This is a genomic window from Streptomyces sp. M41(2017), from assembly GCF_002078175.1.
GTDB lineage: Bacteria > Actinomycetota > Actinomycetes > Streptomycetales > Streptomycetaceae > Streptomyces.
Genome location: NZ_MWFK01000002.1, coordinates 2,347,655 through 2,405,325, shown reverse-complemented (window position 1 = coordinate 2,405,325; position 57,671 = coordinate 2,347,655). Strand labels below are relative to the sequence as shown.

49 protein-coding genes, 2 tRNA genes and 1 pseudogene (2 of these 52 running past the window's edge) are annotated in these 57,671 nt (G+C 71.5%); 31 read left to right on the top strand and 21 right to left on the bottom strand.

The features are described from left to right. Window positions 1-471 carry the 3' portion of an SIMPL domain-containing protein gene (locus B0675_RS36445; protein ID WP_081223859.1) on the top strand. It extends 234 nt beyond the left edge of the window, so only the last 471 of its 705 coding nucleotides appear in the window; its start codon lies beyond the left edge, outside the window; its stop codon occupies window positions 469-471. 263 nt (window positions 472-734) lie between these two features. After that, window positions 735-2,171: a pyruvate kinase gene (gene pyk, locus B0675_RS36440; RefSeq protein WP_081223858.1), complete on the top strand. Its 1,437-nt coding sequence runs from the start codon at window positions 735-737 to the stop codon at window positions 2,169-2,171. A gap of 58 nt (window positions 2,172-2,229) precedes the next feature. Here pyk and B0675_RS36435 read toward each other — a convergent pair whose 3' ends face one another. Then, window positions 2,230-2,994 (bottom strand): helix-turn-helix domain-containing protein, encoded by a 765-nt coding sequence (locus B0675_RS36435; RefSeq protein WP_081223857.1) that lies wholly within the window; start codon window positions 2,992-2,994, stop codon window positions 2,230-2,232. A gap of 106 nt (window positions 2,995-3,100) precedes the next feature. Beyond that, window positions 3,101-3,175: transfer RNA gene (locus tag B0675_RS36430), tRNA-Leu, on the bottom strand. A gap of 98 nt (window positions 3,176-3,273) precedes the next feature. Here B0675_RS36430 and B0675_RS36425 point away from each other — a divergent pair. Then, the gene (locus B0675_RS36425) at window positions 3,274-3,930 is read left to right on the top strand and encodes a response regulator (RefSeq protein ID WP_081223856.1); all 657 of its coding nucleotides are present in this window, start codon (window positions 3,274-3,276) and stop codon (window positions 3,928-3,930) included. A gap of 107 nt (window positions 3,931-4,037) precedes the next feature. Here B0675_RS36425 and B0675_RS36420 read toward each other — a convergent pair whose 3' ends face one another. The 7 genes from B0675_RS36420 to B0675_RS36390 form a co-directional block, all read right to left on the bottom strand. After that, window positions 4,038-4,754, bottom strand: a complete 717-nt coding sequence (locus B0675_RS36420; RefSeq protein ID WP_081223855.1) for an ABC transporter ATP-binding protein — start codon at window positions 4,752-4,754, stop codon at window positions 4,038-4,040. Continuing rightward, entirely contained in the window at window positions 4,751-5,857 is a 1,107-nt protein-coding gene (locus B0675_RS36415; RefSeq protein ID WP_081223854.1) for an ABC transporter ATP-binding protein, read from the bottom strand. The genes B0675_RS36420 and B0675_RS36415 overlap by 4 nt, the downstream gene beginning before the upstream one ends. A gap of 5 nt (window positions 5,858-5,862) precedes the next feature. Further along, window positions 5,863-7,632: a branched-chain amino acid ABC transporter permease gene (locus B0675_RS36410; protein WP_081224091.1), complete on the bottom strand. Its 1,770-nt coding sequence runs from the start codon at window positions 7,630-7,632 to the stop codon at window positions 5,863-5,865. Window positions 7,633-7,637: 5 nt separating this feature from the next. After that, complete coding sequence (locus B0675_RS36405; RefSeq protein ID WP_081223853.1) at window positions 7,638-8,570, bottom strand: branched-chain amino acid ABC transporter permease; 933 nt, start codon at window positions 8,568-8,570, stop codon at window positions 7,638-7,640. A 192-nt stretch (window positions 8,571-8,762) separates the two neighbouring features. After that, window positions 8,763-9,971: a branched-chain amino acid ABC transporter substrate-binding protein gene (locus tag B0675_RS36400; protein ID WP_081223852.1), complete on the bottom strand. Its 1,209-nt coding sequence runs from the start codon at window positions 9,969-9,971 to the stop codon at window positions 8,763-8,765. A gap of 1,245 nt (window positions 9,972-11,216) precedes the next feature. After that, entirely contained in the window at window positions 11,217-11,678 is a 462-nt protein-coding gene (locus tag B0675_RS36395) for a hotdog fold thioesterase (protein WP_081223851.1), read from the bottom strand. Between the two features lie 60 nt (window positions 11,679-11,738). Next, entirely contained in the window at window positions 11,739-14,018 is a 2,280-nt protein-coding gene (locus B0675_RS36390) for an FdhF/YdeP family oxidoreductase (RefSeq protein WP_081223850.1), read from the bottom strand. A gap of 170 nt (window positions 14,019-14,188) precedes the next feature. On the opposite strand from B0675_RS36390, the gene polA reads away from it, so the two are divergent. Then, entirely contained in the window at window positions 14,189-16,915 is a 2,727-nt protein-coding gene (gene polA, locus B0675_RS36385) for a DNA polymerase I (protein WP_081223849.1), read from the top strand. Between the two features lie 238 nt (window positions 16,916-17,153). Further along, the gene (locus tag B0675_RS36380; RefSeq protein WP_081223848.1) at window positions 17,154-18,149 is read left to right on the top strand and encodes a serine hydrolase; all 996 of its coding nucleotides are present in this window, start codon (window positions 17,154-17,156) and stop codon (window positions 18,147-18,149) included. Here B0675_RS36380 and B0675_RS36375 read toward each other — a convergent pair. After that, entirely contained in the window at window positions 18,070-18,924 is an 855-nt protein-coding gene (locus B0675_RS36375) for a DUF4184 family protein (protein ID WP_081223847.1), read from the bottom strand. The genes B0675_RS36380 and B0675_RS36375 overlap by 80 nt on opposite strands. A 280-nt stretch (window positions 18,925-19,204) precedes the next feature. On the opposite strand from B0675_RS36375, the gene B0675_RS40875 reads away from it, so the two are divergent. From B0675_RS40875 to B0675_RS36350, 3 genes are all read left to right on the top strand, one after another. Beyond that, window positions 19,205-20,929 (top strand): lytic murein transglycosylase, encoded by a 1,725-nt coding sequence (locus tag B0675_RS40875; protein WP_107482921.1) that lies wholly within the window; start codon window positions 19,205-19,207, stop codon window positions 20,927-20,929. 168 nt (window positions 20,930-21,097) lie between these two features. Beyond that, entirely contained in the window at window positions 21,098-21,232 is a 135-nt protein-coding gene (locus B0675_RS40870; RefSeq protein WP_107482920.1) for an SPW_0924 family protein, read from the top strand. A 25-nt stretch (window positions 21,233-21,257) separates the two neighbouring features. Continuing rightward, window positions 21,258-22,250, top strand: a complete 993-nt coding sequence (locus B0675_RS36350; RefSeq protein WP_081223842.1) for a DUF3068 domain-containing protein — start codon at window positions 21,258-21,260, stop codon at window positions 22,248-22,250. Here the strand turns inward: B0675_RS36350 and hrpB are convergent. Both hrpB and B0675_RS36340 read right to left on the bottom strand, forming a co-directional pair. Further along, on the bottom strand, window positions 22,240-24,837 hold the full coding sequence (hrpB, locus tag B0675_RS36345) for an ATP-dependent helicase HrpB (protein ID WP_081223841.1): 2,598 nt from the start codon (window positions 24,835-24,837) through the stop codon (window positions 22,240-22,242). The genes B0675_RS36350 and hrpB overlap by 11 nt on opposite strands. A gap of 149 nt (window positions 24,838-24,986) precedes the next feature. Then, the gene (locus B0675_RS36340) at window positions 24,987-25,847 is read right to left on the bottom strand and encodes a class I SAM-dependent methyltransferase (RefSeq protein WP_081223840.1); all 861 of its coding nucleotides are present in this window, start codon (window positions 25,845-25,847) and stop codon (window positions 24,987-24,989) included. A gap of 319 nt (window positions 25,848-26,166) precedes the next feature. Here B0675_RS36340 and rpsA point away from each other — a divergent pair, with 319 nt between their 5' ends. Further along, window positions 26,167-27,672: a 30S ribosomal protein S1 gene (gene rpsA, locus B0675_RS36335; RefSeq protein ID WP_081223839.1), complete on the top strand. Its 1,506-nt coding sequence runs from the start codon at window positions 26,167-26,169 to the stop codon at window positions 27,670-27,672. A gap of 93 nt (window positions 27,673-27,765) precedes the next feature. Here rpsA and B0675_RS36330 read toward each other — a convergent pair whose 3' ends face one another. Next, entirely contained in the window at window positions 27,766-28,725 is a 960-nt protein-coding gene (locus B0675_RS36330) for a right-handed parallel beta-helix repeat-containing protein (protein WP_081223838.1), read from the bottom strand. 300 nt (window positions 28,726-29,025) lie between these two features. On the opposite strand from B0675_RS36330, the gene B0675_RS36325 reads away from it, so the two are divergent. From B0675_RS36325 to B0675_RS36310, 4 genes are all read left to right on the top strand, one after another. Continuing rightward, a complete protein-coding gene (locus B0675_RS36325) occupies window positions 29,026-30,552 on the top strand; it encodes an FAD-dependent oxidoreductase (protein WP_081224090.1) in 1,527 nt (508 codons plus the stop codon). Between the two features lie 152 nt (window positions 30,553-30,704). Continuing rightward, a complete protein-coding gene (locus B0675_RS36320) occupies window positions 30,705-31,643 on the top strand; it encodes a PAC2 family protein (RefSeq protein ID WP_081223837.1) in 939 nt (312 codons plus the stop codon). Window positions 31,644-31,733: 90 nt separating this feature from the next. Continuing rightward, window positions 31,734-32,342: a dephospho-CoA kinase gene (coaE, locus tag B0675_RS36315; protein ID WP_081223836.1), complete on the top strand. Its 609-nt coding sequence runs from the start codon at window positions 31,734-31,736 to the stop codon at window positions 32,340-32,342. 50 nt (window positions 32,343-32,392) lie between these two features. Continuing rightward, window positions 32,393-32,773 carry a tetratricopeptide repeat protein gene (locus B0675_RS36310; RefSeq protein ID WP_081223835.1) on the top strand — a complete coding sequence of 127 codons (381 nt, stop codon included), beginning with the start codon at window positions 32,393-32,395 and terminating at the stop codon, window positions 32,771-32,773. A 61-nt stretch (window positions 32,774-32,834) separates the two neighbouring features. Here B0675_RS36310 and B0675_RS36305 read toward each other — a convergent pair whose 3' ends face one another. Continuing rightward, window positions 32,835-33,161, bottom strand: a complete 327-nt coding sequence (locus tag B0675_RS36305) for a DUF6343 family protein (protein WP_081224089.1) — start codon at window positions 33,159-33,161, stop codon at window positions 32,835-32,837. A 94-nt stretch (window positions 33,162-33,255) separates the two neighbouring features. Between B0675_RS36305 and B0675_RS36300 the strand changes: the two genes are divergently transcribed. The 3 genes from B0675_RS36300 to B0675_RS36290 all read left to right on the top strand — a co-directional run bounded on the left by B0675_RS36300 (window position 33,256) and on the right by B0675_RS36290 (window position 35,843). After that, entirely contained in the window at window positions 33,256-34,242 is a 987-nt protein-coding gene (locus B0675_RS36300; protein WP_081223834.1) for an acyltransferase domain-containing protein, read from the top strand. Between the two features lie 179 nt (window positions 34,243-34,421). Further along, window positions 34,422-35,111: a class I SAM-dependent methyltransferase gene (locus B0675_RS36295; RefSeq protein WP_081223833.1), complete on the top strand. Its 690-nt coding sequence runs from the start codon at window positions 34,422-34,424 to the stop codon at window positions 35,109-35,111. A gap of 282 nt (window positions 35,112-35,393) precedes the next feature. Further along, on the top strand, window positions 35,394-35,843 hold the full coding sequence (locus B0675_RS36290) for a DoxX family protein (RefSeq protein ID WP_081223832.1): 450 nt from the start codon (window positions 35,394-35,396) through the stop codon (window positions 35,841-35,843). 362 nt (window positions 35,844-36,205) lie between these two features. On the opposite strand, the gene B0675_RS36285 is transcribed toward B0675_RS36290, so the two are convergent. Further along, window positions 36,206-36,715 (bottom strand): RNA-binding S4 domain-containing protein, encoded by a 510-nt coding sequence (locus B0675_RS36285; RefSeq protein WP_081224088.1) that lies wholly within the window; start codon window positions 36,713-36,715, stop codon window positions 36,206-36,208. A 590-nt stretch (window positions 36,716-37,305) separates the two neighbouring features. Between B0675_RS36285 and B0675_RS36280 the strand changes: the two genes are divergently transcribed. The 4 genes from B0675_RS36280 (at window position 37,306) to pip (ending at window position 42,041) form a co-directional block, all read left to right on the top strand. After that, the gene (locus B0675_RS36280) at window positions 37,306-38,658 is read left to right on the top strand and encodes a M20/M25/M40 family metallo-hydrolase (RefSeq protein ID WP_081223831.1); all 1,353 of its coding nucleotides are present in this window, start codon (window positions 37,306-37,308) and stop codon (window positions 38,656-38,658) included. A 67-nt stretch (window positions 38,659-38,725) separates the two neighbouring features. Beyond that, window positions 38,726-40,258, top strand: a complete 1,533-nt coding sequence (locus tag B0675_RS36275) for a YfcC family protein (protein ID WP_081223830.1) — start codon at window positions 38,726-38,728, stop codon at window positions 40,256-40,258. Window positions 40,259-40,295: 37 nt separating this feature from the next. Further along, window positions 40,296-41,066: a uracil-DNA glycosylase gene (locus tag B0675_RS36270; protein WP_081223829.1), complete on the top strand. Its 771-nt coding sequence runs from the start codon at window positions 40,296-40,298 to the stop codon at window positions 41,064-41,066. Between the two features lie 9 nt (window positions 41,067-41,075). Continuing rightward, window positions 41,076-42,041 carry a prolyl aminopeptidase gene (gene pip, locus B0675_RS36265; RefSeq protein ID WP_081223828.1) on the top strand — a complete coding sequence of 322 codons (966 nt, stop codon included), beginning with the start codon at window positions 41,076-41,078 and terminating at the stop codon, window positions 42,039-42,041. Between the two features lie 67 nt (window positions 42,042-42,108). Here the strand turns inward: pip and B0675_RS36260 are convergent, their stop codons facing one another. Continuing rightward, the gene (locus B0675_RS36260; RefSeq protein WP_081223827.1) at window positions 42,109-42,843 is read right to left on the bottom strand and encodes a GntR family transcriptional regulator; all 735 of its coding nucleotides are present in this window, start codon (window positions 42,841-42,843) and stop codon (window positions 42,109-42,111) included. A gap of 169 nt (window positions 42,844-43,012) precedes the next feature. Between B0675_RS36260 and B0675_RS36255 the strand changes: the two genes are divergently transcribed. From B0675_RS36255 to B0675_RS36245, 3 genes are all read left to right on the top strand, one after another. Continuing rightward, entirely contained in the window at window positions 43,013-44,497 is a 1,485-nt protein-coding gene (locus B0675_RS36255; protein WP_081223826.1) for an NCS1 family nucleobase:cation symporter-1, read from the top strand. A 2-nt stretch (window positions 44,498-44,499) separates the two neighbouring features. Further along, complete coding sequence (locus B0675_RS36250; RefSeq protein WP_081223825.1) at window positions 44,500-45,237, top strand: aspartate/glutamate racemase family protein; 738 nt, start codon at window positions 44,500-44,502, stop codon at window positions 45,235-45,237. Between the two features lie 128 nt (window positions 45,238-45,365). Continuing rightward, entirely contained in the window at window positions 45,366-46,415 is a 1,050-nt protein-coding gene (locus B0675_RS36245; RefSeq protein ID WP_241540085.1) for a glycoside hydrolase family 6 protein, read from the top strand. Window positions 46,416-46,420: 5 nt separating this feature from the next. Here the strand turns inward: B0675_RS36245 and B0675_RS36240 are convergent, their stop codons facing one another. Further along, the gene (locus B0675_RS36240; protein ID WP_081223824.1) at window positions 46,421-46,828 is read right to left on the bottom strand and encodes a RidA family protein; all 408 of its coding nucleotides are present in this window, start codon (window positions 46,826-46,828) and stop codon (window positions 46,421-46,423) included. A gap of 153 nt (window positions 46,829-46,981) precedes the next feature. On the opposite strand from B0675_RS36240, the gene B0675_RS36235 reads away from it, so the two are divergent. From B0675_RS36235 to B0675_RS40865, 6 genes are all read left to right on the top strand, one after another. Beyond that, window positions 46,982-47,800, top strand: a complete 819-nt coding sequence (locus B0675_RS36235) for a nucleotidyltransferase domain-containing protein (protein ID WP_081224086.1) — start codon at window positions 46,982-46,984, stop codon at window positions 47,798-47,800. Between the two features lie 41 nt (window positions 47,801-47,841). Continuing rightward, window positions 47,842-48,579 carry a hypothetical protein gene (locus tag B0675_RS36230; RefSeq protein ID WP_081223823.1) on the top strand — a complete coding sequence of 246 codons (738 nt, stop codon included), beginning with the start codon at window positions 47,842-47,844 and terminating at the stop codon, window positions 48,577-48,579. Between the two features lie 144 nt (window positions 48,580-48,723). Then, window positions 48,724-48,863 (top strand) — tRNA-Leu (locus B0675_RS41635). Window positions 48,864-49,271: 408 nt separating this feature from the next. After that, window positions 49,272-51,182: an FUSC family protein gene (locus B0675_RS36220; protein WP_081223822.1), complete on the top strand. Its 1,911-nt coding sequence runs from the start codon at window positions 49,272-49,274 to the stop codon at window positions 51,180-51,182. A gap of 113 nt (window positions 51,183-51,295) precedes the next feature. Further along, window positions 51,296-51,982, top strand: a complete 687-nt coding sequence (locus B0675_RS36215; RefSeq protein WP_081223821.1) for a DUF899 domain-containing protein — start codon at window positions 51,296-51,298, stop codon at window positions 51,980-51,982. 197 nt (window positions 51,983-52,179) lie between these two features. Then, entirely contained in the window at window positions 52,180-52,353 is a 174-nt protein-coding gene (locus B0675_RS40865) for a hypothetical protein (protein ID WP_107482918.1), read from the top strand. A 68-nt stretch (window positions 52,354-52,421) separates the two neighbouring features. On the opposite strand, the gene B0675_RS36210 is transcribed toward B0675_RS40865, so the two are convergent. The 3 genes and pseudogenes from B0675_RS36210 to B0675_RS40860 form a co-directional block, all read right to left on the bottom strand. Then, the gene (locus B0675_RS36210; RefSeq protein WP_241540128.1) at window positions 52,422-54,233 is read right to left on the bottom strand and encodes an ABC transporter ATP-binding protein; all 1,812 of its coding nucleotides are present in this window, start codon (window positions 54,231-54,233) and stop codon (window positions 52,422-52,424) included. A gap of 465 nt (window positions 54,234-54,698) precedes the next feature. Continuing rightward, window positions 54,699-55,106 (bottom strand): hypothetical protein, encoded by a 408-nt coding sequence (locus tag B0675_RS36205; RefSeq protein ID WP_081224085.1) that lies wholly within the window; start codon window positions 55,104-55,106, stop codon window positions 54,699-54,701. Between the two features lie 470 nt (window positions 55,107-55,576). After that, window positions 55,577-56,062: pseudogene (locus tag B0675_RS40860) on the bottom strand (ATP-binding protein); the annotation flags it as partial. Window positions 56,063-56,249: 187 nt separating this feature from the next. Here B0675_RS40860 and B0675_RS36195 point away from each other — a divergent pair. Both B0675_RS36195 and B0675_RS36190 read left to right on the top strand, forming a co-directional pair. Then, the gene (locus B0675_RS36195) at window positions 56,250-57,110 is read left to right on the top strand and encodes a helix-turn-helix transcriptional regulator (RefSeq protein ID WP_081224084.1); all 861 of its coding nucleotides are present in this window, start codon (window positions 56,250-56,252) and stop codon (window positions 57,108-57,110) included. Further along, window positions 57,111-57,389, top strand: a complete 279-nt coding sequence (locus B0675_RS36190; RefSeq protein ID WP_081223818.1) for a DUF397 domain-containing protein — start codon at window positions 57,111-57,113, stop codon at window positions 57,387-57,389. A gap of 142 nt (window positions 57,390-57,531) precedes the next feature. Here B0675_RS36190 and B0675_RS36185 read toward each other — a convergent pair whose 3' ends face one another. After that, window positions 57,532-57,671 carry the end of a PLP-dependent aminotransferase family protein gene (locus B0675_RS36185; protein WP_081223817.1) on the bottom strand. Its footprint extends 1,288 nt past the window's final position, so the window shows 140 of its 1,428 coding nt (coding positions 1,289-1,428); the start codon falls outside the window, past its right edge — the gene reads right to left on this strand; it ends in the stop codon at window positions 57,532-57,534.

Here is a 57,671-nt window from a genome sequence, read left to right as displayed (position 1 = left end):
CACTTCTCCATCAGCCCCGAACTCGGCCGGCACGGCCGCGGCGAACGCGTCCGCGCCTACCACGGCCACGTCCACATCACCGCCGAGCTCAACGACTTCACCGCCCTCGGCGAACTCACCACCGCCCTCGCCGACCTCGACCTCACCCGCGTCGACGGCCCCTGGTGGGACCTGCGGCCCGACTCACCCACCCACCGCGCCGCCCGCCGCCAAGCCGTCCACGAAGCGGTCCGACGCGCCCGCGAATACGCCGATGCACTCGGCACCACCCTCGCCGCCCTCGTCGAACTCGCCGACACCGGAGTCGAACCCGCACCCCTCCCCGCACCCGGCGGCGCCCGCTTCCGACGCGCGGCCTTCGCCGCCGACCCCGCCGACGACGAACCGGCCCCGCTCGACCTCGAACCTCAACGCCAGCACGTCCACGCCCAGGTCGACGCCCGCTTCACCATGGCCCCACCCCAGCTCTGACCAGCGCCCTCCCACGAGCCCGGCGCCCCCGCCCCGCCCTTGCACCGCCCCCCACCACGTCACACACCGTCACCGACCCCATCCGCCCCGCCGCCACCGAACGACCGTACGGACCCCGGATCCCGCCCACCCGCACCCCGAACCTGCTCATCGGAGCACCCCCGCGCACAATTCAACACTTGTCAAGAGCCCTTCACGCAAAGGTTGTTGAGTAGTCATGCGCGACCAATTCCCTACCCACCGGTAAGGCCTAGGCTCAAACCATGCGCCGAGCAAAGATCGTCTGTACATTGGGCCCCGCCACCGACTCGTACGACCAGATCAAAGCCCTGGTCGAAGCCGGAATGGACGTAGCCCGCCTCAACCTCAGTCACGGCACCCACGCCGAACACGAGGAGCGCTACCAGCGCGTCCGAAAGGCCTCCGACGAGACCGGCCACAGCGTCGGCATCCTCGCCGACCTTCAAGGCCCGAAGATCCGACTCGGCCGCTTCACCGAAGGCCCCGTACTCCTTGAACGCGGAGACACCTTCACCATCACCGTCGAAGAAGGCGCCGAAGGCGACCGCCAGTCCTGCGGAACCACCTACGACGGACTCGCCGCCGACGTCACACCCGGTGAACGCATCCTCGTCGACGACGGCAAAGTCTCCCTCGAAGTCACGTCCGTCGACGGCCCCCGCGTCCACACCACCGTCATCGAAGGCGGCATGGTCTCCGACCACAAGGGCCTCAACCTCCCCGGCGTCGCCGTCTCCGTCCCCGCCCTCTCCGACAAGGACGAAGCAGACCTCCGCTGGGCCCTCCGCTCCGGCTGCGACGTCATCGCCCTCTCCTTCGTCCGCAGCGGACGCGACATCGAAGACGTCCACCGCATCATGGACGAAGAGGGCCGCCGCCTCCCCGTCATCGCGAAAATCGAAAAACCCCAGGCCGTCGACAACATCGACAACATCGTCGCCGCCTTCGACGGCATCATGGTCGCCCGCGGAGACCTCGGCGTCGAAATGCCCCTCGAACAAGTCCCCATCGTCCAAAAGCGCGCCATCAAACTCGCCAAGCGCAACGCCAAACCCGTCATCGTCGCCACACAGATGCTCGACTCGATGATCGACAACTCCCGGCCCACCCGCGCCGAAGCCTCCGACGTCGCCAACGCCGTCATCGACGGCACCGACGCCGTCATGCTCTCCGGCGAGACCAGCGTCGGCAAATACCCCATCGACACCGTCAAGACCATGGGCCGCATCGTCGAAGCAGCCGAAGAAGACATCCTCGCCAAAGGCCTCCCACCCCTCACCGACCGCAACAAACCCCGCACCCAAGGCGGAGCCGTCGCCCGCGCCGCAGCAGAAATGGGCGACTTCCTCGGCGCGAAGTTCCTCGTCGCCTTCACCCAGTCCGGCGACACCGTCCGCCGCCTCTCCCGCTACCGCTCACCCATCCCCCTCCTCGCCTTCACCCCCACCCCCGCCACCCGCTCCCAGCTCAACCTCACCTGGGGCGTCGAAACCTTCCTCGGCCCCCACGTCGACTCCACCGACGCCATGGTCGACCAGGTCGACGAACTCCTCCTCAAATACGGCCGCTGCGCCAAGGGCGACATCGTCGTGATCACCGCCGGCTCCCCGCCCGGAGTCTCCGGCTCCACGAACCTCGTCCGCGTCCACCACATCGGCGAGGACGACAGCCCCAAGTAGCACCCCCACCCACACCGGGCCCCTCCGACCCGCCAGAGGGGCCCTTTCGGCTGCGCGGTCAGTATTTGGGGCCGACGTGGGCGTCCATGAGGGCCACGGAGGACTTGCGGGCGATGGAGATGTTGCGCTGGTTCGACTGCTTCCAGTCGACGCCGAGGACGTCGAGGGTGTCCGTGAACAGGCGCAGAATGTCGCGCGACTTGTTGGTGAAGAAGTACCGGGGATACTCGTAGCGCTTGGGTTCGCCACCGACGAGGCGTGTGGTCCAGTTGGTGATGCGACAGCCGTCGGAGTGGATCAGGCCCCGGACGAACTCCCAGGGGTGGGCGTCGACGATGCGCCACTGCCAGGGCTCCAGGGCGATCTTGCGGTCGTGTTTCTTGCCGGGGCCATGCTGGGGAAACAGGCAGGGCCAGTGCTTGCTGGCGCAGCTGACGTACTGGCAGCCCTGGGTCCGGGAGCGGAAGACCTTGTTGTGGGGGCGCACGGATTGCATCGCGGACACGCAGGACTCGATGAGCCCGGGCCAGGCGTCGGCGCACGCGATGCGCAGGACATGGACACCTCGCCGGAACGCGCTGATGCAGCCGTCTCCGAGATAGAGGCCCAATAGGTATGCGTACGCGGCGGGGTCGTCCGGATCTTCTGGGGTGTCCCGGCATCTCGGGCAGGGTTGCGCCCGCCGGGTATCGACCGGCTCCACACGTGTCTGCCATGACCGAATCGCGGCACGGGAGATCCCGGTCTCTTTGCTCACCGAGTTCAGGCTGCGCCCCTGGCCCACCATGGCAAGAGCTCGTTTACGTGTGCCCATGTCGTACATGTGGCCACTGTCGGCTGGTCCGCGTCGCGATACACAGCAAAAAGTGGATGTTCACGAGAACGAGAACATCCACTTCCGGGTATCGACCTTGGAATTCAAGGAAAAGTGCCCCGAGTCGGACTCGAACCGACACTGTATGGGTTTTGAATCCATTGCCTGCTGCCAATTGGGCTACCGGGGCCCGCTGAATCGAAGGTTAACCCCGACCCGCTGCCCGACCACCATACCGCAGCTAGGTAGGCTCTTGGGAGCAGTACCCGGCCTGAACGAGGAGCCCCCGTGACCGCCCCCGAGTCGCCCCAGCCCGTAGACGCGCCCGACGACGACAAGTCGCACGTGCCTCCGCTGACGACCCGTGTCGTCATCGCCGAGGACGAGGCGCTGATCCGTCTCGACCTCAAGGAGATGCTCGAGGAGGAGGGCTACACCGTCGTCGGTGAGGCGGGTGACGGTGAGCAGGCCGTCGAGCTGGCCCGTGAGCACAAGCCGGACCTCGTGATCCTCGACGTGAAGATGCCGAAGCTCGACGGCATCTCGGCGGCTGAGAAGATCGCGGAGGAGTCGATCGCTCCGGTGCTGATGCTGACGGCGTTCTCGCAGCGCGACCTGGTGGAGCGCGCGCGGGACGCGGGCGCGATGGCGTACCTGGTGAAGCCGTTCAGCAAGAGTGACGTGGTGCCGGCCATCGAGATGGCGGTGTCGCGGTTCACGGAGCTGAAGGCGCTGGAGCAGGAGATCGCGGATCTGACGCAGCGGCTGGAGACGCGGAAGCTGGTGGACCGTGCGAAGTCGGTGCTGCAGACGGAGTACGGCCTGACGGAGCCGGCGGCGTTCCGGTGGATCCAGAAGACGTCGATGGACCGTCGTATGTCGATGCAGCAGGTCGCCGAGGCGGTCATTCAGGACGCCGAGGAGAAGAAGGCGTCGAAGGGCTAGTCGTCGGTTCCTAGGTTCCGAGGTTCCGGGGTTTCGCCGGGAGTACGGAGAGGCCCGCACCCCCCGAGGGTGCGGGCCTCTGCGTGTGTGCGGCGGGGCCGCGTGGGTCAGTCCTCGCCGAGGTAGGCCTTGCGGACGGACTCGTCGTGGAGGAGGTCCTGTCCGGTGCCGGAGAGGACGATGTTGCCGACCTCCATGACGTGTCCCTGGTCGGCGAGGGAGAGCGCGGCCTGGGCGTTCTGCTCGACGAGGAGGATGGTCGTGCCGGATGCCTTGAGTTCGGCGATGGTGGCGAGGATCTTCTGCATCATGATCGGCGAGAGGCCCATGGAGGGTTCGTCGAGCATGAGCAGTTTGGGCTGGGACATGAGGGCGCGGCCCATGGCGAGCATCTGCTGTTCGCCGCCGGAGAGGGTTCCGGCGGCCTGCTTGCGGCGTTCCCCGAGGATGGGGAAGAGGTCGTAGGCGCGCTGGATGTCCTTCTCGATGCCCGCCTTGTCGGTGCGGAGGAAGGCTCCGAGCTGGAGGTTCTCCGCGATGGTGAGGCGGGGGAAGATGTGGCGTCCCTCGGGGGAGTGGGCGAGTCCGAGGGCGACGATCTTGTGGGCGGGGATGCTGGCGAGGGGTTTGCCGTCGAAGGTGATGCGCCCTCCGCTGGGCTTGAGGAGCCCGGAGAGGGTGCGCAGGGTGGTCGTCTTGCCGGCGCCGTTGGTGCCGATGAGGGTGACGATCTGGCCTGCTTCGACGGTGAAGGAGATGCCCTTGACGGCTTCGATCTTGCCGTAGGCGACCTTGAGGTCTTCGACCTCCAGCAGTGCGGTCACTGGGCGTTTCCTTCCTTGCTGGTGGTGCTGCCGTGCGCGTCGGGCTCGTCGGCGTCGGCCGGGGTGACGGCGGGGGCTTCGGGAGCGGCGGGCGCTCCGTCGGCGGTGTCGTCGGTGGGGTCTGCCGCGGGGGTGGCGGGGGTTTTCGTGGCCTCGGTGGTTGCCGGGGTCTCGGTTTCCGCCGTTGCTTCCGTCGGCTCGGTCGGCTCCGCGGCCGGGGTGGTGTCCGTTGCCTCGGTGACCGGGGTGGTCGTCTTGGCGGGGGCGGTTCCGGCGGCTTCGGCTGCTTCGACCTCGGCGAGTTCTTCGTCGCCGGGGGCGCCTTCGAAGGGGGTGCCGAGGTAGGCGGCGATGACGCGTTCGTCGCCCTGGACGACCTCGGAGGTGCCTTCGACGAGTTTCTCGCCCTGGACGAGGCAGGCGACGCGGTCGCTGAGGTTGAAGATGAAGCGCATGTCGTGCTCGATGACGAGGACGGCGATGCCGCGTTCGCGGATGGCGAAGACGAGGTCTTCGGTGGCGCGGGTCTCCTGCGGGTTCATGCCGGCGGTGGGCTCGTCGAGGAGGAGGAGTCCGGGTTCGCTGGCCATGGCGCGGGCGATCTCGAGCTTGCGCTGTTCGCCGTAGGGGAGGTTGCGGGAGAGGTGGTCGGCTTTGTGTTCGAGGCCGATGAACTCCAGCAGTTCCATGGCGCGTTCGCGGGAGGCCGCTTCGGCCTTGCGGAAGCCGGGGCCGCGCAGGAGGGCGGACCAGAGGCCTTCCTTGGTGCGGGTGTGGCGGCCGACGAGGACGTTTTCCAGGACGGTCATGTTGGCGAAGAGCCGGATGTTCTGGAAGGTGCGGGCGATGCCGGCGCTGGTGACGAGGTGGGGCTTGGGGGGCAGGACGGTGCCCTTGTAGGCGACTTTGCCCTCGGTGGGGACGTAGAGGCCGGTGAGGCAGTTGAAGAAGGTGGTCTTGCCCGCGCCGTTGGGGCCGATGAGGCCGACGATCTCTCCGGCGTTGACGGTGAGGTCGACGTTGCGGACGGCGGTGAGGCCGCCGAAGCGCATGGTGACGCCGGTGGCTTCGAGGACGGGGCTGGGGGCCGTGGTGGTGGTCATGGTGGTTACGCCCCTGCCTTGGTGACGCCGACGGTGGAGTCGGGCAGGCCTTGTTCGGGGATGTGGATGGTGTCGTCGCTGTCGTGGAACTCGAGCTGGCGGCGGCGGTTGGCGATGATGCCTTCGGGGCGGAAGCGCATGAGGAGGACGAGCGCGATGCCGAAGGCGAGGAGCTGGTACTCCTTCAGGAAGCTGAGCTTCTCGGGGAGCATGTAGAGCAGGGTGGCGCCGAGGATCGGCCCGTTGACGGTGCCCATGCCGCCGAGGACGACGGCGGCGAGGAGGAACGCGGAGTTCGGGGGCACGGAGCCGGCGAACTGGTACGGGGCCGGGTTGACGCTGTAGCCGACGTGGGCGCTGACCGTTCCGGCGAGGCCGGCGAGGGAGGCGCCGAGGGCGAAGGCGATGAGCTTGACGCGGAAGCCGTTGATGCCCATGGCGGTGGCGGCGGTCTCGTCCTCGCGGATGGCGATCCAGGAGCGGCCGATCCGGGAGTCGGCGGCGCGGTTGAAGACGAGGACGACGATCGCGGTGATGAGCAGCATCAGCAGGAAGTAGTTCGCGAAGCGGCCGAGGGAGAATCCGCCGATGTCGTGGTTGCTTCCGAAGTTGAACCCGAAGATGTTGAGGTCCGGGATCATGGAGATGCCGTTGGGGCCGTTGGTGAGGTTGGGGCCGGAGGTGCCGTCGAGGTTGTTGACGGTGATGCGGAAGATCTCTCCGAAGCCCAGGGTCACGATGGCGAGGTAGTCGCCGCGCAGTCGCAGGGTGGGGGCGCCGATGAGGACGCCGAAGACGAGCGACGCGAGCATGCCGGTGAGCATGGCGGCCCAGAAGGGGAACTGGACGCCGGAGAAGCGGGAGAACTCGGAGCCGGAGACGAGGGCTGCGGCGTAGGCGCCGACGCCGAGGAAGGCGACGTATCCGAGGTCGAGGAGTCCGGTGAGGCCGACGACGATGTTGAGGCCGAGGGCGACGGTGGCCACGACGAGGATGTTCACGCCGAGGTTGGAGTTGTGCTCGTTGTTCTCGACGAAGGGGAAGAGCGCGGCGGCGAGGAAGGCCATGGAGGTGGCGAATCCCTTGTGGCCGGCGTTGAGCTGGGCGAAGCGGTCGAAGAGTCCCGCGGTGAACAGGGACCAGGTGCCGAAGACGACCAGGAGGATGTAGCCCAGGAACGTTTCGCTGGCGTCGGGGTCGACGCCGACGCCGTACGCGAAGACGATCAGCGCGAGGGCGGTGGCGGCGGTGATGACGAGGCGTTCGCCCCAGGCGGGGAGCTTGGCGGCCGGCGGGATGCGTCCGGGCTTGGTGACGAAGTCCTTGAAGGTGTCGCCGGGCTTGGGGAGCGCGAGGGCGCCGATCAGGGCGATGGCGGAGCCGACGGCGGCGACGTAGGCGCCGGGGTCGAGTGCGACGAGGCCCTTGAGGTCGACGGCGATGGCGATGGCGCTGAACCAGCTGACGGCGAACGCGGCGGCGGTGGCGAGGAGCACGGGCTGGGTGGCGCGTGCGGGGTTGAGCCAGCCGAGGCCGCGGACGTCGAAGAGGGTCAGGGCGAACAGGAGGGTGAGGGCGCCTGCGACGAGGTCGAGGATCTGGAGGCCGGCGGGGGAGCCGTAGTAGGTGAGGTCCCCGGGGAAGTCGGCCGTGTAGGTCCAGGACATGAACGTGCTGGCGATGGTGGCGACGGCGCCGACGGCGATGAGGGCGCGGGCGGCGGTCCGGGGGAGCGCGACGAGGCCGCGTGCGGGGGTGGTGTCTGTGGTTGCCATGGTGCTCACGCCCTGTCCGCGACGCGTTCGCCGATGAGGCCTTGTGGCCTGAACAGCAGTACGAGGATGAGGAGTACGAAGGCCCAGACCGCGGACCAGCCGCCGCCGCCGAGCTGCTGCATGCCGGGGATGCCGTCGATGTAGCTGGTGGCCATGGTCTCGGCGAGGCCGAGGACGAGGCCGCCGATCATGGCGCCGTAGATGTTGCCGATGCCGCCGAGGACGGCCGCGGTGAAGGCCTTGAGGCCCATCTGGAAGCCCATGTCGTACTTGACCGTGCCGTAGCGCAGGCCGTAGGAGACGGCTGCGACGGCGGCGAAGAAGCCGCCGATGGCGAAGGCGATGACGATGATGCGGTTGGTGTCGATGCCCATGAGCTGTGCGGTGTCAGGGTCCTGCGCGGTGGCCTGCATGGCGCGGCCGGTGCGGGAGAGGCTGACGAACAGGGCGAGGGCCGCCATGCAGAGGGGGGCGGCGATGATGACGAAGACGCTGCCGCTCTGGATGCTGACGGAGCCGATGTGCACGGGCCCGAAGGGGAGCTGCGGGAACTTGATGTCGTTCTTCGCCTCGGGGTACCAGTTGAAGACGAGCTGCTGGAGGGCGAGCGACAGGCCGATGGCCGTGATGAGCGGGGCGAGGCGTGGTGCTCCGCGCAGTGGTCGGTAGGCGAAGCGTTCGGCCCCGACGGCGATGAGGACGGAGACGATTCCGCCGCCTATCAGCATCGCGGGGAGGGCTATCCACATGGATGTGCCGTTGGGCAGAACGTAGAGGTAGACCGTGAGTGCGCCGAAGCCGCCGGTCATGAAGATCTCGCCGTGGGCGAAGTTGATGAGCTGGACGATGCCGTACACCATCGTGTAGCCGATGGCGATCAGCCCGTACATCGAGCCGAGGAACAGCCCGTTGGCCAGCTGCTGCGGCAGGGTGTTCACCGCATGGCCTCCATGTGGGTGGGGAGAGGTTGGGCAGGGCGTATGGAGCGGGCCGCGCGGTGACGTGTGGTCATGGCCGCGCGGCCCGGGGGTGGTGCGGGGGCCTGTCCCGGTGGTGTGGACCGGGACGGCGGTTCGGTCGGGCCGTGGCCCTGGGTGACCGAACCGCCTGGTGGCCCGGGGTGGTGCTGATCAGCCGCTGAACGTGCCGCTCTTCACGGCCTTCCACTTGCCGTCGACGACCTGGTAGACGGTGAGCTGCTTGTTGGTGGTGTCGCCGTACTCGTCGAACGAGACGGGGCCGGCGATGCCGTCGAACTTGGTCTTCTGGACCTCGGCGACGATCTTGGCGCGGGCGTCGTCCGGGACCTTTCCGTCCTTCACGACGGCGCCGATCGCCTTGATGATGGCGGTGGCGGCGTCGTAGGAGTAGCCGCCGTACGTGCCGTAGTCGCCCTTGAGGCCGGAGGCCTTGTACTTCTTGATGAAGTCCGCGGCGGAGGGCAGGGAGTCGACGGGCTGGCCGACCGAGGTGACGAGGTCACCGTCGGAGGTCTTGCCGGCGGTCTGGATGTAGGTGTCGCTGAACATGCCGTCGCCGCCGAACAGCGGGACCTTGGCGCCGCCGTCCTTGAGCTGCTTGGTCAGCTTCTCGGACTCGTCGTACTGGCCGCCGTAGTAGACGAGGTCGGCCTTGGAGTTCTTGATCTTGGTGACGAGGGCCGAGAAGTCCGTGTCGCCGGTGTTGACGTGGTCCTCGCCCGCGACCTTGCCGCCGGACTTGGTGAAGCCGGCCTTGAAGAGCTTGGCCAGGCCGGCGCCGTAGGTCTGCTTGTCGTCGACCACGAACACCTTGCGCTTCTTCAGGGTGTTGTACGCGTAGTCGGCCGCGAAGCCGCCCTGGAGGGCGTCGGTGGTGGCGGTGCGGAAGTAGGTCTTGAACGGGCGGGACTTGGAGGTCTGCCAGTTCTTGCCCTGGGTCAGCTCGGGGGCCGTGTTGGACGGCGAGATCTCGACCAGGTTGGCGGTGGCGAAGACCTGCTGCATCTGGGTCGCGACACCGGAGTTGAGCGGGCCGACGACGCCGAGAACCTTGTCGTTCTGGACGAGCTGGGTGGCGTTCGACTGACCCTGGGCCGGGATGGCCTTGTCGTCGAGGGCCTGGACCTTGAAGGTCACGCCGGGCACGGTGTTGTTCTTGTTGGCGTCGTTGACCGCGATCTGGACACCGCCCTGGATGCCGAGGCCGGTGGCCGAGTTCTGGCCGGTCAGCGGCGCGTCGACGCCGATGATGATCTCGGTCTTCTTGCCGCTGTCCTTGCTGTCGCCGTCGTCGTCGCGCGAGCCGCAGGCGGTCAGCGTGAGTGCTCCCGTAGTGAGCACGGCGGTGAGTATGACCATGGAACGCTGTCGCACGTTGAATCCTCTCCCTGGCGCGGCACCCCAGGGTGGGGGCCGTGTGTCTCGCCGGGCCGTACTGGATGTAGCAGGGCCGTGCAGTAGACGCGCCCGGCGGCGCGGTGACTGGCCGTGACTATAAGCGCAGGTAGGGGGAGTGGGCAGGAGCGTGGGGAAGGCTGTGACGCTCTTGTTATGCGGGGGCTGCTCTCGCGGGGGCGGGGCGGACGATCGGAGCATTTCGGTGTGCGGGTCGGTGGTGACTGCGTGTTCGCATGGTGAGAACGCCCTGATCCGGGTTCGTGGCGGGGGGCGGCAGGTGTGGGGGAGGTGTCGGGGCGGAGTCGTGCCGGGGGCGTGAGGTGCGGCGGCTCGCGGTGCGCGCATTGATTCGTTACGGCAGAGGTAACCGAGTGTTACCGCCGTGTGAGATCGCTGGGGGTCCCTCGTCCAGGTGAAGTGGACGCGGGGGAGGGCGGGTTGGGGCGGTGGAGGGCGTGCGGGGCGCTCCGCGGGGCGCGAGGGTGGGTGCCGCCGAGGAGAAAACTTTGCTGCTGCTGTGCGGTCCTGTTGCTGATGAGCAGGCCGAGGCGGGGGAGGCCGAGGGCGGGCCGGAGCGTGGCGCCCTCGTATACGGAGACGCGGACGGTGATCGGCCCGGGCGCGGCCGCCCTCACTGTCCGTGGCAGCCGGGGAGGGATGGAGGCGGTCAACTCGGCGTGCCCGGAGCCGATTTGGCGGACGGTGAGGGGGCTGTCGCGGGCGGCGCCGGCCGTGAGGCGGTGCGAAGTGGGGTGCGGTGCACGGCCCTTGCGGTACGGGGCGGTGGTGTCGGCGGGTCACGGCGCGGGGCTCGGTGGGGAATGGCCGGGGAGGATCGCGGGGTGGTGCGGCCGATGGTTGCGGTCGCGACGGCGGGAGAGGCGCCGGTGCACGGGGGAGAGCGGCCCAACGGGCGCCGGGGTGTGCGGGGTTCGACGTCGGCAGGTCGTCGGGCGTGCCTTGGCGGGGGCGGCCGGCGCGTCCGGGGCGGCGGCTCGACGGGCCCGGTGCCGGTCGCGTCGCGGGCCGTGCCCGAGTGGACCGCTGCGTCAACGGGCCGGCGGCCCAGGGGGGTTGGAGGAGTTCCGGCGGCGGTCCGGGAGTGCTCGGCGGGCGTTCCGGTCGTGGGGGGCCGCGGTGCTGTGCCGTGGCCCCTCACGCTTCGGTGTCCGCCCGCCGGTCCGGGGTCCGGCGGGCCGGGGCGCGTCAGCTCTGGGGTGCGTCCTTGAGGATGCAGGTCAGGCGGGCGCTGCACACGCGCTTGCCGTCCTCGTCGGTGATGACGATCTCGTACGTCGCGGAGGTGCGTCCGCGGTGGACGGGGGTGGCGACGCCGGTGACGAGGCCGGAGCGGACGCCGCGGTGGTGGGTGCAGTTCAGGTCGACGCCGACGGCGATCTTGGTGATGCCGCCGTGGAGCATGGCGCCGACGGAGCCGATGGTCTCGGCGAGGACGGCGGAGGCGCCGCCGTGGAGCAGGCCGTAGGGCTGGGTGTTGCCTTCGACGGGCATCGTGCCGACGACGCGGTCCGCGGAGGCCTCGATGATCTGGACGCCCATGCGGTTGCCGAGGTGGCCCGCGGAGAAGAGGGCGGGCAGGTCCACGCCGAGTGCCGCGTACTCGTCGATGACCTCTTGCGGGAACGTCGGGGTGTGCTGTTCGCCCATCGGGTCCTGCTCCGTTCGTCGTGGACCACCGCGTCGTGGCCGCCCTCACTGAGCGAACGCTCAGTCGGCTGTCGATTGTTCCAGACGGACGACCACGGACTTGCTGGCAGGGGTGTTGCTGGTGTCGGCGGTCGCGTCCAGGGGGACCAGCACGTTGGTCTCCGGGTAGTAGGCGGCCGCGCAGCCCCGGGCGGTGGGGTAGAGCACGACGCGGAAGCCGGGCGCGCGCCGCTCCACGCCGTCCTTCCACTCGCCGACGAGGTCGACGTAACCGCCGTCGGCGATCTTCAGTTCGCGGGCGTCGTCGGGGTTGACGAGGACGACACGGCGGCCGTTCTTGATGCCCCGGTATCGGTCGTCGAGGCCGTAGATGGTGGTGTTGTACTGGTCGTGCGAGCGCAAGGTCTGCAGCAGCAGGCGGCCCGCGGGGAGCTCGGGGTACTCGACGGGCGCGGCCGTGAAGTTCGCCTTGCCGGTGGCCGTCGTGAAGCGGCGCTCGTCACGCGGGGCGTGGGGGAGTGCGAAGCCGGCGGGGTCGGCCACGCGCGCGTTGAAGTCCTCGAAGCCGGGGATCACGCGGGCGATGCGGTCGCGGATGCTCGCGTAGTCCTTCTCGAACTCCTCCCAGGGGGTGGCGCTGCCCTCGCCGAGGACCTGGCGTGCGAGGCGGGCCACGATGGCCGGCTCGGACAGCAGGTGCGTACTGGCGGGCTCCAGGCGGCCCCGGGAGGCGTGGACCATGCCCATGGAGTCCTCGACGGTCACGAACTGCTCGCCGCTGCCCTGGAGGTCGCGCTCCGTGCGCCCGAGGGTCGGCAGGATGAGGGCGCGCGCTCCGGTGACGACGTGCGAGCGGTTCAGCTTGGTCGAGACGTGGACGGTCAGCCGGGCGCGCCGCATGGCGGCCTCGGTGACGTCGGTGTCGGGGGAGGCGGAGACGAAGTTGCCGCCCATGGCGAAGAAGACCTTGGCCTCGCCGTCGCGCAGGGCGCGGATGGCCCGGACGACGTCGTAGCCGTGTTCGCGGGGCGGGGCGAAGCCGAACTCCTTCTCCAGGGCGTCGAGGAAGGCGGGCGCCGGGCGTTCGAAGATGCCCATCGTGCGGTCGCCCTGCACGTTCGAGTGGCCGCGGACCGGGCAGACGCCGGCGCCGGGGCGGCCGATGTTGCCGCGCAGCAGGAGGAAGTTGACGACCTCGCGGATGGTCGGCACGGAGTGCTTGTGCTGGGTGAGGCCCATCGCCCAGCACACGATGGTGCGCTTCGAGGCGAGGACCATCTTCAGGGCCTCGTCGATGCTCTCGCGGGTGAGGCCGGTCGCGGTGAGCGTCTCGTCCCAGTCGGCGGCCCGGGCGGCCGCGGCGAACTCTTCGAATCCGTGCGTGTGTTCGGCGACGAACGTCTCGTCGACGGCGCCCTCGGTGGCGAGGATCAGCTTGTTGAGGAGGCGGAAGAGGGCCTGGTCGCCGCCGAGGCGGATCTGCAGGAAGAGATCGGTGAGCGCGGCGCCCTTGAGCATGCCCTGGGGGGTCTGCGGGTTCTTGAAGCGCTCCATGCCCGCTTCGGGCAGCGGGTTGACGGTGATGATCTTCGCGCCGTTGGTCTTGGCCTTCTCGAGGGCGGAGAGCATGCGCGGGTGGTTCGTGCCGGGGTTCTGTCCGGCGACGATGATCAGGTCCGCCTGGTAGAGGTCGTCGAGGAGGACGCTGCCCTTGCCGACGCCGATGGTCTCGGAGAGGGCGGAGCCGGACGACTCGTGGCACATGTTCGAGCAGTCGGGCAGGTTGTTCGTGCCGAGCTCGCGGGCGAAGAGCTGGTAGAGGAACGCGGCCTCGTTGCTGGTGCGGCCCGAGGTGTAGAAGACGGCCTCGTCGGGAGAGGCGAGGTCCTTCAGCTCCCCGGCGACGATGTCGAAGGCACGCTGCCAGTCGACCGGCTCGTAGTGGTCGGCGCCCTCGGCGAGGTACATGGGGTGGGTGAGGCGGCCCTGCTGGCCGAGCCAGTAGCCGCTGCGGCCGGCGAGGTCGGAGACGGGGTGCGCGGCGAAGAAGTCCGGGGTGACCCGGCGCAGGGTGGCTTCCTCGGCGACGGCCTTCGCGCCGTTCTCGCAGAATTCCGCGGTGTGCCGGTGCTCCGGCTCCGGCCAGGCGCAGCCGGGGCAGTCGAAGCCGTCCTTCTGGTTGACGCGGAGCAGGGTGAGCGCGGTGCGGCGGACACCCATCTGCTGCTGGGCGATGCGCAGGGTGTGTCCGATGGCGGGCAGTCCGGCCGCGGCGTGCTTCGGCTCGGTGACCTGCGGCGCGTCCTGGACCGGATCGCCGGCCGGCGGCTTGCTGGCCATCGCTGGACCCCCTTCGCGTGCGCACATCGGTGTGCGTCTCCTGGTAGCCCTTCGATCCTCGCACGCGCCGCCGACAGCGCCGGTGGCGGGCCGGGGGATTTCCGGGCGGGGGCGGGTGCGCGGGGCCGGGGCGGCTCTCGATGTCAGTGGACCGTGGCAGGATCGGGGGTGTGGCAGAGACAGCATCGAAGAAGACCGAGAAGACCGCAGGTACGGGCCGCCCGCGCCTGATGCTCATGGACGGGCACTCGCTGGCCTACCGGGCGTTCTTCGCGTTGCCCGCGGAGAACTTCACGACCGCGACCGGCCAGCCGACGAACGCCATCTATGGGTTCGCGTCGATGCTGGCGAACACGCTGCGCGACGAGGCGCCCACGCATTTCGCGGTGGCGTTCGACGTGTCGCGCAAGACGTGGCGCTCCGAGGAGTTCACCGAGTACAAGGCGAACAGGTCGAAGACCCCGGACGAGTTCAAGGGGCAGGTCGAGCTGATCGGCGAGCTGCTGGACGCGATGCACGCGCAGCGGTTCGCGGTCGACGGCTTCGAGGCCGACGACATCATCGCGACGCTGGCGACGCAGGCCGAGGCCGAGGGCTTCGAGGTGCTGATCGTCACCGGTGACCGCGACTCCTTCCAGCTGGTCTCCGAGCACACGACGGTGCTGTACCCGACGAAGGGCGTCTCCGAGCTGACCCGGTTCACCCCGGAGAAGGTCGTCGAGAAGTACGGACTGACGCCCGCCCAGTACCCGGACTTCGCGGCGCTGCGCGGCGACCCGTCGGACAACCTGCCGGGCATCCCCGGCGTCGGCGAGAAGACGGCCGCGAAGTGGATCAACCAGTTCGGTTCGTTCGCGGACCTCGTCGAGCGGGTGGACGAGGTCAAGGGCAAGGCCGGGCAGAACCTCCGCGACCACCTGGAGGCGGTGAAGCTCAACCGCCGGCTCACCGAGATGGTCAAGGACGTCGAGCTGCCCCGGACGGTCACCGACCTGGAGCGCGCCGCGTACGACCGCACGGCCCTCGCGATGGTCCTGGACACCCTGGAGATCCGGAACCCGTCGCTGCGCGAGCGGCTGCTGGCGGTCGATCCGGGTGCGGAGGAGGCCGAGGAGAAGCAGCCGGCCGCCCCGGGTGTCGAGGTCGACGGCGCGGTGCTGGGCGCGGGCGAGCTGAAGCCGTGGCTCGCCGAGCACGGCACGGCCGTCCTCGGCATGTCCACCGTCGACACCTGGGGGCTGGGCACCGGCTCCGTCGCCGAGGTTGCGCTGGCCGCTGGAGCGGGCCCGGCCGCCTGGTTCGACCCCACGCAGCTCGACGCGGCCGACGAGAACGCGTTCGCGCGGTGGCTCGCCGACCCCGCGCACCACAAGGTCCTGCACAACGCCAAGGGCGCGATGCGGGTCTTCGCCGAGCACGGCTGGACCATCGAGGGCGTGACGATGGACACCGCGCTCGCCGCCTACCTGGTCAAGCCGGGCCGTCGTTCCTTCGCACTGGACGCGCTGTCCCTGGAGTACCTGGGGCGCGAGCTGGGGCCGGCCGCCGCGGTCGACGGGCAGCTCGCCTTCGGTACGGACGAGCGGGCCGAGGCCGACGCGCTGATGACGCAGGCCCGCACGATCCTCGACCTGGGCGAGGCGTTCGAGGGGAAGCTCCAGGAGGTCGGCTCGGCCGACCTGCTGCGGGACGTGGAACTGCCCACCTCCAGTCTGCTGGCCCGTCTGGAGCGGCACGGCATCGCGGCGGACAGGGCCCATCTGGAGGCCATGGAGCAGATGTTCGCGGGCGCCGTGCAGCAGGCGGTGAAGGAGGCGCACGCGGCGGCCGGGCACGAGTTCAACCTCGGCTCGCCCAAGCAGCTCCAGGAGGTCCTCTTCGGCGAGCTGGCCCTGCCGAAGACGAAGAAGACGAAGACGGGCTACACGACGGACGCGGACGCGCTGGCCTGGCTGGCAGCGCAGACCGACAACGAACTGCCCGTGATCATGCTCAGGCACCGTGAGCAGGCGAAGCTGCGCGTCACGGTCGAGGGCCTGATCAAGACGATCGCCGCGGACGGCCGGATCCACACGACGTACAACCAGACGGTCGCGGCGACCGGCCGCCTGTCGTCGACCGATCCGAACCTCCAGAACATCCCGGTGCGCACCGACGAGGGCCGCGCGATCCGCCGGGGCTTCGTGGTCGGTGAGGGCTTCGAGTCCCTGATGACCGCGGACTACAGCCAGATCGAGCTGCGGGTGATGGCCCATCTGTCCGAGGACGAGGGCCTGTTGGAGGCGTTCGCCTCCGGCGAGGACCTGCACACCACGGTGGCCTCCCAGGTGTTCTCCGTGGAGCGGTCCGGTGTCGACGCGGAGATGCGCCGCAAGATCAAGGCGATGTCGTACGGGCTGGCCTACGGGCTGTCGGCGTTCGGTCTCTCCCAGCAGCTGAACATCGAGGCGGGCGAGGCCCGTGCGCTGATGGACACGTACTTCGAGCGGTTCGGCGGGGTCCGGGACTATCTGCGCCGCGCGGTCGACGAGGCCCGTGCCACGGGCTACACGGCGACGCTCTTCGGGCGCCGCCGCTATCTGCCCGACCTCAACAGCGACAACCGGCAGCGCCGGGAGGCAGCCGAGCGCATGGCGCTCAACGCCCCCATCCAGGGCACGGCCGCCGACATCGTCAAGATCGCGATGCTGAACGTGGACCGCGCACTGCGCGAGGAGGGCCTCACGTCCCGCATGCTCCTTCAGGTCCACGACGAAATCGTCCTGGAGATCGCACCCGGGGAGCGCGAGCGGACGGAGGAGCTGCTGCGCCGCGAGATGGCGTCCGCGGTCCAGCTCCGCGCCCCGCTCGACGTGTCGGTCGGCTCGGGCCCCGACTGGGAGTCCGCGGCCCACTGACCGGCCCTGCGACCGGCGGCAGCGGGCCCGGCACCTCCCAGGTGCCGGGCCCGCTCGCGTCGGCCGACGCGGCCGGGCGCGTGCCCGTCCCGAGGGCGGGGAGCACAGGGGACCGGGCCGTCCCGCACTCCGCCGGTGCCGCCCCGTCACCCGCGTTGTCCACAGTCGCCGGCCGTGGTGTCACTCGCGTGGCTCTCGCAGCGGGCCCACCGCCCGGGGGGCCCGTAAGGATGCGGGCATGGGTATACGCACGCTCCACCGCCGCACGGCCATGTCCGCGACCGTCGTGGTCGCGACCGTGACGGTGACCGCGGCCGTCGTCCCGGTGCTGCTCGCGCCGGTGCCCGCGGTCGCCGCGAACGCCGGCACCGCCCAGGTGCCCGCCGTCTGCCGTGCCCCGCGCGATCCCGACCTGGCGGCCCGGATGTCCCGTGACCTGCAGGCGGCGCTGTCGGCCCGCCGGGGCGCCGTGTCCGTCGCGGTGCACGACGACAGGACCGGACTCAGCTGCGCGGTCGCCGGCGACCGGCAGTACGACGCGGCCAGCGTCGCCAAGGTGATGATCATGGAGGGCGCGCTGCGCCGGGCGGAGACCCTGCGGCGCAGGCTCACCCGCTGGGAGCTGGCCAACGTCCGCCCGATGATCACCCGCTCCGACAACGCCTCCGCCGTGCGCCTGTGGTCCGACCTCGGCCACGGTTACCTGTCGCGCTTCCTGAGCCGTGCCGGGACGAGCCGCACGGTCCTCGGTCCGAAGGGCTACTTCGGCCTGACCCGCACCACCGCCGACGACCAGATGCGTCTGCTGGACGTGCTCACCGACGCCCACTCGTTCCTGAAGACCCGCGGCTACGGCCTGCGGCTGCTCACCGAGGTGCGCGACGACCAGCGCTGGGGGGTGCCCTCGGGAATGCCGCGCGGTCTGACCGCCCACCTCAAGAACGGCTGGCTGCCCCGCGCCACCCACGGCTGGCGCGTGCACAGCGTCGGCGCCTTCACCGGACCCGCCCGCACCTACCGCATCGTCGTCCTGACGCACGACAACCCGACGATGGCGTACGGGGTCCGCACCATCGAACGCATCGCGCAGGCCGTGCACCGGGGCCTCGCCCGGGGGCGCGGCCTGCCCCCGGCCCCCGCCCCCGGGACGGCGGTCAGCGAACGGTCGGACGGCTCGGCTCCGTACGGGCCGCTGCCGGGCTGGGACGAGCCGGAGCGGGGCGCCACACCCTGACCCCCACGCTGTACAGACCGAGGCCGAGGACCAGTCCCGCGCCGCCGCCGAAGCACAGGGTCGGAATCAACTCCCACGGCTTCGCGACAGGCCCCCGGTACGCCCACCAGCGCGACGCCCGCTGCACCGCGCCCGCCAGCACACAGCCCCCGACGACCCCGCAGGCCAGCCACCGGTCGGCGGCGGACAGCACCGGCACCCCGAGGGCCGGGCCGGCCGGAGTGCGGCGCAGCGCGGCCACCGTGAAGGCGACGATCACGACGGCGGCCACCGCCGAACTGCCGTACTGGAGGTACCAGTGGAGCGGTGCGCCGGCCAGGTCTTGGCCGAGGACGGGGAGGAGCCGCGTGCCCCACCGGTCGTGATGCGTGAACGCGTCCCACACCACATGGGTCAGCGCGCCGAGCGCGGCCGAGACGTACCACCACAGGGCCGGCCCCGGGCGCGGCCGTTGCCGCGGAGCCCCGCAGCGCGCCAGCCGGGCCGGCCGCCCCTGCGCGGCCGCCGGAAGGAGCGCCACGAGCGGTTCCCGCACGCCCAGCCACACGCCGACCAGGATCCACGCGACGAGGACGTCGACGGTGAACACCCCGGTGAACGCGTGGGTGAAGGAGCCGAACTCCATCGCGCCGGGCAGCACACCCGCCGCGTAATAGGTCAGATCGGGGGAGAAGGAGCCGGCCACCAGGACGGCGGGAACCAGTCGGCCGCGCCCCGTCCCGTCCCCGCGCAGGCCGGGGAGGACCGCCGCGGCGTGACTGAGCGTGAAAGGCAAGTCGTCCCCCTGTGACGCCTGTTGGGCCGGTATGTCCGGCCGGTTGATCACCGACGGCCATTATGGAGGACGGCGTGACATGGCCAAGTGGTGAATATCGGGCGCGAACGGGTCCCCGCGCGACGGAAGTTGACGTAGGGTCGCCTGGGTCGACGTGCCGGGGAGCACGATCGAACAGCGGACGAACACGAGAGCGGCGGGACGCGCACCGGGACCTGGAGCGCACGGACATCGCAGAGACGGCGGGCTCGCCCGGTCGTCGGTGGGAGGGGTTCACTCAATGGCGGCGCAATTCGGCAGGAGGCTGCGCACAGGCGCGGCTACCACCGCTGTGGCCGCGGTCGCGGTCGCTGCTCTGTCCGCGTCGCAGGCGCCCGGAGTGACCGCGGACGACCGCGGAAGACAGACCACCGGAGCCGACGTCGGCCAGGACGCGAGCGCCACGGGTGACGACGGCAGCGCGACCGGCAACTCCCGCTACTACACGGACCTGCCGCCGCTCGACAGCCCGAAGCCCTCGCCGACCGTCGGCAGCGGGACCCCCGCCGCCACGGGCGACGCCGAGGCGGGCATCCCCGCGAGTGTCCTCGACGCCTACAAAAAGGCCGAGGAGTCGCTGCGCGCGTCCAAGCCCGGCTGCAACCTGCCCTGGCAGCTCCTCGCCGCCATCGGCAAGGTCGAGTCCGGCCAGGCCCGCGGAGGCCGCGTCGACGCGAGCGGGACGACCCTGTCACCGATCCTGGGCCCCGTCCTGAACGGCAACGGCTTCGCCAGCATCAGCGACACCGACCACGGCGCGTACGACGGCGACAGCACGTACGACCGCGCGGTGGGCCCCATGCAGTTCATCCCCTCCACCTGGGACTGGGCGGGCCGCGACGGCAACGACGACGGCAAGAAGGACCCCAACAACATCTACGACGCGGCCCTGGCCGCCGGGCACTACCTGTGCCGCTTCGACCACGACATGTCGGTCCCGTCGCAGATGAACCAGTCGATCCTCAGCTACAACAACTCGACGGCGTACCTCAACACCGTCCTGTCGTGGCTGCAGTTCTACCGCAAGGGCACGCACGAGGTGCCGGACGGCACCGGCACGCTGCCCACGCACCACAGCGACGACGCGACCACGCCGAGCCCGGGCACCACGCCGCCCGCCTCCTCGCGCCCCGGCCACCCGTCGAAGCCGTCCAAGCCCACGCAGCCCCCGACGACGCCGCCCACCACGCCTCCGACCACCCCGCCGACCACGCCCCCCACCACACCGCCTCCGACCAAACCGCCGACGCCCACCGAGACGGTGGACCACCTGGCGGACGGGGGCAGCGGGAAGCTCACCGCGACCGCCGGGGGCACCTTCGCGCAGAAGATCGTGGTGCGGACCGAGGACAAGGCCGACAAGGCCGTGGCGGGCGTCCGGGTCCGCTTCACGATCGTCGGCGACACGGACGCCACCTTCACCGGTGGCGAGACGGTCGCTGTGGTCAAGACGAACGGGCTCGGCGCGGCCACCGCCCCCGCCCTCGTCGCGGGCGAGAAGACCGGCGGCTTCACCGTCCGCGCCACCGTCGTGGGCCGCACCCTGGCCGGCCTCGACCACACCGCGACCGTCACCGCACGCCAGGCCGACGCCCTGGCCCGCACCGCCGACACCGCGCTGACCTGTGTACCCGGTGGCGAGTTCGCCGAGCAGGTGGAGGTGAAGGCCACCTACAAGGGAGCCGTCGCCGGCAAGGTCGCCGCCACCGCGACCCTCGTGAAGTCCGCCGACGACGCCACCGAGAACGACAAGGGCCCCTTCTTCAAGGACGCCGACGGCAAGACCGTCCGCACCCTGAAGGACCTCACCACGGACGCCGACGGCCTGCTCAAGCTGCCGAAGCTGTACGCCGACGACACCACCGGCACCTTCCTGCTCCGCATCACCACCACGGGCGGCGCGACACTGACCGTCGAACTGACCGTGGCCGCCGCACCCGTGGCGTCCGAGACGCCCGCCGCCTGACCCGGCGCGGCCCGCTCACGCGTTCAGGGCGCCCCTCCGCCGTCGGCGGAGGGGCGCCCGGCTGCGTCGAGCGCGTGCGGTGCTGTGCGACGTGTTCTCATCTCGCGCGCCCGTTGCTACGGTGCCGGACCTGACGATGTATCAGCTCCTGGCCCTCGGGAGGCCCGCATGCGTGCCCTCATCGCCGCCGCGACCGGCTTCGCCCTGGCGCTCGCGCTGGTCCTGACCATCACGGCCATGGGCTCGCCGGCCGGCCAGACCTCGCCGAAGCCGATGCTCACCACCGTCCCCAAGCACCCCTGACCAACGCACCGGGAGGGCCGTCGAGATGCGCCGCAAGGCAAGCCTGATCCTGCTCGCGCTCGCCGTGTTCTTCACGGCACTGTCCCCGCTGCTGCGCTGGTACGCGTTCCCGCGGCTGGCCAAGGTCCCCGCCGGCCAGTACCAGGACATGGTCCTGGAGGCGAAGGACGCGACCCTCCTCGACTACGGCACCATGCAGGCGAAGAAGGTCCCCAAGGTCACCATCGTGCAGACCCTCAAGGGCAACGTCGGCGCCTCCGAGCGGATCGAACGCACCGCGGGCCGCGACGTCGTCGTCTGGGACTCCCTCTCCTACGTCCAGGGCCCCGACGGGAAGATGGTCTCCAAGCTCCCCGAGCGCTACATCTTCGACGCCCACAGCCAGGACCCCGTCCACGCCACCGGCGAGTCCGTCGACGGCGACCCCGTCACCCGCCAGGGCATCGAGTTCAAGTGGCCCTTCCGGACGGAGAAACGGGACTACGAGTACTTCGACGCGCAGACCCGCACCTCGGCGCCCATCCACTACAAGGACACCCGGACCTTCCGGGGCGTCACCGTGTACTACTTCGAGCAGACCATCCCCTGGACGAAGGTGACGTTCCCCAAGATCATGCCCGTCCAGGGCATCACCCCGGAGTCCGTCGCCAAGACCGGCACCACCCGCTGGTACACCACCGTGCGCAAATTCTGGGTCGAACCGCTCACCGGAGCACCCGTCTACGGCGAGGAGATCCACAAGGAGGAGCTGCGCGGCGGCACCCTCCTCGGCGGCCGGGACAAGGTGACCGCCTTCTCCGGGCACGTGAAGATGCGCGAGGACTACATCGAGCACACCGTCGACCTCGTCAAGTCCAACCGCACCCTCATCCTGCTGCTGACCTCGTACCTCCCCTGGGGCTTCCTCGTCCTCGGTATCGCCCTGCTGGCCCTGTCCCTCCACCTGGAGGCCCGTGGACGCCGGCCCGGCGACGCCGCACCGGCCCCGGCGACCGACCCCGAACCCGTCAGCGCCTGAGCCGCGCGTTCGTGTACCGCGTCGGCTCCGCCGTCGCCGGGTCCTCGGGCCACGGATGCTTCGGGTACCGGCCCCGCAGCTCCGCCCGTACGCCCTTGTAGCCGTCCTTCCAGAAGGAGGCCAGGTCCGCCGTCACCGCGGCGGGCCGGCCCGCGGGGGAGAGCAGGTGCACCAGCACGGGGACCCCGGCGACCGCGGGCGACGCCTGCAACCCGAACATCTCCTGCAACTTCACGGCGAGCACCGGCTGTTCGGGATCGCCGTAGTCGACGCGGATCCGTGAACCGCTCGGCACCCCGATCCGCTCGGGCGCCAGCTCGTCGAGCCGGCCCGCCTCGCCCGTGGACCACGGCAGCAGCCGGTTCAGTGCCTGCCCGGCGTCGATCCGCGCGAGGTCCGCCCGCCGCCGCGCCCGGCTCAGCTCCGGCTCCAGCCACTCCTCCACGCGCGCGTGCAGCGCCTCGTCGGAGACTTCGGGCCACGGGGCGCCGAGCCGCCGGTGCACGAACGCCAGCCGCTGCCGCAGCACTTCGGCGTCCGCCGACCACCGCAGCAGCCCGAACCCCTCCTCCCGCAGCCCCTCCAGCAACGCCTCCCGTACGAGCCCGGAGCCGGCGTTCCGCAATGGCCGCACCGCCAGTTCCACCGCACCGAGCCGCTCCACCCGCCGCGCGACGACGTCACCCTGCGCCCAGTGGACCTCGTCGCCCTCGGAGTGCAGCCCGGCGGCGGCCCGCCGTGCCGTGCCCTCGTCGGTGACGGCGGCGAGCCGCACGCGCGCGTGGCCACTCCCGACGGGACGATCGGCCACCGCCACCGCCAGCCAGGGAGCACCGCGCAGCGAGGAACCCTCCCCGACATCGGCACGGGTGCCGTTGACCATGAGATGCGAGGCGCCCTGCACACGCGCGAGGCGCTCGGGGAACGCCAGCGCCGCCACGAGCCCGACCACCCGGTCGTCCCCGGGCGCCCCCTGCTCCGCACCGCCGGACCTCTCGGACCGCTCCCCGTCGCCGCGTCCGGCTCCGGCCCGGGAGGGCGCGCCGGCGGACGACGGCCCGCGGCCCGTCGCGGAGCCGGCCTCCGCCGCCGCCGAGCGCAGCCGGCGGGACTCGGTGCGCCAGCGGGACGCGTAGGCGTCACCGCCGCGCCGGGCCGCGCGCCAGGCCGCGGCCAGGTCGTCGCCGTACTCGCGCGGCGGCTCCTCGCTCAGCAGCGCGACCACGTCGGCGGCCCGCGCCGCCCCCACCTCCGGCGCCGCGTCCAGCAGGGCCCGCGCGAGCCGGGGATGCAGACCCAGCCGGGACATACGGACACCGCGCTCGGTGGCCCGCCCCGAGGCGTCGACCGCGCCCACGGCCGTCAGGACGGACCGGGCCGCCGCCATCGCCCCGCCCGGCGGCGGATCCAGCAGGGCCAGCCCCGTCGCCGCCGGATCACCCCAGCAGGCCGCCTGGAGCGCGAACGCCGTCAGGTCGGCGACCTTGATCTCCGGTGCGGGGAAACGCGCCAGCCGGCCGTCCTCCGCCTCCGCCCAGCACCGGTACACCGCGCCCGGCGCCTCCCGGCCGGCCCGCCCCGCCCGCTGCCGTCCGGCCGCCTGCGAGGCCCGTACGGTCGTCAGCGCGCTCAGCCCGCGCGCGTGATCCACCCGCGGCTCGCGTGCCAGCCCGGAGTCCACCACCACGCGCACCCCGGGAACCGTCAGGGACGACTCGGCCACCGACGTCGCGAGGACCACCCGGCGCCGGGCGGCCGCAGTGAGCACCGCGTCCTGCACGGCGGCAGGCGCCCGACCGTGGACCTGGAGGACGTCGACGTCGCCGAGACCGCCCAACTGTCCCGCGACCCGCGCGATCTCCCCGACGCCGGGAAGGAAGCACAGGACGTCACCCGTCCGTTCGGCCAGCGCCCGCCGTACCGTCGACGCCACGTGCGTCAGCAGAGCCGGGTCCACCCGCATCCCGTGCGGCGGCCGGACCGGACGGGCGGGCGGGGCCCACACCACCTCGACCGGATGGGAGACGCCCTCCGCCTCGACGACCGGTGCGTCTCCGAGCAGCCGGGCCCAGCCTCCCGCGTCCGTCGTCGCGGACGCGGCGACCAGCCGGAGCTCGGGACGGAGCGCGGCCCGCACGTCGAGCAGGAACGCGGCCACCGTGTCGGCGTCCAGATGGCGCTCGTGGCACTCGTCGAGCACGACGACGTCGACGCCCGACAGCTCCTGGTCCCGCTGGAGCCGCTGGAGCAGGACACCCGTCGTGACGACCTCCACGCGCGCGTGGCGACCGACGACGCGCTCCCCGCGCACGGTGAAGCCGATGCTCCCGCCGACCGGCTCGCCCAGCAGCCAGGCCATCCGCCGGGCCGCCGCCCGGGCCGCGATCCGCCGCGGCTCGGCCACCACCACCCGGCGGGGCGGGCGCCCGTCGTCCAGCAGCCCGGCCAGCGCCAGCGGCACCAGGGTCGTCTTGCCGGTGCCGGGCGGCGCCACCAGCACCGCCCCGCCGTGCCCCTCCAGGGCGTCGTCGAGACCGGGCAGGGCACCGCTTACGGGCAGGACGTCCAAGGCGTCGTAACGGATCACGCACCCAGTCTCGTACGCGCGTCAAACCGGTTGCTCACGCGCGGGCGGTGCGTGTGCACTCACGCGCGTGCGCGCACTCCCCCTGTTAAGAGGCCCTCCTCTATACAGGGGGAGTGCTACCGCGCGGCGGTCTCCTCGTCCCGCCCGGCTCAGTCCCGTTCGCACACGAAGATCGCCGTGCCCGGGATGAGGTTGCCGCGCAACGGGGACCAGCCGCCCCACTCCTGGGTATTCCAGGCGGGCCACTCCGGTTCGACGAGGTCGACCAGACGGAAACCGCCGGCCACCACGTCCCGGACCCGGTCGCCGATCGTCCGGTGGTGCTCGACGTAGACCGCGCGGCCCTCGTCGTCCTGCTCCACATAAGGGGTGCGGTCGAAGTAGGACGCGGACACCGACAGCCCCTCGGGGCCGGGCTCGTCCGGGAACGCCCAGCGGATCGGGTGGGTGACGGAGAAGACGAAACGGCCGCCGGGACGCAGCACCCGGCGCACCTCGCTCAGCACCAGCACCTGGTCGGCGATGAACGGCAGTGCCCCGTACGCCGAGCAGGCGAGGTCGAAGGAGGCGTCCGCGAAGGGCAGCGCGCAGGCGTCCGCCTGCACCAGCGGCACCCCGCCGCCGATCCGCAGCGCGTGCTGGAGCTGGCGGTGGGAGAGGTCCAGGGCGACAGGGCGCGCGCCCTGGCCGGCCAGCCAGCGGGAGCACTGTGCCGCACCGGCGCCGATCTCCAGGACGTCCTTGTCCTTGAGGTCCTCGGGCGGGCCGAGCAGTTCGGCCTCCACCTCGTCGAGGCCCTCGGGGCTCCACACGAACCGGTCGTCACCGAGGAACGTGCCGTGTTCGATCTGGTACTCGTCCGCGTTCCGGTCCCACCAGCCCCGGTTCGCCCGCGAACTCTCGGTGAGATCGGCGGCGCGTCGGGTGGCTTCCGGTTCGAACGGTTCGGGCTCTTGGATGATCGGCTCCCTCGTCGTACTCTTCCGTCCAACCCGTCTCGGGCGTGTCACGGCAGAGATGTTCGGCTACCCGCGTGGCCTCGTGAGACAGGTCTTGTGCCGGGATTGCGGCGATCCGCCCCGGGTGTGCGCCTTCGCGCATTGACCCTGCCCGGCTGCCCCCGTATGCTACAAGTTGCGCTGCGGGCCTGCGCTCCTCAGACGTAGCAGGTAACGCTCGCATCTGTATGTATGTCCCCTCGGTTCTCGAGGCGCCACCGGGTTCTTCCGGTTCGGCGTTTCTTTGGCTGTCCGGCTTCTACAGGGCGAAACGGGCTCCCGGCGTAAGCAGTACCTACGACTCACTGTCCGTACCGGAGCCCTTTCCCACATGACGAGCAGCACCGAGACCACCTCTACCACGCCGCAGGTAGCGGTCAACGACATCGGTAACGAGGAAGCTTTCCTCGCCGCGATCGACGAGACGATCAAGTACTTCAACGACGGCGACATCGTCGACGGCGTCATCGTGAAGGTCGACCGGGACGAGGTCCTGCTCGACATCGGTTACAAGACCGAAGGTGTCATCCCGAGCCGCGAGCTCTCGATCAAGCACGACGTCGACCCGAACGAGGTCGTCAAGGTCGGCGACGAGATCGAAGCCCTTGTTCTCCAGAAGGAGGACAAGGAAGGCCGCCTGATCCTCTCGAAGAAGCGCGCCCAGTACGAGCGCGCCTGGGGCACCATCGAGAAGATCAAGGAAGAGGACGGCATCGTCACCGGCACCGTCATCGAGGTCGTCAAGGGTGGACTCATCCTCGACATCGGCCTCCGTGGCTTCCTGCCGGCTTCCCTCGTCGAGATGCGCCGTGTCCGCGACCTCCAGCCCTACGTGGGCAAGGAGCTCGAGGCCAAGATCATCGAGCTGGACAAGAACCGCAACAACGTGGTCCTGTCCCGCCGTGCCTGGCTGGAGCAGACCCAGTCCGAGGTTCGCCAGACGTTCCTCACGACCCTGCAGAAGGGTCAGGTCCGCTCTGGCGTCGTCTCCTCGATCGTCAACTTCGGTGCCTTCGTGGACCTGGGTGGCGTCGACGGTCTGGTGCACGTCTCCGAGCTCTCCTGGAAGCACATCGACCACCCCTCCGAGGTTGTCGAGGTCGGCCAGGAAGTCACCGTCGAGGTCCTCGACGTCGACATGGACCGCGAGCGTGTCTCCCTGTCGCTCAAGGCGACGCAGGAAGACCCGTGGCAGCAGTTCGCCCGGACGCACCAGATCGGTCAGGTCGTCCCGGGTAAGGTCACGAAGCTCGTTCCGTTCGGTGCGTTCGTCCGCGTGGACGAGGGCATCGAGGGTCTGGTCCACATCTCCGAGCTGGCCGAGCGCCACGTGGAGATCCCGGAGCAGGTCGTCCAGGTCAACGACGAGATCTTCGTCAAGGTCATCGACATCGACCTCGAGCGCCGCCGCATCAGCCTCTCGCTGAAGCAGGCCAACGAGGCCTTCGGTGCCGACCCGGCGTCGGTCGACTTCGACCCGACCCTGTACGGCATGGCCGCGTCGTACGACGACCAGGGCAACTACATCTACCCCGAGGGCTTCGACCCGGAGACCAACGACTGGCTCGAGGGCTTCGAGTCCCAGCGTGAGGTGTGGGAGACGCAGTACGCCGAGGCGCAGCAGCGCTTCGAGCAGCACCAGGCCCAGGTCATCAAGTCCCGCGAGGCCGACGCTCAGGCCGAGGCCGAGGGCGCCAGCACCTCCACCGCGGCTCCGGCCGCGTCCGGTGGCGGCGGCGGTTCGTACTCCTCGGAGTCGGACGACAACTCCGGCGCCCTGGCGTCGGACGAGGCCCTGGCGGCTCTGCGCGAGAAGCTCGCCGGCGGCCAGAGCTGAAAGGCTCCCCGCTAGGCAGTAGTTGAAAGAAGTGGGCCCGCACCGATTCGGTGCGGGCCCACTTCCATGGGGGGGCCTGTTGTTCCGGCAGAGTCAGGGCGTCACCGTGACATTGGTGAGCCCCTTGCCGCCCGTCACCGTGTTCGACGCGTACACGGTGGTCCGGCACGACGTGCTGTAGTTCGTGACGTTGACCGCGAGTTGCTTGTCCCCGGTGGCACCCCGCAGGTCCGAGGTGTTGCCGCGGAACACGGTGCCGCAGCCCCAGCCGGACTGCTGGGTGTGGGTCTCGTATCCGTCGTTCGTGGTCGCGGTTCCCTTGTTGTTCTCGACGAGGACGTCGTTGCCCTTCACGTCGACCCAGGAGTCGTCGAAGTTGGCACCGGTCAGTCCGCTGCCGTCGAAGGTGTTGCCGGTGATGCGCGCACCCGTCGTGCCCTCCTTGATGTCGACGTTCTCGCCTCCCACGTCCGGGCCGATCGTGTTGCCGCTGATCTCGATACGGTCGCTCCTGTCCGAGGTCCCGCCGGCCGTGCCCACGTATACGCCCTCGCCCATCCCGCGGCCGTCGTTGCCGGTGTCGTAGATCTTCGAGTTCCTGATCGCGCCGTCCGTGCTGGAGTTGCGGAAGTGGACGCCCTCCATGTCGAGCCCGTGGACGGTGACCGTGTCCACGACGACGCCCTTCGCCGAGTCGATCATGATGCCCTTCTGGCCGCCGGTGACGGTGACGCCCCGGACCGTCCAGTACGAGGCGCCGTTGAGGTGCAGCCCGTATCCGCCGCCCGCCGTCAGGACGGCCTTCGCCGAGCCGGTGAGAGTGATGCGGGAGCCGGAGCTCGCGGCCGTCGTCGTCTTGAAGTTGCCGGTGTACGTGCCGTCCGCGAGGTGAATGGTGTCGCCGGGCGCGGCGGAGGTGAGCGCCGACTTCAGCTGGGCGGCCGTGGCGACCTCGATGGTCTGCGCCGCGCTCGCGGTGGAGGCGGACACGAACACTCCGCCGGTGGCCAGTGCCGCGCCGAGCAGGGGGAGAAGCGTGCGTCGCATACGCATGTGGGGGGTGACCTTCCCGTCGGTTCGCAAGAAAGTGGTTCTTGTACATGAACTTTGGGCGCCCACATGAACGTAAGGGTGCTTCGGGGTCGCGTCAAGGTACGTACCAGGCCGGTGTGCGGGGAGGGAAACGTGGCGGATACACGAGTAACCGCAGGGCTGTAACCGGCTGTTGCCAGGATCCCCGGGTCATCCAAGATCGAGAGGGGAGCCGAAGGCATGGCAGCACAGGAGCGATCGAGTGCGTCGAGCCGGCGCGCGTTCTTGCGTACCGTCGGTCTGACCGGCGGTGCGGGCGCGATGTTCGCGACCATGGGAGCCCTCGGCCTCGCGCCCACCGCGCAGGCCGCCCAGCGTGAACAGCCTTACCGTGCACCGAAGTCGGGCGATTTCACGCTCACCGGGAGAGGCGCCGCGAAGGTCGTGATCGTAGGCGGCGGCATCGCCGGACTCGCCTCCGCCTACGAACTCGGCAAGGCGGGCTACGACTGTACGGTCCTGGAGGCCAGGGACCGCACCGGTGGCCGCAACTTCACCGTGCGCGGCGGGGACGCGACCACCGACCTGTACGGCAACACCCAGACGGCACGCTTCAGCGACGGCCAGTACATGAACGCCGGACCGGCTCGCATCCCGCAGTGGATGGTCACCCTCGACTACTGCCGCGAACTCGGCGTCCCGGTCGAGGTGTTCACGAACACGAACGCGGACGCGTACATGTACAACGAGTCGTCCGGCATGACCAAGCCGGTCCGTCACCGCACCGCCAAGGCCGACGTGTACGGCTACGTCTCCGAACTGCTCGCCAAGGCCACCGACAAGGGGGCCCTCGACAGGGAACTGACCGCCGCCGACCAGGACCGGCTCGTCGAGTTCCTCAAGGACTTCGGCGAACTCGGCGACAAACTCGCCTACGAGGGCGGACCGCGCCGCGGCTACACCACCGTGCCCGCCGCCGCCGGAACCCCGGGGACCGTCCTCGGAGACGTACCCACCGCCTCCCAGGTCTTCGCCAGCGGCGTCGGCCGCTACTTCTCCTTCGAGTTCGAATTCGACCAGGCCATGCTGATGTTCCAGCCGGTCGGCGGCATGGACCAGATACCCAAGGCCCTCACCCGGGCCATAGGAGCCCACCGCGTCCGCACCGGAGCCGCGGTCACCCGGATCACCGACAAGGGCCACGGCGTCACCGTCACGTACACCCAGGGCGGCCGGACGAAGTCCGTCGACGCCGACTTCTGCATCGGCGCCCTGCCGCCCAACATCCTCGCCAAGGTCCCGCACAACCTCGGCTCCGGCGTCCAGAGCGCCCTGGAGGCGATCACCCCGCAGTCCGCGGGCAAGATCGGCCTCGAATACCGCTCACGCTGGTGGGAGCTCGACCACCGCATCTACGGCGGCATCACCGAGACCGACCAGGACGTCACCCACATCTGGCACCCCTCCTACGGCTTCAACGGCCGGCGCGGCGTCATGATCGGGTACTACAACTACGGCTCCGACGCCGACTCGTACGCCAAGCTCGCCCCCAAGGACCGGGAGAGGCGCGCGGTGGCCGCGGGCGTCAAGATCTACGGCGAGAAGTACCGGACCGAACTCGCCTCCTCCTTCTCCCACCACTGGCGCCAGACACCGCACCTCGAAGCCGCCTGGCACGACACCCCCGGCGGACCCGACGACCCCCGCTACACGCCGCTGAACCGGCCCACCGGGCGCGTCTTCTTCGCGGGCGACTGGCTCAGCTACACCGACGCCTGGCAGCACGGCGCCTTCACCTCCGCCCGCAATGCCGTCAGCGCGCTGCACGCGCGCGTGCTGTCGTCGTGACGCTCCACACGCGCGTGCCGTCCTGGTGACACGCGTCTGCCGTGCTCGTGGCGGACGGGGAACGCGGCCGGCCGACGGTGCGGAGCACGGAACGGGAATGTCCGTGCTCCGCACCATGTTGTCGAGTACGAACACGAGGAGGAGCGGTCACAGTGCTTGATCCGCAGGGTTTGTACGCATGGGAGCCGAAGGGGCTGGCCGTGGTCGACATGGCACTCGCCCAGGAGTCGGCCGGTCTTGTCATGCTCTACCACTTCGACGGATACATCGACGCGGGTGAGACGGGCGACCAGATCGTCGACCGTGCCCTCGACTCGTTGCCCCACCAGGTCGTGGCCCGTTTCGACCACGACCGGCTCGTGGACTACCGGGCCCGCCGCCCGCTGCTGACGTTCAAGCGCGACCGCTGGACGGAGTACGAGGAGCCCACGCTCGACGTCCGCCTCGTCCAGGACGCCACCGGCGCGCCCTTCCTGCTGCTCTCCGGCCCCGAGCCGGACGTCGAGTGGGAGCGCTTCGCGGCCGCCGTCCAGCAGATCGTGGAGCGGCTCGGCGTCCGCCTCTCGGTGAACTTCCACGGCATCCCCATGGGCGTCCCGCACACCCGCCCGGTCGGCCTCACTCCGCACGGCAACCGCACCGACCTGGTGCCGGGCCACCGCAGCCCCTTCGACGAGGCGCAGGTCCCCGGAAGCGCCGAGTCCCTCGTCGAGTACCGCCTCATGGAGGCCGGACACGACGTGCTCGGTGTCGCCGCGCACGTGCCCCACTACATCGCGCGGTCGCCGTACCCCGACGCGGCGCTGACCGTCCTGGAGTCCATCACGGCCGCGACCGGCCTGGTGCTTCCCGGGATGGCGCACGCCCTGCGGACCGAGGCGCACCGCACCCAGACCGAGATCGACCGGCAGATCCAGGAGGGCGACGAGGAGCTGGTCGCCCTCGTCCAGGGACTGGAGCACCAGTACGACGCCTCGGCCGGTGCCGAGACCCGGGGGAACATGCTCGCGGAACCGGTGGACATCCCTTCCGCGGACGAGATCGGTCAGGAGTTCGAGCGCTTTCTCGCGGAGCGTGAAGGCGACTCTTGACACCGTCGCCCGGCCGCCGGAACCCGGGTCCCCGGACCGGGGGCCTCCCGGCCCGGCGCGCTGTCGGTGCCAGGCCCTAAGCTGCCAGGCATGCTGAAGGTGGGCCTGACCGGCGGTATCGGCGCCGGCAAGAGCGAAGTGTCCCGGCTCCTCGTCGAGCACGGGGCGGTCCTGATCGACGCGGACCGCATCGCGCGGGAGGTCGTCGAGCCCGGAACTCCCGGGCTGGCGGCGGTCGTCGACGCCTTCGGCGAGGACGTGCTGACGGCCGAGGGCGCACTCGACCGGCCCCGGCTCGGCTCGATCGTCTTCGCCGACCCCGAGAAGCTCGCCACCCTGAACGCGATCGTGCACCCGCTCGTCGGCACCCGCTCGCGCACCCTGGAGGAGGCCGCCCCGGCGGACGCCGTCGTCGTGCACGACGTGCCCCTGCTCGCCGAGAACGGCCTGGCCCCCCTGTACGACCTGGTGATCGTCGTGGACGCCCGCCCCGAGACCCAGCTCGACCGCCTCGTCCGTCTGCGCGGCATGACCGAGGACGACGCCCGCGCCCGCATGGCCGCGCAGGCCCCGCGCGAGAAGCGGCTGGCCGTCGCGGACATCGTCATCGACAACGACGTGCCACTCGCGGATCTGGAGCGACGGGTGGCGGACGTATGGGGCGATCTCGTGCGCAGAGCCCGGCAGCCCCAGGAATAGCGTCCCGCGGGCGGGGCGTTGAACCGTTGCAGCGAGGGAAGGACTCTGCCGTGCCCGAGACCAGCGGACCGACCGGACGCACTCCGGAGACCCATGTCATCGACTTCCGTGCCGCCGAGCAGCTGCTCGGCGCGCGAGACCCGCAGGGCGCGGTGAAACTGCTCGACCGTGTCATCGCCGCGCACCCCGAGAACACGGCAGCGCGGCTGCTGCGCGCGCGTGCCTTCTTCGCCGCCGCGCAACTGCGTCCCGCGGAGCTCGAGTTCACGATCGTCCTGGAGCGCGAACCGGACAACGCGTTCGCGCACTTCGCGCTCGCCCGGACCTACGAGCGCCAGCGGCGCCCCGAGCAGGCGAAGCGCCACTTCAGACTGGCGGCCGCGCTCGACCCGAACCCGCAGTACCTGGAAGCGGCACGGTTCGACTCCTAGGACGGCTGCCGTCGCTCTCCGGCGCCGTACGCCCCGCTTCGGTGACGCGGAGGAGCGCTCCTCAGGGACGCGACGGCTTCGAGTGGCGGTGCGTCGGCGGGCGGGGAGGAGGGTTCGGAGGCGGCGCCGACCGCTCGTCGACCGGTTCGTACGGCGGGACGTCACGGCCCGGCTGGTAGTGCGGCCCCTGCCGGATGTGCCGGACGATCATCACCATGTCCACGGTGACGAGCAGCCACAGCACCGCGCAGGCCGCCGCCCAGCCCGGCCGTCCCGCCAGGACGAAGGCCACGGTTCCGGCGACGGCCCAGATCAGGCCCCACGCGCTCAGCCAGAACCGCAGCCGCAGAGCACTGCGTGCTGTCACCGGTTCACTGCCCGTACGCATCAGGATCACCGTTTCCTACGGTGAAACGTACTCTTCGTGGTGCACGTTCACCAAAGGAGAGCGGCCCCGACGGCGGCCGCCGGGGGAGGCGACAGTGCTGCTGAAGGAGCTCCGGGCGGACGCGAGACTGGCCGAGTGGCTGAAGGACCTGGAGCGTGAGGGCCCACCCCGGGAGGCGGTGCCGCTCCCGGACGCCGACGAGCTGCCCGAGGTCCTGCTCGACCTGTCCGTGCCGCACGAACACATCAACGAACTCGTCGCCCTTCGGGGGCAGTTGGCCGCCGACCCGGAGGCCATGGCGCTCCTCGCGCGGTGCGTCACCCGTTTCGTCCGCGACATGGGGGAGATCGGCACGGCCTGGGAGCCGCCCGTTCTCCCTGCGTCCACCGGAGCCCTCGGCCGTTGCTTCCCCCTGTTCGTCTTCGTCGCCACCCTCCCGTACGTCCGCGCCCACCACCGGGAACGCGGCATCCCGGAGGACGTGTCCCGGCGCACCCTCGCCGACCTGGGCCGGCATGTCTCCGTGCACCATCGGCGCGCGGGCGGCCCCGGGCTGCTGTTCCCCTGGTGGACAGCCCTGCACTTCCACGGCGAGCTGTTCCAGCTGGGCCGGCTCCAGTTCCAGCGGGCGGTGCTGGGGCAGCGCACCGGCCGTGCCGTCGTGGCGGCGGGCCTCGGAGCGGGCCCCGGCGACGTCTGCCTCAGCCTTCACATCACCGACTTCCGCGGCCCGCTCTCCCCGGCCGCCTGCGACCGCTCGCTCACCCTGGCCCGCGCGTTCTTCGCCCGCCACTACCCCGAAGAGCGCCACGAGATCGCCACCTGCCACTCCTGGCTGCTCGACCCGCAGCTCAAGCGGTATCTGCCGGCGGAATCCAACATCATCCGCTTCCAGGACCGCTTCGCCGTCGAGTCCGAGGAGACCGGCGCGGACGACGGGGTGCCGGTCGGATTCGTCTTCGGCGACCCGGATCTGCCCGTCGACACGCTGCCGCGGCGCAGTAGCGTCGAGCGCGCGGTGGGGGACCATCTGCGCGCGGGCGGCCACTGGTACGGGGGAAGCGGCTGGTTCGCGCTGTAGGGCGCGAGTCCGCCCCCGTGCGACAACCCGGTGCGGGGCTGCTCTGCACGCGGCCCCGGGTCGGCTCCGCGCAGGCCTGCCCGCGCCCCCCGGCGGGCTCGTCCCGGGCAGCGCGAGGGTGACCCGAACGAGTGACGGAGGAGGGGAACGGCCGTACGCCCGCCGTCCGTTGGACGGACATGAGGATCGAAAAGCGTCAGGGATACGAGGGCACGGGACCCGGGGCCATCACCCCGGACGGCTGCGCGGTCGAGCTCTACGCCCGGCTGCCCGTCGGGAGCGAGCCGGACATCATCACCGCCGCGGTGCCCCCGGCCGCGCGCATCCTCGAACTGGGCTGCGGCGTCGGACGGATGACCCACCCGCTGCTGGAGCTCGGGTTCGCGGTCACGGCGGTGGACGAGTCCGCCGAGATGCTGGAGCACGTCCGCGGCGTGCGCACCGTGCACAGCACCATCGAGGACCTCGACCTCGGCGAGACGTTCGACGTGGTGATGCTGGCGTCGTTCCTCGTGCACGCCGGGGATCTCCGGGTGCGCCGGGCCCTGCTGGACACCTGCGCCCGTCATGTCACCGGCGACGGCTGCGTGTTGATCCAGCGTGAGGGCCTGGACTGGCACAGTGACGTCCCCCGTGAGCGCGTCGACCCGGCCGGCTTCGTCGCCCGCATCCTGTCCGCCGACCCGGTGGGCGACGGAGTGGACTCGGTGCGCGCCGAGTACGTGTTCCCGGACGCCACCTGGACCCAGACGTTCCTGTCCCGGCCGTTGACCCGGGCCGAGTTCGAGGAGGCGCTGGGCGAGGCCGGCCTGCGAGTGGACCGGTACCTGACGGACGACGGAATGTGGGTGAGGGCCGTGAAGGGGTGAGGCGGGCGAGGCGCGGGGAAGGGGCTCGGGGGGTCGAGGGGCACGAGCGGGAAGTGCCGCCGGTGCCGAGGGGAAAGCGGTGGCAGGGGACGCGACGTCACTCGGTGCCTGGGTGAGCGGAAGGAGTAAGCGGGCAGGGGGGAGCGGGCTGCGGTGACGGGGTGTCCGGTGCCCCCGGGCGAGGGCGGAAGCAGAACCCCGCTCAGCACCGATGAGTTCCCGGTGCCCCCACGGTCTATCTCCTCGAAAGCAGCAACCACCGCTTCCCCCCAGGAGACCACCGTGTCCGAGACCACCCTCCCCGCCGCCACCTCCGCCCCGGCCGCCGCCACCCCGCGCTCCCGCCGCGCCCGCATCGCCCTGACCGCCCTGCAGGTCGTGCTCGGTCTCTTCTACGCGATCGCCAGCGCCCTGCCCAAGCTGATCGCCCACCCCTCGGCGGTGGAGTCGTTCGACAAGCTCGGCTGGGGCCACACGGGCATGTACGTCATCGGGGCGCTCGAACTCGCCGGTGGTATCGCCCTGATGGTCCCGCTCCTGGACTCGGTGGCGGCGGTGGCCCTCATGGCGCTGATGGCTGGCGCCTTCGTCGTCAACGTCGTCGTCGACGGCCCGTACCCGGCGACCCCGCTCATCCTGATGCTGCCGCTCGCCCTGATCGCCTGGGCCCGGCGCGGCCACACGACCGAACTGCTCCACCTGGTCCGACGACGGGTGGGACAGCGCGCGTGACGACGGTCCGCGGACGGAGGGCTCCCCCTGAGCAGGGGGAGCCCTCGTCGGCGTGCGGTGGCGGGTGCGGCCGGCGGCACGAGCTGCTTGGCCCGGAGGTGACGGAGCCGAGCCGCCTGGCCCGGAGGTGACGGAGCCGAGCTGCTTGGCCCGGAGGTGACGGAGCCGAGCTGCTTGGCCCGGAGGTGACGGAGCCGAGCTGCTTGGCCCGGAGGTGACGGAGCCGAGCCGCTTGGCCGGGAGGTGACGGAGCCGAGCCGTCGCGCCCGGACGTGACGGAGCCGAGCTGTCTCGCCGGAGCTGGAGGGGAGCCGGGTCGCCGAAGCTGCGTGAATCAGGCGGCCCGGCTTACGGACCCGTTTCTACGATGCGGATGAGCGGCGGCCGGAGGAACGACGGGACGCTCCCGCGGATCCCGTCGGACCGCCCGCTCCCGTGGCGGGGCCGGAGGACTTGACGGGCCCGGACGAGCCGGCCTCCATGCCCCGCAGGCGTTCCATGTCGCGACGGTCCCGCTTCGTCGGGCGGCCCGCTCCCCGGTCCCTGATACCGGCGGGGGCCACGGCCTCGCGCGGCGGGGGCGGCGGGCTGTTGTCGACGTAGCACTCGACGGCGACGGGCGGCCCGACCCGTTTGCGGATCACGCGCTTCACGACGACGACCCGTTCACGGCCCTCGTGGCGCAGTCTGACCTCGTCGCCGACGCGCACACCGTACGCGGGTTTGACGCGTTCACCATTGACCCGCACATGCCCGCCGCGGCAGGCGGTGGCGGCCACCGCGCGCGTCTTGACGAGCCGGACGGACCAGATCCAGGCGTCGATCCGCACACTCTGGCCCGCGGCGGGACCCGCACCCGCGGCGGCGATCACGGCGGCGGCCTTCGCGGCGGCAGTGGAATCGGCAGCCGCATCGGCAGCGGAATCGGCGGGGCGGTCGGACGGGGGACCGGCGTCAGGATGCGCACCGACGGGGTCCCCGTCACGTACGCCGTCACGTACCCCCTCACGTACGCCGTCGTGGCGCGTGGGGCGTCCGGTCGCCGAGCCCGCGCTCGCCGCACCGGCCCCGCCCGCGGACTGCGCGCCGGCCCTGCCCGCACCAGCCGAACCGTCCGTGTCCTTGCCGCGAGCGGCGCGCCCGCTCTTTCTCCGCGCGTCGGTGCCGCCGCGGCCGCTGCCGTGGCTCGGGTCGCCGTCGTGCGCTCCGCGCGCGGAGCGGTCGCCGCGTACCGTGCTGCCGCCCGTGCCGGAGCGGGCGTCGGCGCCACGTCCTGTTCGTGCGGCGGTCGCGCCGTCCATCTCCCCGTCAGCGTCCTGAGAAGCCATGTTCCGACTCTAACGCTCGTCGTCCGGCGGATCGCCCGGCTTTTCCGTCGCACGGACCACCCCGGATGCGGCGGCCCCGGAGTGCGCCGAGGCTGGCGGGTGAGGCCGGCCGGTGAGCGACAGAGGGGACCGCGGTGGACACAGCAGCGAAGGTCGACGCGTTGATGGACGGCCTCCGCGCCGATCTGGAACGGCTCGCCGCCATCCCCTCCGTCGCGTTCCCGGGGTTCCCCGCCGAGCCGGTGCGGCAGGCCCACGACCTCCTTGTCGGGATGCTGCGCGACGTGGGGGTCGAGCGCGTCGAGCGGATCGACCTCCCCGACACGGCCCCCGTGATCTTCGCGGAGATCCCGCCGCCGAGCCCCGACGCGCCGACGATCCTCCTCTACTCGCACTACGACGTGCAGCCGCCCGGCGACGAGAAGCTGTGGCTGTCACCGCCCTTCGAGCCGACGCCCGTCGAAGGCGGCCTGCGGGCGCGCGGTATCGCCGACGACAAGTCCAACGTCATCGCGCACCTGGGCATGCTGCGGGCCTACGAGGGGCGGCCACCGGTCGGCGTGAAGATCGTCTTCGAGGGCCAGGAGGAGTACGGCAGCCCCTTCGACGACTATCCGCCGAGCGACCCCGAACGGTTCGCCTGCGACGCGATGGTCATCGCCGACCTGGGCAATCTCCGCCCCGGCACCCCCACCCTCACCACCGGTCTGCGCGGGGCGTCCGAGGTGGTCGTCGAGGTGCGCACCCTCCAGGAACCCCGGCACAGCGGGGAGTTCGGCGGAGCGGCGCCGGACGCCCTGCTCGTGCTGCTGAACGCGCTGTCCACGCTGCACGACGTGCACGGCGATGTCGCCGTGGCGGGACTGCGGCGCGAGGAGTGGACCGGGACGACGTACACCGAGGACGAGTTCCGCGACCTCGCGGGGGTGCGCGACGGCGTGCCGCTGATCGGCAGCGGGAGCCTCGGGGAGCGGCTGTGGAGCGGTCCCGCGATCACGGTGATCGGACTCGACGCGCCGAGTGTCGAGCACGCGGCGTCGGCCGTCGTGCCGTACGCCCGCGCCAAGCTCAACCTCCGCTTCCACCCGCGCCAGGACGCGAAGGAGGCGCAGAATCTGCTGGTCGAGCATCTGCGCGGGCTGCGGCCGTTCGGCGTCCCGCTCACCGTCACTCCGGGCGACACCGGGCCGGGCTACGAGGCGTCGACCGGCGGTCCCGCCTACCGGGCGGCGCTCACCGCGCTGCGCGAGGCCTGGGGCGAGGACGCGTCGTACGTGGCGACCGGCGGTTCCATCCCGCTGGTCAACGGGCTCGCGCGGGCCGCTCCGGGCGCCGAGGTGCTGCTGTTCGGCGCCCAGGACAGCATGTGCAACCTGCACGCCCCCAACGAACGCGTCCTCTTCTCGGAGCTGCGCAACACGGTCGTCGCCATGTGCGCGTTCGTACGGGAGTACGCGGCGGACTTCCGGCCGGGAGCCGCCTCATGACCGCCGGTGCGCCCGGCCCGGGCACCGGCGATCCTGTCGCCGCCGCGTCGGGGGAGGTGGCCGCGCGATGAGCACCCCGACCGAGACCAAGCCGTCGGACACCGAAGAGCCGCCGCCCAGACGCAGGTTCACGTTCCCGAGCGCGCTGACCGTCCTCGCGATCGTCACGATCGCCGTGTGGGCGCTGGCGTTCCTGATCCCCGCCGGGCAGTACGACCGCACGCCCGAGGGCAGGCCGATCCAGGGCACCTACCACCGCGTCGACTCCGGCCAGAGCTTCGTCGACCGTCTCAACGACCTCTTCCTGTCACCCGTCAACGGCCTGTACGGCATCCTGGACGAGAAGACGGCGCGGGTCGGGCCCGACTTCGCCGGTGAACTGTACGGCAGCGCGGGCGTGTTCCTCTTCGTGCTCGCCATCGGGGCGTTCATCACCGTGGTGTTCGCGACCGGCGCGCTCGACCGGGGCATCGGTCTGCTCGCCCACCGGCTCAAGACGCGGGGGGCGTTGCTCATCGCGGGCATCATGGTGGTGTTCTCGGTGCTCGGCACGGTCGAGGGATTCGCCGAGGAGACCCTCGGGTTCTACGGCCTGATCGTGCCGTTGATGCTGGCGCTCGGCTACGACCGGATGGTCGCGGTCGGCACGATCATCCTCGGTGCCGGCATCGGCGTGCTGTGCTCGACGGTGAACCCCTTCGCGACGGGCGTCGCCTCGTCCGCCGCCGACATCTCGCTCGGCGACGGCATCGTGCTCCGGTTCGTGATGTGGGTCGTGCTGACGGCGGTCACCGTCGCCTACGTGATCCGGTACGCGCGGCGGGTGCAGAAGCGCCCCGAGCGGTCGATCACCGGCTTCCTGCCGGGGGACCGCGAGCACGCGCGGGACGCGGCCGGCGAGGTGCCCGAACTGACCGGCCTGCACAAGGCGGTCCTCGCCACCACGGCGCTGGTCTTCGCCTTCATGATCTTCTCGGTCGTCCCGTGGTCCAGCGCGCTCACCGGCAAGGCGGACGCGCGCCCCTACGGATTCGAGCTCGGCTGGTCCTTCCCCGAGCTGGCCGCGCTGTTCCTGTGCGCGGCCGTGCTGGTCGGGGTGGTGGCGCGGATGGGCGAGCAGAAGCTCAGCGCGACGATCATCCAGGGCGCCGCGGACTTCATCTCACCCGCGCTGGTGATCGTGCTGGCCCGCGGGGTCACCGTGATCATGAACAACTCGAAGATCACGGACACGGTGCTGCACTCCATCGAGGGGGTCGTGCAGGGCACCTCCTCCAGCCTGTTCGCGATCATCGTGTTCGTCGTGAACCTGCCGCTCGCCTTCCTCATCCCCTCGACCTCCGGCCACGCGACCCTCGCCATGCCGATCCTCGCCCCGCTCGCCGACTTCGCGGGCGTGTCCCGCGCCGTCGTCGTCACCGCCTGGCAGTCCGCCAGCGGCTGGATGAACCTCTGGGTCCCCACCACCGCCGTCACCATCGGCGGCGTCGCCCTCGCCAAGGTCGGCTACGACAAGTACCTCCGTTTCGTCTGGCCCCTCCTCGCCATCCTCTTCCTGCTGATCTGCGGCTTCCTGGCCGTGGGAGCGGCGATCACCTAGGTGCCGGAGACGGGTGCGGCGGCCGTACGGTGGAGGCATGGTGATCGGTGATCGCGGGCCGGACGGCCCGGACGGGGCGGGCGGGCTGGAGCGGCTCGACGCGCGGATCGCCGGCTGCCGGGCCTGCCCGCGGCTCGTCGCCTGGCGCGAGGAGGTGGCCGCGACCAAGCGGGCCGCCTTCGCCGAGGAGACGTACTGGGGGCGCCCGGTTCCCGGCTTCGGACCGGCCGACGCGTCCCTCCTGGTCGTCGGACTCGCGCCCGCCGCGCACGGCGGCAACCGCACCGGCCGGATGTTCACGGGGGACCGGTCGGGCGACGTGCTCTACGCGGCCCTGCACGACATCGGCCTGGCCTCGCAGGGGACCTCGGTCCACGCGGACGACGGCCTCGAGCTGTACGGCGTCCGCATCACCTCACCCGTGCACTGCGCGCCGCCCGCCAACAAGCCCACGCCCGAGGAGCGGGACACCTGCCGTCCCTGGCTCGTCCAGGAGCTGGAGCTGATGCGGCCCACGCTGCGGGCGGTGGTCGTCCTCGGCGCCTTCGGCTGGCAGGCGGCGCTGCCCGCCTTCGCCGCGTCCGGGTGGGAAGTCCCCCGTCCCCGGCCGGTGTTCGGCCACGGAGCGCAGGTCACGCTGGACCGGCCACCGGGCCCGGACGGCGCCGGCCCCCTCGAACTCTTCGGGTGCTTCCACGTGAGCCAGCGGAACACCTTCACCGGAAAGCTCACCCCCGCCATGCTCCGGGACGTCCTGCGCACCGCGGCCCGCACGGCGGGGCTGCCGACCCGGCCGGACCCGGGTTAGCCTCGCGCGATGCCCCTGTATCCGGAGACCGAACCGTACGACCACGGCATGCTCGACGTCGGGGACGGCAACCGCGTGTACTGGGAGGTCTGCGGCAACCCCGACGGCAAGCCCGCCCTCATGCTGCACGGCGGGCCGGGGTCGGGCTGTTCTCCGTCCTTCCGGCGCTTCTGCGATCCGGCGAAGTACCGCATCGTCCTGCTCGACCAGCGGGGCAGCGGCCGCTCCACCCCGCACGCGAGCGAATCCGCCACCGACATGTCCGTCAACACGACCGCGCACCTGATCGGCGACCTGGAGGCGCTGCGCGCCCACCTCGGCGTCGACCGCTGGCTGGTGTGGGGTGTGTCGTGGGGGTCGGTGCTGGGACTGCGGTACGCGCAGACGCGTCCGCACGCCGTGTCCGAGCTGGTGCTGACCGGGGTGGCGACCGGCTCCGATGCCGAAGTGGCCCTGCTGACCAGGGGACTCGGACGGATCTTCCCCGAGGCCTTCGACCGGTTCCTCGCCGGGCTGCCCGAGGACGGACGCGCCGGGAACCTCGCCGCCGCGTACAACCGACTGATCGAGTCGTCCGACCGCGAGGTGCGGGAGCGGGCGGCCCGGGCCTGGACCGACTGGGAGACGGCGACCGTTCCCGCGCCGCCCCGCTCGATCGAGCGGTACGAGGACCCCGTCTTCCGGATGGGTTTCGCCCGCACCGTCACCCACTACTGGGGCAACGGCCACTTCCTCGGGGACGGCGGCGACGAGGGTGTCGTCCTGCGGGACGCGCCCCTGCTCGACGGCGTTCCCGGCACGCTGGTCCAGGGCAGCCTCGACTTCGGGAACCTGCTCGGGATCGTGTGGCGGCTCCATCAGGCCTGGCCCGGCAGCGAGTTGGTGGTCGTCGACGACGCCGGACACGGCGCGGGCGACGCCGGCACGGTGGAGGCACTGATCGCGGCCACGGACCGGTACGCGGCCGGGGTGTGACACCGGGCGCGCGGAGCCCGTTCCGCGACCGCCCGCCGTGCTCCGGCCGCCCTCGGCGCTGATCGCCTCAGGCGCCCTCGCCGAACAGATGGCGCACCGTCGAGCGGTAGTTGGCCTGGACGTGGGTGAGGGCCTGGGCGCGGGCCCGCTCCGAGTCGCCGGAGGCCACGGCCTCGTAGAGCTCGCGGTGCTCGGTGAGGAGTTGGGGCCATTCCTCGTTCTGCCGGGTGAGCCAGCGCAGCCTGCCGTCGACGGGTTCCATGACGGAGATCAGCAGGCTGTTGCCGGCCATCGCGAGAATCCGGTCGTGGAACGCGGTGTTGATGGCGGTGACGGCCTCCGCGTCGTCCGCGTGGGTCGCGACGGCCGCGCGGTCGAGCAGCGCCGCGAGTTCGGCCAGCGACTCGGGGGTGGCCCGTGCCGCCGCGAGACCGGCCGCGTAGACCTCCAACGCCTCGCGCAGCTCGAAGAGTTCGGCGACGTCCGTCGGGGTGAGCCGGCGCACCACGGTACGGCGGGGGGTCTCGAAGAGGACGAAGCCCTCGGCGACCAGCGCGCGGATCGCCTCGCGGACCGGGACCCGGGAGACCCCGAACCGCTCGGCCAGTTCGCGCTCGACCAGCCGGTCGCCCGGACGCAGCCGCCCGGCGATGATCTCCTGCCGCAGGGTCGCCAGGACCCGTTCGCGCACGGCTCCGAGGGGCTCCCGCTCCCCGCCCGTGGGGGGCCGCGTCGGCTCGGCACCCGCGGGCGCCTCGCCGGAGCGTTCCGGGCCCGTGCCCAGGGGGTCGATCTTCGTCATGGGCCCATCTTCGCCGACTCCGGGGGTGTTTTACGGAGCCGTAACCGCAAGGACATCGGTCGGAACGGTTGACGGCGGGACCATGTCGGCAGTTTGGTATACCAAACACGCCTCGCTCGGATGCCCGCACCCGCACCGCCCCCTCCGTCCCCTCGTCCATGGAGGCCCCGTGTCCCTCGCCGACCGCGCCGAAGCCACCGGCGCACCAGCGTTCGTCCCCGACCCCCGGCTCACCAACGAAGACCTCGCCCCCGCCGAGAAGCGGAACTGGAAGGTCTTCGACCTCTTCGCCATGTGGATGTCCGACGTCCACAACCTCGGCAACTACACGTTCGCGGCCGGCCTGTTGGTCCTCGGCATGAACGTCTGGCAGATCTTCACCTCCCTGCTCGTCGGCTTCGTGATCATCTACGCCGGGATGAACCTGATGGGCCGCGTGGGACAGCGCACCGGCGTCCCCTTCCCGGTCGTCAGCCGCATCAGCTTCGGCGTCTGGGGCGCCAACATCCCGGCGCTGATCAGGGCCGTCATCGCCATCATGTGGTACGGAATCCAGACCTACCTGGCGTCCGTCGCCGTCAACGTCATGCTGCTCGCGGCGTGGCCCGGCCTGGAGTCCTGGACCCACCACTCCTTCCTCGGCCTGGACGCGCTCGGCTGGACGTCCTTCGTGTCCCTCTGGCTCGTCCAGGCGCTGATCATCAGTCAGGGCATGGAGTCCGTCCGCAAGTTCCAGGACTTCTGCGGCCCCGCGATCTGGCTCGTGATGATCGCGCTCGCCGTCTGGGTCCTGGCGAAGGCCGGCTGGAGCATCTCGCTCACCGCGACCCCGCACCCCGTGTCGGCCGGCGAACAGTGGCGGCAGTGGTTCGGCGCGGTCGGACTGATCCTCGCCACCTACGGCACGCTGATGCTCAACTTCTGCGACTTCTCCCGCTTCGCGCCCAGCTACAGGACCGTGCGGCGCGGCAACTTCTGGGGCCTGCCCATCAACTCCACGGCCTTCGTGATCGTTTCCGTCATCGTCACGGCCGGCTCCATCGAGGCGTTCGGCGAGGCCATCACCGACCCGGCGCTGCTCGTCGCCAAGGTCGGCAACACCTGGGTCCTCGTCCTCGGCGCCCTGACCTTCGCCATCGCCACCATGGGCGTCAACATCGTCGCCAACTTCGTCTCCCCGGCGTACGACCTCGCCAACGTCTGGCCGCAGAAGATCACCTTCAAGGTCGGCGGCATGATCAGCACCGTCGCCGCCCTGGTCGTCACCCCGTGGAACCTCTTCTCCAACCCCACCGTCGTCAACTACTTCCTCGGCGGCCTCGGTGCCTTCCTGGGACCGCTGTTCGGCGTGATCATGCTCGACTACTACTGGGTCAAGCGGGGCAACGTCGACGTGGAGCAGCTCTTCAACGCCCAGCCGGGCAGCCGGTACTACTACCGGCGGGGCGTCAACCCCAAGGCGCTGTGGGCGTTCCTGCCCTCGGCGGCGGTGGCCGCGGTCCTCGCCCTGGTGAAGGACTTCAGCGACGTGGCGCCCTACTCCTGGTTCATCGGCACGGCGATGGCGGCCGGTCTGTACGCGCTGCTCTGCCGCGCCGAGCGGGCCGCCACCGAACCGGCTCCCGCCTCCGACACCGTTCCCGTGGAGGGCTGAGCGTGCGGATCGTCGTCACCAACTGCAACACGACGCAGGAGATGACCGAGGAGATCGTACGAGGTGCCCGGGCCGCCGCAGGCCCGGGCACCACCGTGCTCGGCCTCACCCCCGCCTGGGGGCCCGAATCCGCGGAAGGCTGGCTCGACAGCTATCTCTCGGCGGCGGCCGTCCTCGACACCCTGCGCACCTACGAGGGCCCGTACGACGCCGTCGTGCTGGCCGGTTTCGGAGAGCACGGCCGGGAGGGGGCACGCGAACTCCTCGACGTCCCGGTCGTGGACATCACGGAGGCCGCGGCGCACCTCGCCTGCCTGCTGGGCCGCCGCTACGGCGTCGTCACCACCCTGGAACGCTCCCGGGGCCAGATCGAGGACAGCCTGCACGCCGCGGGTGTCGCCCAGAACTGCGCCGCCGTCGTCGGCACCGGCCTCGGCGTCCTCGACCTGGGCGACACCCAGCGCACCCAGGACGCCTTCGTGGCCGCGGCGGAACGGGCCCGGGAGGCCGGTGCGGAAGTCCTCGTCCTCGGCTGCGCCGGGATGACCGGCCTGCAGCAGGCGGTCGGCGCGAAACTCGGGATCCCCGTGGTCGACGGCGTCGCGGCGGCGGTCAAGCTCGCCGAGTCGCTGGTGTCGCTCGGGCTGACCACGAGCCGGGCGGGCGGCTACGCGCGACCGCTGCCCAAGCGCCGCACGTGGGGCCGACCGGCTTCCGGAGACCCCCCTCCGTCGGGGTGATCCCGCGGCGACCCGGCGGGCACCGGGCGGCCGGTGGGCGATCCCGGCCGCAGACTCACCGCAGGGCCGGAGACCGGTCCGACGGCCGGACCGGTGGCCCGCACCGGCGCCACGGAACGGAGCTGCTCGTGCCGCTGGTCAGAGCGCTGGTCGCCGCCGCCGTCCTGGCCGCGGTGTGCGGCACCGGGGCGGCCTGCGCCTCGGCCTCCGGCACCGGACACCGCACGGCCGGGCAGACCGCCACCGTGGACGGAACCGACCACGGCTCCGCCGGACCCACCGGCCGCGGCGGCGCCCCCGACGACGAACCCTTCTTCGTGGCACCCGGTTCGCACGCGGCAGGGCAGGCGACCGCGTGGCGCGCCGCCGGTCGCACGGCCGACGCCCACCTGATGGACCGCATCGCCGCCCGCCCGCAGGCGGAGTGGCTCACCGGTCCCCGTCCCGAGGCCGTCGTCCGGGACCGCACGACGGCCGCCGCGCGCCACCGGCGCACGGCCGTCCTCGTCGCCTACTACATCCCGCAGCGCGACTGCGGCGCCCACTCCGCCGGGGGAGCCCCGAGCGCGGCGGCCTACCGCGCCTGGATCGACGCCTTCGCCGCGGGCCTCGGCGACCGGGACGCCTACGTCGTCGTCGAACCCGACGCCGTCCCCCACACCGTGGCCGGCTGCGCCCAGGTCGTCCCGGCCGAGCGGTACGCGCTGCTGGCGTACGCCGTCGACCGCCTCGGCCGGCAGTCCGGTACCCACGTCTACCTCGACGCGGGCAACCCCGGGTGGATCCCGGACCCCGCCCGACTCGTCGGCCCGCTGCGGTCCTCGGGCGTGGCGCGCGCCGACGGCATCGCCCTGAACGTCTCCAACTTCCATACGGAAACGACGACTTCGGTGTACGGGAAGCGGCTGTCGAGCCTGCTCGGCGGCACGCGTCTCGTCATCGACACCAGCCGCAACGGAAACGGACCCCACCCCGGCCCCGGAACCGACCTCTGGTGCAACCCGCCGGGCCGGGCCCTCGGCCGGCCACCGACCCGGCGCACCGGAGACCCGCTGATCGACGCCTACCTGTGGATCAAACGGCCGGGCGAGTCCGACGGCACCTGCCGCGGCGGACCCGCCGCGGGCCGCTGGTGGCCGTCCTACGCGCTGCGCCTGGCCGCGAACGCGCACGACTGAGGGCGCTACAGGCTGTCCGGTACGACCGCGGTCGCCGTGATCTCCACCAACTGTCCGGCGTAACCGAGGCAGGCGACGCCGAGCAGGGTCGAGGAGTGCGGGCCGACACTGAGCCCGGACTCCTGGACGACCTCCCACACGGCGGACAGTGCCGCCGTCTCGCCGCTCACGACATACACGTCGGTCGACACGACGTGGGCCATGTCGCTGCCGACGGCGCGCAGTTGCTCGTCGAGGTTGGCCAGCACCTGCACGGCCTGCCGCACGGGATCGCCCGGCCCGACCAGCTTTCCGTCGACGTCGAGCGGCACGGACCCGGCGAGGAAGGCCAGCCGTGTCCCGGCCTCGACGACGGAGGCGTGCGCGTAGACGGGCGGCGTGAAGAGGGTGGGGACGGTGACACGCTGGATCATGAGGGCTCCGGTCGAGGAGATGGGGCGACGGGCGAATGCCGTGTGCCGCGGGGACGACCCGCCGATGATGCGCCGCGGACCGGGGATCCCGCAGCCGGTTTCCCGGGGGATATCCACTCGACGGAGAGGCCGCCGGTGCGCATCCTCGATGCCATGCACACCGAGAACGGGGGCCCCGATCGGCCGACCGCGGATGACGACGCGTTCCTCGACCGGGTCGCGGACCGGCTCTTCGCCCTCCCCGGCGTCCGGTCCGTCGCGCTCGGCGGGTCGCGCGCGCAGGGCACGCATCGGCCGGACAGCGACTGGGACCTCGCGGTCTACTACCGGGACGCGTTCGACCCCGAGGACCTCCGGGCCGTCGGCTGGCCGGGAGAGGTGTCCGAGATCGGCGGCTGGGGCGGCGGTGTCTTCAACGGCGGCGCCTGGCTGACCGTCGACGGGCGCCGGATCGACGTCCACTACCGCGATCTCGACGTCGTGGAGCACGAGGTGGCGCAGGCGGAGGCGGGCCGGTTCGCGATCGAACCGCTCCTCTTCCACCTCGCGGGCATCCCCACGTACCTGATCGTCGCCGAACTCGCCGTCAACCGCGTCCTGCGCGGTGACGACATCCCCCGCCCCCACGGCTACCCGGCCGAACTGCGCGCGCACGCCTCGGCGCGCTGGTTCGGCAGTGCGCGCGCCAACCTCTCCTACGCGCTGGCCAACCACGCCCCCGCCGGCCGCCTCACGGAGGCGCTGGGCGCTCTGGCGACGGCCGCCGTGCAGACCGGCCACGGCGTCCTCGCGGCGCGTGGAGAGTGGGTCACGAACGAGAAGCGGCTGCTGGAGCGGGCCGGGCTCAGGGAGGTCGACGCACTGGCCGGGCGCGCGCTGCGGGATCCCGCGGCGCTCACCGCCACCCTCACCGCCGCGCAGGGGTTGTTCGCCGCGGCCGAACAGGCCGTGCCGCACCCTCCGTACGAATAATGCGTCGAACAAGCCCTGTCGGCGCTGCTACGGTCACCGACGTGGCGAAACTCAATCAGATCATCGCAGTCGAGAAGGGCATCAAGTCCAAGTCCCATCAGGACCTGACGGCTGCTCATCACGGGCTCCAGAAACCGGCGTTGCTCGCCGGTATCTCCCGGACGTACCAGCCGAAGGACGAGGAGGGCGAGCAGCTCCCGCCCGAGTCCACCCGGGTGCAGGTGCAGGCCGAGGACGTGCTGCGGGACACCGCGGCGACCCTGACCCGGCTGTTCGACGTGACCGCCACCAAGGACTGGGCCAACTGCACCGCGCGGGCCGACGTGAAGGTCGACGGACGCGTGCTCGTCCCCGGCGTACCGGTGTCGTACCTCCTCTTCCTGGAGAAGCAGCTCACCGACCTCAACACCTTCGTGCGCAAGCTGCCCGTCCTCGACGCCTCCGAGTCCTGGGTGCGCGACCCGTCCACCGACGCCTGGAAGACCGACCCGGTGCGGACCCTGCGCACGAAGAAGGTCCCCCGCAACCACGTCAAGGCCGAGGCCACCGAGAAGCACCCGGCCCAGGTCGAGGTGTACTACGAGGACATCCCCGTCGGCTACTGGACGACCGTCAAGTTCTCCGGCGCCCTGCCCGCCCGCCGCGTGAACCAACTCCTGGACCGCGTCGAGAAGTTGCAGCAGGCCGTCAAGTTCGCCCGCGAGGAGGCCAACGGCGAGGACGTCGTCGACCAGCGGGTGGGGGACGCGGTGTTCGGCTACCTGTTCGCACAGGAGTAGCCTCTGAAACTCCCCGGCCAAGGCATCACGGCCGGGGTGCGCGAGGAGCGCAAGTTGAACCTGAAGCTTGTCGTGAATGCACGGTTCCAGTGGAGGTTCGAGTCCTCCCCGCGGCACCAGCGGCACTCCACCGAGTGCCCACGAGCCGCGGTAGCCCAATCGGCAGAGGCAGACCGTGATCAATCTCAGACTCTTGCTCCAGACTCAGCATTCGCCGCCGATCGCCGGATCGACCGGGCCCGGGCCCCAGACGTCGAAATGCTGGTTCAAGTCCAGCCCGCGCAGCTCGATGCGTGGTGGTCCAAAGGCAGGACGCGGCGACATAACGACTGACCCGGGTCCTCAAGCGTGCCGGCGTGCGACATGGTGGCACTTCCAGGGTCCGGGGGCCGGCTACGCCCTCGGACCCGCTCCTCCTCCTTGCTCCTTCCTCCCTCCTCCTCCTCCTGCTCTTCGAGGACACCTGCCGGCCCTCGGAGCGTCTCCGCGGGTCGCCTCCTCGCTCCCGGCGCACCGCCCGTACCGGCCGCGTCCAGGCCGATCGCATTCCTGAGGAATCCGGCCCTCCCGTGAACCGTCACACGGAGGACACGTACGCGATCACCTTCCACCGGCGACGCGCAGTACCGTGGACAGCGCACCAGCCCGGCCGACGTCGCCCGCAGGCACCCGCCTCGTCCGACAGGAGCCCCGTGCGCCCCAGCCGCGTCGCCGTACCGCTCTGGCTCGCCCACACCCTGCGCGCACAGCGCGGACCCGTGCCCTGGAGCGCGGTCCTGCGCGGCGCGCTGGCCGCAGGACCGCTGCTGCTCGCGGCCGTCCTGAGCGGCCGTACCTCCCTCGGAGTCGTCGCCGCCCTCGGCGCCATGTTCGCCGGGATCAACGACCGGCCGGGCAGCCGGCGCGTCGCCGTCGAACGGCTCGGCGTCCCCGCCCTCGCCGGAGCCGCCGGGCTCCTCGTCGGCTCGTACACCGGACAGCACACCGGCGCCGTCACCCTCACCCTCGTCCTCACCGCGCTCGGCCTGCTCGCCGGAGCCGTCAGCGCGATCGGACCCGTCGCCTCCGGAGCCGGGACCCAGCTCCTCGTGGCCTCGGCCATCGGCGCCGGCATGCCGCTCCCCGAACCGGGATGGCAGCGCGCGCTCCTCTACCTCGGCGGCGCGGCCTGGCTCCTCGGCCTGCGCCTCGCCCTGCCGACGACCGCCGTGAACGCGGGCGACTACCGCTTCGACGGCGAGCGGCACGCCGTCGCGAGCGTGTACGACGCCGTCGCCCGGCTGCTGCTCGCGGCCGGGAGACCGGACGCACCACGGGCCCGTGTCGCGCTGACCGCCGCCCTCGACCAGGCCCAGGACGCCCTCACCGGACCCCGGCTGCGGCGGTACGCGAGCTCCGCCGCCGAACGGCGACTGCACGCGCAGTACGCCGCCGCACTGCCCCTCGCCGAAGCCGCCACCGCCCTCGCCTGGGCGGACGAACCCCTGCCCGAACGGGCCGCGGAAGGACCCCGGCGGCTCGCCGGCGCCGTCCGCACCGGAACCCCCACCGGGCCGCTGCCCGCGCCCGCCGTCCCCGGCAGAAGCTCCCGCCCGCGGCACGACACCGCCGTCGCCCCCGCGCTGCGCGCCCTCCACGACGCCCTGCTGCACGCCGCCGACACCTTCGACCGGGGCTCCGGTGCCGCCCTGCACGCCCGGCACCGCACCGCCGTCTCCCACCTGCGCACCGCTCTCGGCTCCGGCGGACGCGAGTACGGGCTCCGCGTCGCCCTCGGCTTCGGGGCCGCCGTCGGGGTCGCCCAGGCGCTGCACCACGCCCGCTGGTACGGCAACCACCCGCACTGGTACTGGCTCCCCGCGACCGCCGTCTTCCTCGTCAAGCCGGACCTCGGACCGCTCGCCTCCCGCGTGCTGTGCCGCGCGGCGGGCACCGTGCTCGGCGCGGTCGCCTTCGCCGGCCTCGCGGCCCTGCTGCCCCGTCCCGAGGGGCTCGTCGCCCTCGTCGCGCTCAGCGGCGCCCTCATCCCCGTCGCCACCCGGCACTTCGCCGCCCAGACCGCCGTCGTCACCGTCCTGGTCCTCGCCCTCGTCATGGTCGGCGGGGAACCCCAGGCCTCCTGGAACCGCCTCGGCGAGACCCTGCTGGCCTGCGCGATCGTGCTGCTGGTCGGGCACCTGCCGGCCCTCGGGCAGCGCGGTGGCACCGTACGGGCCCGGCTCACCCGGGCCACCCAGGCGGCCGACGACTACCTCGCCCACGTCCTGGACGACGGAACGGCCGACGACCGCACCGGCCGCTGGGTGCTGCGCCGTGAGGCCTACCGAGCCCTGGCTGAGGCCCGGGCCGCCATCGAACTGGCCGCCGCCGAACTCCCCGCCCTGGCACGGCACTCCGCGGGCACGGACGATGTCGCCGCCACTCTGGAACGCCTCGTCGACACCGCCACCGCGTGTGCCGTGCAGCTCGACGACACCGGCCGGCTCGCACCCCACCACGTCGAGCGCGTCACCCAGCTCCTCGGCGAACTGGCCGAGCACCGCGAGCGCGTGGGCCTGCGGCCCGCCCCCGCGCGGCCGGCACCGGTGACCGCCGGCCGCTGACCTGTCCGGAGAACGGCCTCGCGGAACCACGGAAAGAAATCCACGGAACGCCGATGAGTTCCGTTCCTCCCGTCGGTCACCACAGAGCAGGCACCGTTCCGTTGGAGGGGCACATGACGCTTCCGGAGATCGTCTCGCGCGAGGAGTGGCGCGCCGCACGCGAGGAACTGCTGGTCAGAGAGAAGGCGGCCACACGCGCCCGGGACGCGCTGAACGCGGCGCGGCGCGGCCTGCCGATGGTCGAGATCGACAAGGAGTACGTCTTCGAGAGCGGCGACGGCAAGGCGACCCTGCTCGACCTCTTCCGCGGACGGGACCAACTCGTCGTCCAGCACTTCATGTTCGCGCCCGACTGGGACGCCGGCTGCCGCAGCTGCTCGGGATTCCTCGACCAGATCGGCCACCTCGCCCACCTGCGGGCCCGCGGCACCGAGTTCGCCGTCGTGTCCCGGGCGCCGTACACGAAGATCCTCCCGTTCAAGGCCCGAATGGGCTGGACGGTGCCCTGGTACTCGTCGTACGACAGCGACTTCAACTACGACTTCCAGGTGTCGTTCGGCGGCGACCAGCCCTTCGAGCGGCCGGGGGTGAGCTGCTTCCTGCGGGACCGGGACCATGTCTTCCACACGTACTCCACGTACGAGCGCGGCCTCGACGGGCTCGGCTCGACGACCTCCCTCCTCGACCTCACCGCGCTGGGGCGTCGGGAGGAGTGGGAGGAGCCCCGGGGGCGTGCGTCCGCGCTGGGGGCGCCCGCAGGGAGTGAACGCATCCGGTATCACGACGAGTACGACGACTGATATCACCGGCTCCGCCCGGTGGACGAGGCGCCTCCACCCCGCTGAGCTGGGACTTTCGCCCATCCGGTGCTGTGTCGCAGGCCACATCGGGCTCCGTGACCCGGTGTCGGCTTCGTCTCAGTACTGTCACTTCCCGAGTCGTTCACCCCCTGGCAGGCGTTTAACTCTTGAAGAGCAGCGCGACATGGAGGTACAGGGTGAACGGGCGAATGGTGCTGGAGCGCTTTCCGGCCGGCGGACCGCGCGGGTCGTGGCCCGCGGAGGAGTTCGCGCAGGCGCGCCGCAAGGAGGGCCAGACCGTCGAGGTCGTCATGGACCTCTCCTCCGACACGTTTCTCGTCGTCGTCGGCGGGAGCGACCTGGGCGAGTGAGGCGGGACCGACGTGAGGGACGTGAGCGGGACGCCGGGCGCGCGCCGTACCGGCCGGGACCGTGACGGTCAACCGCGCTCGGGGGCGGGCAGCTTCACCGTGAACTGGTCGGCCTGCAGCGCGTACAGCTCCGCGTAGACCCCGCCCGCGGCGAGCAGCTCGTCCGGGGTCCCGGACTCCACGAGCCGGCCCTGGTCCAGGACGTGCACGAGATCGGCATGGCGTACGGACGCCAGCCGGTGCGTGATGAGGACGACCGTCTGGCCGGTCCCCGCCAGGGCCCTGATCTTCTCGAACACCTCCAGCTCGGCCCGCGCGTCGAGCGCCGCCGTCGGCTCGTCCACGATCAGGATGCGGCCGCGCCGGTACGCGGCCCGGGCGATACCGAGCCGCTGCCACTGCCCGCCCGACAGTTCGTGCCCGCCGCTGAACCCGCGGGCCAGCAGGGTGTCCAGGCCCCGCGGCAGATCCGCGACCACGTCCTCGGCGCCCGCCTCCGCCACCGACGACGCGAGCCGCTCGTCCGTCAGCGGAGCCGACGCACGCCCCACCGCCACGTTGACGCGTGCCGTGAACGGCCACCGCTTGAAGTCCTGCGCCACCATCGCGATGCGCTCCGCGAGCTGCCGCCGGTCCGCCGTCGCCGCGTCGACGCCGTCCCACAGGATCCGGCCGCCGTCCGGCTCGTACAGCCCCGCCAGCAGCTTCACCAGAGTCGTCTTGCCCGAACCGTTCTCCCCGACGAGGGCCACGATCCTGCCGAGCGGCAGACTCAGCGTGACGTCCGCGAGCGCCGGCCTGCTCGCCTCGCCGGGATAGCTGAAGGTGACGTTCTCGAAGCGGATCTCGCTCGGATCGTCGGGCAGCGGATCGCCGCCCGTGGGGATGGCCCGTTCCGCAGCCTCGACATGCAGTCGCTGCAGATCGCCCACGAACAGAGCCTCCTCGTGCAGGGAGTTGATCTCCAGGACGAGGGTGTCGAGGCTGGCCGAGCCCGTACGGATCGCGATCACGGCGGTCCCTGCGACGGAGAGCGCCATCGCCCCGGCGAGCAGCAGACCGCCGAGCGTGGCGTACGTCCCCACCGTCGCGAGCCCGGTCCAGGCGGCCGCGACCAGCCCCGTGCGGGCCGAGAGCCGGGCGAGCCGCGTCTGTTCCGCCTCCGCCGTCTCCGCCATCTCGTGGAAGTGCCGCAGCAGGAACGGCCCGACGTCGTGCACCCGGATCTCCGGCGCCGCCGCGGGCTCCGTCAGCAGATTGCCGATCAGATGTCCGGCACGGGCGTGCTGCACCCACGTGTGGAACGACGCGTAGCGGCGGCGGGCGATGGTCAGCGCGCTCCACGCGCTCGGCAGCGTCATCGTCACGAGCAGCGGCAGCAGGGCGGGATGCAGCACGGTGAGGACACCGGCCGCCGCGCTCAGCGACATCAGCGCGTTGACCACCCGGGTGGCCACGCCGATCATGCGGCGGGCGGACTGGGCGCCGAACTGCGCGGTGTCCAGCAGCTTGTGGAAGGCGTCGTCCTCGATCGCCGACAGCTCGACCGCAGCCGCCCGTTCCAGATACAGCTCGGTCGCCACCCGCTCGACCTTCGGCTCCAGCCGGCCGGTGGCGTACGTGGAGGCGGCCCGCAACAGCGTGCCGACCAGCATCACGAGCGCCATCGTGACCAGCGCGGGGACCGCTCCCCGCAGCCGCTCGTCGACCGGACCGCCCGCCGTCAGCCGCCCCAGCACGCTGTTGACGGCGAGCAGACCGACGGCCTGGACGGCGCCCCGCGCCAGCTCGGCCGTCACCACCACCCGGGCCGCGCGCGGATCCGCCGTCCAGGCGAGGCGGAAACTGGACGCGAGCAGCGACGGCAGCCGCGCCACCATCGCCCGCAGGTTCAACTCGAGGAAGCCGTGCTCGTGTTGGATCCGCCCCAGGTCGTAGCGGAGCGGCCCGCCGAAGAGCAGGCGCTCGGACGCGGACGACGGCGTTTCCTCGGCGGCGCGTTTCCGCCTCCTCGCCGACCGCCTTCTCCGCGTGCCGCGCTGCGATGCGGGATTCTCCACCAGTGGCCTCCCGGGGCTGCGGGCCCGGCCCCTCCCGGGCAGGCCCGCACGGACCCTTCCCAGGGAACGCGCCGCTCCATCCGCGCGGCGGGTGGCGTTCGGCTGCGGTCGGCGCACTCCGGGCGCACCCGTGACACCGGGGGCCGGTCCCCGCGAGCCCCCGGGCCGCAGGGCGGACGGATGGACCGACGCACGGACGGGCTCACGGAGATGGACCGACGGACGCGTGGACCGAGGGTGGCGTGGACCCTACGACCGGGCGGCTTGCGGTCTTCTGCGGCGTGGTCAGGCGCTGATCGGGCGCGACCAGACGGGTGTCGTCCCCGTCACCCGGCACACGGCCAGATACAGAGGGATCGGCGGCGTGTACGGAAGCGTGCCGTCCGGTTTGTGGATGAGCCCGGGAATCTGCGGGGCGTCGGGCACGACGGCCCCCGTGGCGTAGTGGGCGGGCGCGGGCCATTCCAGGGCGACGTCGGAGTCGGAAGGAACGATCCACCACCAGTGCGCCGGGTCCGCGTAGACACAGCCCACGCGCGGCAGCCGTGGCAGCAGCAGCGGTCCGAGGCGGGCCGGCACCGACACCGCGTCACAACCCAGCGGCACCGTCATGCCCTCGGGGACCGGGAGACGTCTCGACGGCCCGGGCACGCGTTGCCCGCGCTTCATCCGGACCAGCGTGTCCAGGCTCATCGCCTGCGTCACGAGTCCCGCCGTCGACGTACGCCTCACAGACTCCTCCGATCCCGATCCCGATCCCGATCCAGGTCCTGATTCCGGCGGCCGTGGGCGGAGGGGTCCCGGGGAACCCCCACGGTTCCTGTCCTCCAGGACCCCTCCGCCTCCTCCGCCCCGGTCCCCCGACCGTCGTTCGGCGGCTTCTTCGCACTCCAGCCCAGATCGGCCCGCGGGCGGGTGTCCGCGTCGGGCGAGCCGTCCTCCGGACGCGTGTGGTCCGGGCGCGTACGGCCCGGAAACGCCTCGTCCGGCCGGGCGTGGTCCGGCTCCGCGCCGGCCTCTCGCGTGTCGTGGTGCCCGGTGTGCGGTACCGGAGCGGAACCGGTCTCGAAAGCGGCTTCGAGCCGGTCCAGGTCGTCCAGGCTGACGTGGTGGGCCGCCTCCGGCACCGCCTCCACGCCGCCCTCGGCGTTTTTGTGGGCCCGGTCTGCCGAGCGCGCGAGCTCCGCCCACACCAGCAGGCCGGGCCCGGTGTCCTGGGCCCCCCAGGCCCTGGACACTGCCGCGACGAGAAGCAATCCCCTCCCGTGCTCCTCGTCCGGCTGGTTCGACGAGGGGCGCGGTTCACCCGGCGCGCATCCCTCGTCACACACGGCTATACGCACCAGGTCGTCGGTGTCGTGCAGCTCGCACACGACGCGCTGCCCGGCGGCGTGCACGATCGCGTTGGTGACCAGCTCGGAGACCACCAGGGCCGCCGTGTCGCAGGTGTCCTCGCACACCGACCAGCCGGACAGGCGCGACCGGGTCAGGCGTCTCGCCCGGGCCACGGAGCCGGGGTGTGCGGCCAGCTCGAAGCGGAACCGCCGTTCGGCGGCCGCGCCGGGGCGATGCCCTCGGGCGGCACGGAGACCGAACCGGTCTTCGGCGGTGTCTGTTCCTAACGGCGCGGACGGAATCACGCTTGCCACTATCGCCCCGCCGTGAACACTTGGCAAGTGTCACTCTGAAAAATGCAGAGTGCTGTATGACGCCGTGGAGGCGCGTGGCACACTGCTCGCAACAGCATCCCGAGCGGCGCCAGTTGGGATCGTCGAGGAAGACGAGGAAGAACCCGATCGGCGCCGCCCGGGCTGTCCGGATTCAGTGGAGGTGGACGTGAGCGAACCGCGGTCCGCGCCGACGGTCGGCCAGGTCGTCCTCGGTCGGCGACTGCTGGACCTGCGGGAACGCGCGGGTCTCAAGCGTGAGGAGGCCGCACGCATCCTGCGTGTCGCCCCGGCCACGGTCCGCCGGATGGAGATGGCGGAGGTCTCCCTCAAAATTCCGTACCTCCAGCTGCTGCTGAAGTCGTACGGGGTCAGCGACGAGGAGGCGGAGGCCTTCGTCCAACTGGCGGAGGACGCCAACAAGCCCGGCTGGTGGCAGCGGTTCCACGACATCCTGCCGGACTGGTTCTCCATGCACGTCAGCCTGGAGGGCGCGGCGGCCCTCCTGCGGTCCTACGAACCGCACTTCGTGCCGGGCCTGATGCAGACCGAGGACTACGCCCGCGGCGTCATGAAGGCGGGTGCCATCGGGCAGACCCGCCCCGAGGACATCGAGCGCCATGTGGCCCTGCGCATGCAGCGCCAGGACCTCCTCGTCCGGGAGGACGCCCCCCGGATCTGGGCCGTGATGGACGAGACGGCGCTGCTCCGCCCCATCGGTGGCCCCGAGGTCATGCGGGCGCAGATCGACAAGCTGCTGGAGGTCACGGAGCTGCCCAACGTGACGTTGCAGGTGATGCCGTTCTCCAACGGCCCGCATCCCGGCACGTACGGGCCGTTCGTGCTGTTCCGGTTCGCCATGCCGGAACTCCCGGACATGGTCTACAGCGAGTACCTGACCGGCGCCGTCTACCTGGACGCGCGTTCCGAGGTGGCGACCCACCTGGAGGTCATGGACCGCATGGCGGCGCAGGCCGCCACGGCACATCGCACGAAGGAGATCCTCCGGGACCTCCGCAAGGAGCTGTGAATGGAACGCCTCAAGCCGGAACGCCGGCACACGCGGACAGGCCAGTCGCGCATCTACAACGGAATGCCCGCCCGCGAACTGGGCAGCGAGGGCTGGCACAAGCCGTGGAGCGGCGGCAACGGCGGGAACTGCCTGGAGGCGATGAAGCTCGCCGACGGGCGGATCGCCGTGCGTCAGTCGGCGGACCCGGACGGTCCCGCCCTCATCTACACGCCGGGTGAGATGACCGCGTTCATCCAGGGCGCGAAGGCCGGAGAGGCGGACTTCCTGCTCTCCTGAACGACTTGGGTTCTCTTTTCTCCGAACTTCCTGAATGTGATGCCGACATGATCCGTCACCGAGACGCGGACACCTGGAGACTCCGCGACGAACGCAGTCCGTAGCAGCAGGAGCCGCGCGCCCGCCCGTACCGCGGGCGCGCTCACCCCGGCGGCAGCGCGCCGCACAACGCCTCCAGTGCCGCCCCGTACGCGTGGTCCGCGGGGGTCGCGTACCCCACCACCAGCCCGTCCGGCGCGGACGTGACCGCCTCCGGGTGCCGGAAGCCGGCGAGCCCGTCGA

Coding starts and splice junctions, on each gene's coding strand:
- pyk (WP_081223858.1), top strand. CDS start 735: ATGCGCCGAGCAAAGATCGTCTGTACATTGGGCCCCGCCACCGACTCG.
- B0675_RS36435 (WP_081223857.1), bottom strand. CDS start 2,994: ATGTACGACATGGGCACACGTAAACGAGCTCTTGCCATGGTGGGCCAG.
- B0675_RS36415 (WP_081223854.1), bottom strand. CDS start 5,857: ATGACCACCACCACGGCCCCCAGCCCCGTCCTCGAAGCCACCGGCGTC.
- B0675_RS36410 (WP_081224091.1), bottom strand. CDS start 7,632: ATGGCAACCACAGACACCACCCCCGCACGCGGCCTCGTCGCGCTCCCC.
- B0675_RS36400 (WP_081223852.1), bottom strand. CDS start 9,971: ATGGTCATACTCACCGCCGTGCTCACTACGGGAGCACTCACGCTGACC.
- B0675_RS36395 (WP_081223851.1), bottom strand. CDS start 11,678: ATGGGCGAACAGCACACCCCGACGTTCCCGCAAGAGGTCATCGACGAG.
- B0675_RS36390 (WP_081223850.1), bottom strand. CDS start 14,018: ATGGCCAGCAAGCCGCCGGCCGGCGATCCGGTCCAGGACGCGCCGCAG.
- B0675_RS36380 (WP_081223848.1), top strand. CDS start 17,154: ATGGGTATACGCACGCTCCACCGCCGCACGGCCATGTCCGCGACCGTC.
- B0675_RS40875 (WP_107482921.1), top strand. CDS start 19,205: ATGGCGGCGCAATTCGGCAGGAGGCTGCGCACAGGCGCGGCTACCACC.
- B0675_RS40870 (WP_107482920.1), top strand. CDS start 21,098: ATGCGTGCCCTCATCGCCGCCGCGACCGGCTTCGCCCTGGCGCTCGCG.
- B0675_RS36350 (WP_081223842.1), top strand. CDS start 21,258: ATGCGCCGCAAGGCAAGCCTGATCCTGCTCGCGCTCGCCGTGTTCTTC.
- rpsA (WP_081223839.1), top strand. CDS start 26,167: ATGACGAGCAGCACCGAGACCACCTCTACCACGCCGCAGGTAGCGGTC.
- B0675_RS36330 (WP_081223838.1), bottom strand. CDS start 28,725: ATGCGTATGCGACGCACGCTTCTCCCCCTGCTCGGCGCGGCACTGGCC.
- B0675_RS36325 (WP_081224090.1), top strand. CDS start 29,026: ATGTTCGCGACCATGGGAGCCCTCGGCCTCGCGCCCACCGCGCAGGCC.
- coaE (WP_081223836.1), top strand. CDS start 31,734: ATGCTGAAGGTGGGCCTGACCGGCGGTATCGGCGCCGGCAAGAGCGAA.
- B0675_RS36305 (WP_081224089.1), bottom strand. CDS start 33,161: ATGCGTACGGGCAGTGAACCGGTGACAGCACGCAGTGCTCTGCGGCTG.
- B0675_RS36295 (WP_081223833.1), top strand. CDS start 34,422: ATGAGGATCGAAAAGCGTCAGGGATACGAGGGCACGGGACCCGGGGCC.
- B0675_RS36275 (WP_081223830.1), top strand. CDS start 38,726: ATGAGCACCCCGACCGAGACCAAGCCGTCGGACACCGAAGAGCCGCCG.
- B0675_RS36270 (WP_081223829.1), top strand. CDS start 40,296: ATGGTGATCGGTGATCGCGGGCCGGACGGCCCGGACGGGGCGGGCGGG.
- pip (WP_081223828.1), top strand. CDS start 41,076: ATGCCCCTGTATCCGGAGACCGAACCGTACGACCACGGCATGCTCGAC.
- B0675_RS36260 (WP_081223827.1), bottom strand. CDS start 42,843: ATGACGAAGATCGACCCCCTGGGCACGGGCCCGGAACGCTCCGGCGAG.
- B0675_RS36240 (WP_081223824.1), bottom strand. CDS start 46,828: ATGATCCAGCGTGTCACCGTCCCCACCCTCTTCACGCCGCCCGTCTAC.
- B0675_RS36235 (WP_081224086.1), top strand. CDS start 46,982: ATGCACACCGAGAACGGGGGCCCCGATCGGCCGACCGCGGATGACGAC.
- B0675_RS36215 (WP_081223821.1), top strand. CDS start 51,296: ATGACGCTTCCGGAGATCGTCTCGCGCGAGGAGTGGCGCGCCGCACGC.
- B0675_RS36210 (WP_241540128.1), bottom strand. CDS start 54,233: ATGGTGGCGCGGCTGCCGTCGCTGCTCGCGTCCAGTTTCCGCCTCGCC.
- B0675_RS36205 (WP_081224085.1), bottom strand. CDS start 55,106: ATGAGCCTGGACACGCTGGTCCGGATGAAGCGCGGGCAACGCGTGCCC.
- B0675_RS36190 (WP_081223818.1), top strand. CDS start 57,111: ATGGAACGCCTCAAGCCGGAACGCCGGCACACGCGGACAGGCCAGTCG.